This window comes from Bradyrhizobium sp. 23 (assembly GCF_023073295.1).
Classification (GTDB): Bacteria; Pseudomonadota; Alphaproteobacteria; order Rhizobiales; family Xanthobacteraceae; genus Bradyrhizobium; species Bradyrhizobium canariense_D.
In genome coordinates this window covers 63,682-107,269 of sequence record NZ_JADPJF010000034.1, presented here as the reverse complement: position 1 = coordinate 107,269, position 43,588 = coordinate 63,682, and the positions used below count along the sequence as shown (strand labels likewise).

The window sequence follows — 43,588 nt, the reverse complement described above, 5'->3', positions numbered from 1 at the left end:
CACGGCGAGACCGGCGGCTTCGGCCGCCGAGTCCGCCTGCGGTCATATCGGCTCGCAGGACCGGAACCCTCTTATCCACGTTTGGCTGTAATGGCGCACATCATTTTCAGCGACTACCGTAGTCCCGCTGCCGAACAGGCCTATGAGATCGCGTGGGACTTTCTGGCCCGCAGCGGGGCGATCCACGATGAGTTCGAGGCGTGCGTGTTTCTGGCCCAGCGCATCACCATGATGGTCGAGGAAGGCCAGGAAAACCGGATCCGGATGGCCAATCGCGCGATCTCCGAATACCAGTACCATCTCGAGAACTTCTGCAAGCGGGCCCGTGGCGCGGCTGCTACACGGGCTTGAGAGTTCGCGCGGGTTCCGCGCGTTCCTCGGCTCGTTCTGCCGTTTACTGCCCATCGGCGATCGTTAGCTGTCCGCGTGCCCCGGTACGTCCGCTCCTGCGCGGTGCAATGGCCGGAACAAGTGCCGGCGCTTCCCCGGCCATGCGCATGGCGAAATAGGCGATCGTCGCCTTGAGACCGTCTTTGAGCGCCACGCGCGGGCGCCATCCCAGCGCTCGAACGGCTGTGTCGATCACCGGTTTGCGGCGCTTTGGATCGTCCTTCGGCAACTCCTCGAATCGGAGCGGCGAGATTGACTCCGTATACGCCAGCACGTCCCGCGCAATAGCCTCGATGGTGACCTCGTGGGGATTGCCCAGATTGCACGGACCAGTAATCGAGGATGGACTCTCCATGAGCAGCTGGAGGCCGCGCACGAGATCGTCGACGAAGCAGAAGCTCCTGGTCTGCGTACCACCTCCATAGATCGTGATCGGCTCTCCGCGAAGCGCCTGCACGATGAAGTTGGAGACCACGCGTCCGTCATTCTCCAGCATACGGGGTCCGTAGGTGTTGAAGATGCGCGCGACCTTGATTTCGACGCCGTACATGCGATGGTAATCGAACATCAGCGTTTCCGCGGCCCGCTTGCCCTCGTCGTAGCAGGCCCGGGGCCCGATCGGATTGACGTTGCCGAGATAGGTTTCCGGCTGGGGATGCACTTCGGGATCGCCGTAGACCTCGCTGGTCGATGCCTGCAGCACCCGGGCGCCTTTCCGTTGCGCGAGCTCCAGCATGTTGATGGTGCCGAGCACGCAGGTCTTCATCGTGCCGACTGGATCCTTCTGGTAATGCCTGGGTGAGGCTGGGCAGGCAAGGCTGTAGATCCGGTCGATGTCGCCCTCGATCTCGATGGGATCGCGCACGTCGTGTTCGATGAAGCGAAAATTCGGATGATTGAGCAGCGGGCGGATGTTGTCGATCCTTCCCGTAAACAGGTTGTCGAGGCAGATCACGGTATGACCGCGCTGCAAAAGCGCATCGCAGAGGTGGGATCCGATGAAGCCGGCGCCGCCGGCCACCAGAACGGTGGGAGAGCGGCGGGACGCGTTGATGCGGGTCTGAACTGTCATGTGCTGCCTTTCAGATTTGAGCGACCTGCATGGGACGCGAGGCGGGAAGTTGCGGGGTTTTCCGGCGGCGGCGGACCGACGCCTCGGCGTAGTAGGTCTCGACTTGCCGGGCGCGGTGGTCGGAGGTGTGGTCAGCCAGAACGCGGCGCCGTGCGTTTTCCGCGATCGTGCGCCTTTGCTCCTCGGGCATGTCGCGCAGGATCTCCACGACGTCGCGGGGGCTCGATGCGAGCAGGATTTCCCGGGAAGGCTCGAAGACGGTCTCGATTCCAGGCCACCGGTCCGAGATGACGGGCGTGCCGCACGCGGCCGCTTCGAACAACCGAACGCTAGGCGAGAAGCCGAGCGCGCGCATGTCGGCGCGGGTGGCGTTTAGCGTAAAGCGTTGCTCTGCGTAAAATCCCGGATGATGTTTGGGCGTGAGGTGCTCGATCCGGGCGACATTGGCGGGCCAGACCACCTCATCGGGATATTGCGCGCCGGCGACGACGAATTGCTCGCGTGAGAGAGTGCGAGCAGGGGCGAGCAGCAGCTGCTCCAGAACCGGCTGCCGGTCCTCGCTGTAGGTTCCGAGATAGCCAAGTGCCCATTTCTTCTCCGCGCGTTGCGGCGCGTAGATGTCGGTGTCGGCACTGCAATACAGCACCCGAGCCAGCGGACTGCCATAGTTCTCCTCGATCATGCCGGGCACCGGGCCGCCGGCAAAGGACAGGTAAAGGTCGAAGCGCGGGATCATCGCCGCGGACAGATAGTTCAGGCCCTGCTCGAGCTTCGCAAGCGTGACAGGCGTGTCAATGTCGTAGAAGGCAGTAATCCCCCGGGCGTGGGTCGTGATCCATTCGGAGATCGCGATGCCGTCGGGCACGTAGGAGCCGATGACCACCAGATCGGCATCCCGGATCATCTTTCCGAAACGCTGCGGGATGTCCTTCAAGGATTGGTAAAGCTCGACAGTCCAACCGGAAGGCTTGGCAAGATCACGATGCTCGCGATACCAGGGGACGTCGCGTTCCAGAAACGTGACGTGGTGACCTCGTCGTGCCAGGGCTTCGATCAGGGCGCGATAGGTCGTGGCATGACCGTTGCCCCAGGACGAAGTAACCGAAAGACCGACGACGACGATGGTGAGGTTCATTCTGCTGCCTCGATTCGCGAACTGCTTGCGGCAAAGAGATCGTTGAACTGGCGGGCGCGCTGCCGGTAGGTGTGATGGCTCAGAATGCGCGCACGAGCGCGCGCTGCGATCGCCTGAGCCCGCTCGGGGCGCAGTGCGGCAAGATGCTCTGCGACCTCCGCCCCGCTCGCGGCCACCAGCACCTCGCGATCTGGCTCGAGAAAATGATCAATGCCGTCCCACTGGTCGGTGATCAGGCAGGCTCCGGCACCGATGGCCTCGAACACGCGCGTTGGCGGCGAGAAGCCGTAGCGCGCCATGCTGTCGCGATTGACGTTCAGCGTAGCCAGACCGGAGCCGAAGAACGCGTTGTGGTCGCCGGTCCCGACATGCCCGACCTTATGCAGATTGGATGGCGTGTCTTTGGAGTCCCACCCCGATCCACCGAGCACGAACGTTTTGTCGGGCAATTGGCGCGCGACGTCGAGAAAGAACCGCTCGACGCGCTGCTCGCGGTCCGGGAGGCGGTTTGCCAGCAAGCTCAGATCGCACGTGAAGTGTGGATTGGGCGGCGCCGGAAAGTGCGTGGCGGGGTCGAGCGCATTGTAGATCGGCACGCAGTCTCGCGCGCCGATGCCGCGATAAGCGGATACGACAGCATCGCCGCCGCCATAGGTCAAAACCATGTCGTAGGATCGGATCGCATGGCGCAGATGATGGTCTGGATTGTCCGCCACGGACTCCAGCGTCGCGGGGGCATCGACGTCCCAGTAGATGCGCATTGCATTCGACGGAATGTCGGCGACCGCGTTCTCCAGCTCCCGATCGAAGACGCCGACGCCGCTGGCTTTGACCAGCATGTCGGTCGAGCGGGCGGCTTCCTCAAGCGAGCTACGCCAGCCCTCGGGCGTCGCGGCGTAGACCACCACCTTCGCCCAGTCGGGATCGTCGATGTCGCGATGGGCCTGGCGCTCGAAGGCATCGGGCTCGAAGAATGTGACGTCGTGGCCGAGGGCCGCAATCTCCTTCAGCATGCCGCGGTAATAGGTGGCGGCACCGTTCCAGTAGGATGAGACGAGGCTGGATCCGAAGAAGCAGATCTTCATGCGGAGGCTCCGATGTATCGCAGGGGCTGTGTCGCGTGGCTTGAAGCCCTGAGGTCCTGCACGATGCCGACAAGCTGCTCCGCCCGGTGACGGCAGGTGTGACGCTCCTTGATCGCTCGGAGTCCAGTCTCCACCGTGGCTGACCATAATTCCCGGTCATCGAGGAGCGCACGAAGCGCCCGCTTCATTGCGGTGCCGTCGGAGGCGCTGAGATAGGCACCTTCCGGGAACAGGCCTTCCGCGTCCGACCAGGGGGCCGAGACCATTGGAATGCCGCACGCCATCGCCTCGAAGATGCGAATGGTCGGAATGCCCGGTAGCAAGCGGACATAGGGACCGCGGGGGACGTGGACAGTCGCGCGTGCGCCGGCGAAAGCGATGGGAGCCCAGTGTGCGGGCAGCCAGCCGCCATACCGAATGCCCCCCGCCTGAATGGTCGCGAGGGCTGCGTCCGAATAGCGGACGCCATAGACGCCCGCGCGCAGCTTCAGCTCGGCCACGGGTTCGACCAGAAATTCGTTGAGCTCGGCGCTGCGTTCGCCGTCGCCCCAATTGCCGATCCAGACGACATCGTCGGTGCGCTCGATATGCGGCAGCGGATGATACAGGGCGATGTCGGCCGCCTCGTGCCAGGTGAAGGCTCGGTCCGCCCAGCCGAGCTTCAGATATATTTGGCGAAGGACCTCGCCGAAGGCGAGCACACCGTCGAAGCCGTCGAGGTCGAACTGCGCGAGTTCGTCCGGTGCGCTGACGGCGCGATGATGGGTGTCGTGGAACAGCAACGTGAAGGGCGCGCCGTGAGCCCGTCTCGATCCGATGTCTGCGATCAGATCAGGCGAATTCCATTCGTGGACGATGACGAGATCGGCGCCGTGCAATGCCTCATCGAGATCAAGGGAGGCGTCGTAGCGGCGGATGCCGATGCCGGGAAACAGCGTTGGAATATCCTCCATCGTCTGACTGCCACCCTCGCGGATCGCATTCAATCGGCTCCAGCCGTCGATCGGCTCGAACACGACGACCTCATGACCGAGCGCGTGAAGTTCGCGGGCATAACCGCGCAGGAAATGGGCATTGCCGTTGTTCCAGCAGGAGGTGAACGCGTGATAGAATAGAACGCATTTCATGCGCGTACCTCCATGGGGGCAGGCGCGTGATGGACGGCAAGCAGCTCCTCGTAGAGGCTGAGATAGGCGCTCGTGGTTCGGGTCAGCGAGTAGGTCAGGGAATGCTCAAAGGCGGCACGTTGCAGCCTCACCCGCTCGCGATCGTCGGTGCACAGACCTGCGAGCGCTCGATGCAGCGCCTTGCTGTCGGTGGGATCGACGAAGAGCGCGGCCCCGCTCCACAATTCCCTGAAAGTCGGAATGTTGGACAGGACGAGAGCGCATCCCGCCGCCGCGGCTTCCAGAACGGAGAGGCCGAACGGCTCATAGAGCGCGGGGCTGGCGAAGATGCCGGCCTGCCGCAAATGCGCGCGCATGACTTCGTGAGGCAAATGCCCGAGCCAGGTGATGGAAGCCGAAGGGCACTCATCCGCCGGGCCCGCGACCTGAACGGGCCAGTCCAGCCCAGGCGCCGCGGCCGCCAGGACCTCGATGTTCTTGGCGCGGTCCCAGAGCCGGCCCGCCGCAAAGATCACGTCTTGCTTCCGTCCCGCAAAGCCCTGAGGGCCAATTCCATTCCAGATCACGATGCCGCGCGAGCGAGGCCGATAAATTTCCGCAATGTCATCGTGGAAGGACTGGCTGGGACAAACCCAGGCCTGTGCCGTGTCGAGTGCGGCCGTTACCCGTTCGGTGTAGCTGCGCCATTTCGGTTCGCGGAGCCAGCTCGTATCGTGGCAGGCGTGCCCCCAGGAGTTGACGCAGGAATGCGCGACGACCATCACAGGAGCGCGCCAGGCGAAGGCCGCCTCGCGAAAACTATTGAGGTGAACGACGTCAGGCACGATTCCGGCCTCGAGCTTCGCAAGGACGCGCCTGGCCTGGACCAGATCTTGGCCTTCCGGATCCTGCCATTCGAGTGCAAGGTCCGTTTCGATCAGGCGGACCCGCGAACCACGCAGCATCTCTAGCTGGCCGGCCTGCGCGCGCGGGCCCATCGTCACCAGGGTAACGTCGGCGCCCTTCGAAGCAAGGGACGAAGCTAGAGAAGACGAGTAGGTCCAGACGCCTCCGACAGTATCGGTCGTCATCAGGATTCTGAGCTGCGAGCTGCGGCTCATGATGCCACCTGCAGTTCGAGAGCCTCGAGCGGGACCGGGCGATCGTTCTGCACGTCGCTGAACTGGTCGAACATCGCGAGATAGTGCCGGTGTGCGCGCTCCCAGGCGAAATCGTCGGGCTCGCCCCACAGCTTTCGATAATCCGGCGACCCGGGATAGGGATACAGCGGGACCGGATCGTTGGCCCAGATGCCGGCATCCTGCATGGTGCGACGCCAGCGCTGCACGATGGGGTCATCGTCCTCGGGGACTTCGATCAAATTGGCCTGGACGAAAGGAACGTGACGGCGCGCTTCGACCAGCCGTTCGGCAAGCTGGTCGGTCGTCATCTTGCAGTTCTTGGCGAGCGCGGCGCGACCCTCGACGGTGAGGCTTTCGATGCCGGCTTCAATCGAGACGCAGCCGGCGCGGCCGAGCAGAGCCAGCATGTCCGGCTTCCAAAGGTCGATGCGGGTCTGCACCCCGAACTTCAATCCGCGTGTGGTCAGCCCTTCCAGCAGCTCCGCGTTCGGAAGGAAAATCTCGTCGATGAAATAGACATATTCGATGCCTTGACGGCGCAGACCGTCGATCTCTTCGAGAACGATAAGGGGGGGCCGCTTGCGGTAGGCGTTGCGAAAGTTCTCCTTGGCGCAGAACGTGCAGTTGTACGGACATCCCCTGGATGATTCGACCTCGGCGCCTGGCGCCTGCGGCTCGGCTTCGAAGCGGTGATGGTGATGGTGGTGTCGCCGGATCATCTCCTCCGGCCAGTCGAGCGGCGGCTGATCCTTGAACGCGACGGCCTGCGGGCCGCCATTGACGCGGAGCGATGCGCCATCGGCAAAGCACAAGCCCGGAAAGTCCCGTTCGCCATTGGCTAGACGCAGCAAGGACGCCTCGCACTCGCCCATCACGACGATGTCGGTGCCGAGCTTTCGAAGCGCCGCCCTTGGCACGGTCGAGCCATGGGGACCCACCGCGATGAGGATCGGAGCCAAGTCGCGCACCGCCATCGCAAGCTCCTGCGGAACGCGGAGCTCGGGAGGGGCGCAGCGCCAGAACAGATAGGTCGGCGCTGTCGTGATGACGATCTGGTCGGGGCCGAACGCGCGCAGCTCGGCTTCGATCTCGGTGAGAGAAAGGTCAAACATGTGGGCGTCGAGCAGCAGCGTCTTGTGCCCGGCCGCCTTCAGGTAGTGCTCGGAGATCCCGAGTTCGAGCGGAAGGTGAGGCGATCGGCAGCCGAAATAGATGCTGCCGCCAAAGTCCCAGTTTGGGTTGATGAGGGCAACACGCGTCATGCGAGCGCCTCGCGGTTGTCTTGTGACGATCCGAACCGGCCGGCCAGCCAGGTGTGAAGGGATCGGAGTCCGTCTGCGAATGAAATCTGAGGTGCCCAGCCGAGCGCGCTGGAGAGCGCGCGCGTGTCGGTCACGTACCAGGGCTGATCGCCGGGCCTCCAATCGGCAAAGCGATAGGCCACCTTGCGGCCGGTCAGATCGGTGATGCGGTCGATCAATTCCAGCAGACTGATCGCGTTGGCCGGACCACCGCCGAGATTGAATACGCGCCCACGGGCGAGCGCGATGCCATCGAGCACGGCGAGCCAGGCCGCGGCCGCGTCGGAGACGTGAAGCGCATCGCGGACCTGATGGCCGTCGCCATAGATCGTCAGCTCTTTGCTGCGGATAGCGCTGAGCAGGAAATGCGCGATCCAACCCTGATCCTCGGTGCCGAATTGACGGGGCCCGTAGATGCAGCTCATGCGCATTACCACGGTCTGGAGGCCGTAGACCCGCGCATAGTCGTGGACGTATTGATCCGCCGTTCCCTTGGAGCATCCATAGGGGCTGTAAAAGTCGAGCGGCGCATTTTCCGAGATGCCGGCCGCCAGCAGGCCGCTTTTCGGCGTGTAGCGGCGGCCGGTGAGCGCGATGTCGCCATCATCGATCAGGCGTCCGTAGACCTTGTTGGTCGAGGCGAACACGATCGGTGCGGCGTTGTTGTGGAGGCGCACGGCTTCGAGCACGTTCAATGTGCCACGCGCATTGATCTCGAAATCGGCGGCCGGATCGCTCACGCTGTCGGTGACGGCGACCTGGGCGGCCAAGTGCAGCACGGCGCGGGCTTCGCGTACGGCGTCGATCACCGGGATCGGCTCGCGAATGTCGGCCACGGTGATTGTGACCCGGTCGCCATGCCGGGACTTCAGCCACTGCGCATTCTCCCGCACGCCGGTGCGGGCGAGGTTATCCAGGATCAGCACCGGCTCGCCGCGCTCCGCGAGGCGGTCGGCGAGGTTGCAGCCGATAAACCCGCAGCCGCCGGTGATCAGGACGGGTCTGTTGTCTCGTTCACTCATCACGCGACCAATCCTCGTTGCTGCAGCTCCTTGGTGGCTCGCTCCGCCTGATCGTCGGCGATCTGGTCGGCGAGATATTCCGCCAGCTCTTCGAGCCCGTCCCTGAATGCGACGCGAGGCTCGAAGCCGAGCACGTCGCGGGATTTTCCCATATCGGCGAAGCAGTGCCGGATGTCCCCGGCGCGATATTTCCGCGTCAGCTCGGGCGCAATGTCGCGGCGCCCCATGACTTCGGCCAGATCCTCCGCGACCGACAAAATGGTGCGACTCTGACCAGAGCCGACGTTGAAGACGTCCTGCGCATGCTCCGCCTCCAGCGCCATCCGGCAGGCGCGGGCGACGTCATGGACATGGACGAAGTCGCGGCGCTGCCGGCCATCCTCGAACACGAGGGGAGGACGGCCGTTGAGCAGCCGGGCGGCGAAGATGGCCAGTACGCCGGTATACGGATTGGACAGGGCCTGACGTGGCCCGAACGCATTGAAGAAGCGTAGCGCCACCGTCGGAATGCCATACGCCTTGCCTGTGATCAGGCACATGCGCTCCTGCGCATATTTGTTGAGCGCATAGATCGAGCTCAGCGAAGGCTGCTTTGTCTCCGGCGTAGGGACGGGATCGAGCGGGTTGCCAGCGGCATCGCGCAGCTCCCAATCGCCGCGGCGAAGCTGCTCGACCGCCCGCTCCTCGCAGGCGACCACGCTCTGATCGGCGCTCCGGTAAAGGCCCTCGCCGTAAATACTCATGGACGAGGCCACCACGAGCCGCGCGACCGGGCGCTTGGATAGTGCTTGCAACAGCACGGCGGTACCGAGCTCGTTGGTTCTGACGTAGGGTTCGATGTCATACATGCTCTGGCCGACGCCGACCGCTGATGCGAGATGCAGGACCATGTCGGTGCCGCGCAACGCATGATCGACCGCGAGAGCGTCGGTGACGTCACCGACGACGAGCTCCGCGTCTTTGGCAAGATAGGCGGGACGCTGGCGGTTGCCTCCGTGGACCTGCGGCGAGAGATTGTCGAGCAGGCGGACTTCGTAGCCGGCCGCGAGCAGCGCGTCCGCTGCATGCGATCCGATGAATCCCGCACCTCCAGTGATCAATACTCGCGTCATTCACCGCTCCGTGCCGCCGTAAGATCGATCCTGCGGGATCAATCCGTGATGAGAATGAAAGCGCGCTGCTGTTCTGGTCGAGCGACCGGCGCGCCAGTCACATTTGGAAGTAGAAGCGGTGCAAGGAATGTTCGTTCCTGCGAAACCTACAAACGAAAATTTCTCTAACCTGGATCAATAACCCAGGTGAATCTGCGCGGTGCAGCAGGCTAAAAATACACGCCGTGACCCGGTGCCTGCAGCTCGAGATGGCTCGCGACCGTCGCGCCGATGTCCGCAAATCCGGCGCGCTTGCCGATCGGAGAAGTTAACCGCGCGCTCCACGCCAAAACCGGCACTTGTTCCCGCGTGTGATCGGTACCGCTCCAGGTCGGATCGCAACCATGATCAGCCGTGATGATCAGGAGATCATCCTCGCGCAGGCGGTTCAAAAGATCCGGAACTCGCGCATCGAAGGCTTCGAGCGCCGCTGCATAGCCTGCCACATCTCGGCGATGGCCGTACAGCGTGTCGAAATCGATGAAATTGGCGAACAACATCCCGCCCTCCGCGAGAGAGGCCAGCCCATCATACGTGGCATCGAACAGCGCTTGGTTGCCATCGCCGCGCAGGTTCCTCCCGGTGCCGCGATGGGCGAAGATGTCGTCGATCTTGCCGATCGTTACGATGTCACGGCCTGCGCTCTCGGCAAGATCGAGGATCGTTCGCTCCGGCGGGGGGACGGAGAAGTCCTTCCTGTGCGCTGTTCGCTTGAAGTCACCTACCGACGTGCCGATGAAGGGGCGTGCGATGACGCGCCCGATGTTGAGGGGGTCGACCAGTCGGCGTGCAACACGGCAGACCTCATAGAGGCGTTCGAGACCGAACGTCTCCTCGTGCGCTGCGATCTGAAACACGCTGTCGGCCGATGTATAGCAGATCGGTTCGCCCGTTCTGATGTGACGCTCGCCGAATTCGGCGATGATCTCCGTGCCGGAGGCGTGACAGTTCCCGAGGATGCCGGGCACTCGAGCCTGTTCGCACAGGCTCTCCGTCAGGTCGCGCGCGAAGCATGGCTTGGTTCTTGGAAAATAGCCCCAGTCGAATGGCACCGGCACGCCGGCGATCTCCCAATGGCCCGAGGGCGTGTCCTTGCCTTTGGAGATCTCGCTCGCGCAGCCAAATCGCGCATGCTCAGTTGGGCCATCGAGCCCCGGCGGCACGCGCCCGGTGGCGAGACGGCAAGCCTGGCCAAGGCCGAGCGCAACCAGATTGGGAAGCTGAAGCGGCCCCTCCCGGTGCGGTCCGTCGGCATTGCCGGCCATGCACATCTCGGCAATGTGGCCGACGGTATCGGCACCCTCGTCGCCGTAATTGATGGCATCGGGCGCGGCGCCGATCCCGACGGAGTCCATCACCAGGATCACGGCACGCATGTCGGCTCCGAGATGGCCGGGCGCGAAGACGCTGCGGACGGCGCGAGCCCGGTTTTCGCGCAATAGCGTTCGACCATCTGCGCGCAGAACTCGGCGAACTCGTTCACGTCGAGCGGCGGGCTGGTGTGATGAGGCTCGATACCCCGATGTTCCGGGGTGAAGCAGAAGGTCACCGTGACCTGAAACTCGGCCAGCGCGTCCATCTGCCGATCGAACCAGTCGAGCGCATTGGGACGGAAGCTGTCGGCCCAGGACAGGCCAGTCCTGAGATGCTGCACGCCCAGCCGGCGCATCCAGCGCACGGCGTCGTCGAGGCGGTGGTCCTCGAAGTGAAACCACTGGCACAGGCCCATCGCAGGTGCATATTGGGCGAACAGGTCCGCCGAGGCTTTCGGCGTTCCGTCCTCGCGTAGCAGGCCCATGTGAAAATGCCTGTAGTAGGATGAACCTTCAGCTTCCTTGTGCCGGGTCGTGGCCTCCCAACTCGAAGGCAGATCGTAGAGGCTGTACCAGTGAATGCGCGGAGCGCGGCCGATCAACAACTCCGCCGTTCGGGTCAGGCCCCAAGCCTGCACCTCCTCGGCGCCGAAAGACGAGACTCCCACCTCCGTGACCCAAACAGGCAGCGGGGTGACGGCCTTGATCTCGTCGATCTTGGCCGGCCATTCCGCGATCTGCCACAGGTTCCAGTCCAGCGGAAAGCCGTGCACGGCCACGACATCGACATGATCGAGTACGCCGCGCGCCTGCATGTTGCGCAGGAAGGACGGATCGATCGGCGATATGCCGCCAAGCACACGTGGGAGTGTGGGATGCGCGCTGCGGATCGCCTTTCCGGCAGCGAGCGACAGGCTCGCGAACATGGTCCAATCCGGATCGATCAGGATGTCCCAGTGCGACTTGTTGTTGGGCTCGTTCCAGATCTTGGCGGCTTCGATCATCGGCCAGTCTCCCGCGACGGATAAACCGGACCTTCCGCCTGCGGCCTTGTCACCCGTTTGCAGAGATAGACTTCCTCTTCCGGATGCGCCGCGATCGCAAAGCCGGCGCTGCGCAGCATGGCTTCGGCGCAGGCGCGGTTCGGCACCCACCAATTGGTGGGGTCGTCGGCATATTTGTTCTCGATGAAGTGCAGCTTTGGATAGCCCGGGGAATCGAACTGATCGGTGGTCCAGAAGTCATAGTTCTTGTCGAGGGAATCCACGCGGTTGTCGCCGCGCTGCATCGACTGGAACAGCAGGAGATCGTCAGCCACGTGCTCGTGGATCAGGTCGAGTGCCAGCAGAGGGTGCCGCAGGTGGTAGAGCACGCCCATGAAGATCACGAGATCGAATTTTTCGCGCAGCTGGCCGACATCATAGGCTGACATCTTGCGGAATTCGATCCTGAGCCCGTTCACCTCGGCCGCGAAGCGGGCTTGCGCGAGATATTCGTCGTCGGTGTCCAGGCCGAGGACGCGCTCGGCGCCGCGCCGCTTCATCTCCATGGCGTAGAAACCGGCATTGCAGCCGATATCGAGCACGGTCTTGCCTTCGAGGCGGTCCGGAATGATCCCGGAAAAGCGGCGCCATTTCACGTTGGGATAGTCGCCGAGAAAGTGTGAAGGCGCTGTCGGCACGCCGTTCAGGTCCAGATTGTGAAACCATGGCCCGAGCGCATCGACGCGCTGGCGGATTTCCTCGCGGGAGAGGGCGCCTCTGCTCATGCGGTCACTCCATTGTTCATTGCGGAGGCAGGGCGGATTGCCTCCGGCGAACCGCCGGCCAGCAGTCGAGAGCGTCCGTTCCCGGCGGAGCTTTCCGCGAGCAACGCCATTGCCGTCCGGTAGCCATCGATGGTGCCGACGTCGACATAGGATTCGCCGGCCTTGACGCCGAGACCCTGGCCGCCGCCCGCGATGTAGGCATTGACGAGCGTCCCGAAATATTCATCGCGGCGGTCGCGCTTCGTCCACAACGACTGAAGCTCGCGAAATCCGTGGCCGGACATCTTGAAGGCGCCCCATATCCATTTCGACACCGCATCCGGCTGCTTGACCTGGATCTCCGTGACGCGATCGCCGTCGAGCACGACGGCATCGAAGAACTCGGGATGTTCGACCGGAAACAGCAGAAACGACAGGTCGGCGGCCGGCAACGTCTGCAAGGCCGCCTTTGGGAACCATACGGTATCCGGAAGTCCGACCAGGACGTCTTCGTCGTGGCCAACGACCGTGCCCGCCCTGAACACGGCATCGCACAGCCCCGACGCATCGGGCTGCACGACATAGGCGAGCTGGGCGCTGCCATAATGATCGCCGAAATATTCGAGGATGTCCGATTTGCCGGGGGAGATCACGAAGCAGATCTTGTCGGCGCCCCCAAGGATCAGCCGCTCCAGCAGATATTCGGAGACGGCGCACGGACGGTCGATGCCGTCGTCCCGTTGGCTTCCGACCGGAAGCAACTCCTTGGAGAAGGCGAGCGGCTGGATGCGGCTGCCGCGGCCCGCGGCCGGAACGATGCCCCACATGATCAGGCCTCCTCGGGTTGCTGTCGGCGCGCGCCGAGCGATGCCGTCTGCTCGAGCAGCCAAATCAGTTCGGCTGCGCGCTTGTCGGATGTGTGCTGATCCATGGTCCGTTCATAGGCGCGCCCGGCAATGTGCTGAAGCTCGGCGTCGGCCATCGTCAACGCAGCAAGCGTGTCCTTCGCATCGCATGCGATCAGGATCTCCTGCCCAGGTACAAAGAATTCATCGAGTCCCGGCCAGTCGTCGCTGAGCAGCGGGGCCTTGCAGGCAGCGGCTTCGAACAGGCGGCCGGAGGGGCACCAGCCCATCTCGGCCATGGCGCGGCGCGTGACGTTGAGTGTCAGCCGGGATGACGCAAAGAACGCCGCGTGCTCCGACGGCGGCAAGTGCTGCACGAAGTAGATGTTTGGCGACCAGGGAAAATCTTCCGGATATTGTGCACCTCCAATCAGGAAGCGCAGATCCTGCCTGTTACGTGCGGGTTCGACGAACAGAGCCTCGAGTGCGCGCTGGCGATCCTGCGAATATGTGCCGAGATAGGACAGATCCGCACGGTAATGCGGCTGCGACGGCACCGGCCGATGGATGTCCGTATCGACGTGTCCGTAGAGCGGGCGGACGTTGCAGGCGCCGAGCCTGTCGCGAAATTCGTTGCAGATGCGGGAGCCGCCGGTGAAGCTCAGGACCAGGGCGAAATCCCGCAGGCCGCGCGGCCCGATATAGGGAACGGCCTCGCCGGCCATCAGCTTCGTCAGCGTGACCGGCGTGTCGAGGTCATAGAACACGGGCACCGCACGACCCTCGGACAGGACAAGCTCTGTCGCGGCGATCGCGTCGGGACAATAGGACGTTATGATCGCGACATCTGCATCACGGATTTCGCTCCGCGCCAAAGGCAGCACATCGTCCCAGTTCGAGAACAGTCGCAATTGCCCGCCGGGCAGTTCGTGCAAATCCCGCGCGCCCGCGTAGTAGGGCACGTCGCGCTCGAAAAAGACGACGCTGTGGCCGGCTCGCGCGAGATGCTTGCAAAGCCCTCGCCACAGGGTGGCGTGACCGTTGCCCCAGGACGAGGAAATTGTCAGGCCGAAAATGACGATCTTCACGCTGGCACCCGCTGATTGATCCCGGTGATCTTGAGTCCGCGATTGTCCACGCTGAGGGTGCTGACGCTGCCGGGGTCGATCTCGATCGAGAGGAAGTCGTCGAGCTCTTTCCGGGAATAGTGCAGCAGCGCCGCGCGGATCGGTTCGGCATGGCTGACGGCGACGACGACGGTGCCGCTACCATGATCGTTGCGCAGCTGCTCCAGATGGGCGACGACGCGCTTCTGAAGCGACCGCATGCTTTCGCCCCCCGGCGGGCGGTTCGTTCCGCGTTGTTCGTTCCAGCGCGACCAGCGGGGATCCCGGGCGAGCGCCTCGAACGACAGTCCGGTCCATTCGCCGTAGTCGAGCTCGTCGAGTGCCGGCACGATCTCGACCGGCAAGCCGAAGCGCGCCGCCAGGATGCAGGCCGACTGCATGCAGCGCCGCTGCGGGCTCGACTGAACCATGCTCGGCGGGGGCGTGAAAGTATCGGCGCATCGCGCGATTTCCTCGCAGCCGAGATCATCGAGCTCTACGCCCTTCATCCGGCCACAGAGCGTGCGGCCGAGCAGGGCATGATGCCCGTGGCGGATCAGATGAATGATCTTCGCCATCAGGTATACGCCTTGTCGTCGATGAAGGCGCGCGTTCGCCGTCCGGCCTCTTCGTCCGTGAACTGCTGAGGCGGCGACTTCATGAAATAGCTCGAGGGGCCCGTCAGCGCGCCGGCCTGCCCGCGGTCCATGGCGAGCTTGGCGCAGCGGACCGCGTCGATCACGACACCCGCCGAGTTCGGGGAGTCCCAGACTTCGAGCTTGACTTCCGCGCTCAAGGGAACACCGCCGAACGTGGTGCCCTCCAGGCGGATAAAGGCCAGCTTGCGGTCGGTCAGCCACGGCACATGGTCGCTCGGGCCGACATGGATATTATCGGCATCCATGGGCACGTCGAACTGGCTGGTTACGGCTTGGGTTTTGGAGATCTTCTTTGATGTCAGCCGCTCGCGCTCGAGCATGTTCTTGAAATCGGTGTTGCCGCCGATGTTGAGCTGGTAGGTTCTGTCCAGCCGTACGCCGCGTTCACGGAACAGATTGGCGAGCACACGGTGCAGAATGGTGGCGCCGACCTGGCTCTTGATGTCGTCGCCGACGATCGGCAGGCCTGCATCCTCGAAACGCCGCCGCCAGTCGGGATTCGAGGCAATGAAGACGGGGATGCAATTGACGTAGCCGCAGCCGGCCTCGATCGCGCGCGCGGCGTAAAATTCGCTCGCACGCTGCGAGCCGACGGGAAGATAGGACACAAGCACGTCCGTGCGCGAGGTCGCGAGCACTTCGGAGACGTCGGCTTCCGGGACATCCGCAATCGGGACGTCGTCCTTTAGATAATGGCCGACACCGTCCATGACGGGGCCGCGTTGGACCATGACGCCGGTGGGGGCGACGTCGGAGAAGCGGTGCGTGTTGTTCGGCGCTGCGAAGATCGCCTCGGCCACGTCGCGTCCGACCTTGCCGGCATGGACGTCGAAGGCCGACGCGACCTGAATGTCGCTGATGTGGTAGCCGCCGAGATCGGCGTTCATCAGCCCAGGCACCGGTTCATTCGATTTGGCGTCCCGGTAATAGGAGAGCCCTTGAACGAAGGAGCTCGCACAATTGCCGACACCGACGATGCCGACGCGCACGCGCCGCCTGTCCTGAAGACGAGAATGCATGGCTAGAGGCCCTCCGGAAGACGTGCAGCGTTAAGGCATGCAGTGTTGAAGAGATGCAGTGTTGACGTAAGTACGTCGGCGAACGTGGGGAACGTATGTTCGTTCCTGAACTCACTGCACTATGTCCGCCTCACGTCGGATTCCGGCCGAAAAAATCTCGCGCGCTTAACCTGGGATAGAATCCCGGGCGGGTTGGTGGGAACGAAAAGCTTCCATGATGAAGATGAAGAAGATGATGTTTTGAGAGAGTCCGGCCTACGAAAGAACAAATGCTCGCGCCCGGCGTTCACGGCGAAACAGTCCGACGCGAGGGCCGATCCGTCGCTCGCTCCTTGTCAGCAATCGAGGTGTCACATGTCATCCAAATCACAAACCAGCGAAGCCCAGCAGACCACCAGCCATGATGTGATCCGGAAATGGGCGGAGGAGCGCGGCGGAAAGCCTGCAACGGTCAAGGCCACGGAGGAGGACGGACACGCCGGTATCCTGCGCATCGATTTCGATCCGCCCGACGAAGGTCTCGATCGGATCAGCTGGGACGAATTCTTCGCCAAGTTCGACGAGGCCGGCATTGCCTTCCTCCATCAGGACCAGACCAAGGATGGGAAGCCGAGCCGCTTTCACAAATTCGTACGGCGCTAGTTGGATCGCCACGTGTCGGGCAGCTGGACCGAGGCGATGCGGGCAGGCGACTTCGAACGCGCCTGGGCAATCAATGACCGCGATCTGGCAATGCTTGCGTATCCACCCAAGCACACCGGGCCGCGTCACCTGCAGCGGATCTGGCGTGGTGAGGAACTGAGGGGCAAGGATGTGCTGGTCCGCTGCTACCACGGGCTCGGCGACACTATCCAGTTCCTGCGCTTCATGCGGCCGCTTCGTGACGTCGCGCGCCGCGTCACGGTCTGGTGCCAGGGCGAGCTTCTGCCGCTGGTCGAGCGAGCGGCTGGCGTCGATCGGGCCTTCGCGCTCCATGATGGTGCACCTGAGGTCGACTTCGAGGTCGATATCGAGATTATGGAGGTGCCGCATGCCATAAGGGCGAGGCGAGAGCAGGTCGAGATGCGCGCACCTTACCTGTCGTTGCCGACCAAGGTCGAACCAGCGCTCCCGCAAGACCGAGGTCTCGAACTCAGGGGCCTTGCCGTGGGCCTGGTTTGGGAAGTCGGCAATTGGGACAAGCGGAGGACCGTTCCGCCGTCCCTGTTGGGACATCTTGCCGTTCCCGGCGTGACGCTCTGCTCACTGCAACGCGGGGCCCGAACGTGCGAACTGGCCGAGATCGGCGCGAGGGACGTCAGCACGCCTGACGTTACGGTTCTCGGTCATCTCCTCCAGCGGCTCGATCTCGTCATTTGCGTCGACACTATGGTGGCCCATCTCGCGGGAGCACTCGGCTGTGAGGCGTGGGTCTTATTGCATGCGGATTGCGACTGGCGCTGGCCGGCATCCGAGGCCCATTCCCTTTGGTATCCGAGCCTGCGGCTGTTTCATCAGAGGACACCAGGCAACTGGGATAGCGTCCTTGAAGAGGTGCGGGAGGCCCTGATTGCACGCTCCGCAAGTTTCCAAGGTGTCGTCCGAAAGGAGCTCAAGCGAGCGCAAGGTCCGCCGTAAGTGGCCTGAGACGCGAGGACGACGCATCGTCGCGGCTGGACGAAATGCTCAGGTAAGTCGGATCGAATCTTGCGAGCCGCACGAGTCCCTGCCAGTCCGTGATCGTTACCGTCTTGCCCTGCCATTGCAGGAGATTGCATCGTCGCAGTTCCTGAATCGTGCGGTTGGCGTGGACCGGGGAGATGCTGCATGCTGCCGCAAGGTCCGATTGGGTGAAGGGTGACGGCAGTCTGAAATCTCTCGCCAAGCCGACGCTTTGCAGCCGGGTGGTGATCTCGCACAGCAGATGCGCCACGCGCGTCAATGCATCACGGCTACCCAGGTTCACTGTCCAGTTGCGCTGAATGGCGTGGGTGGTGAGCAGCATCAGCAGCAATGCGCGAGACATCGCGGGCGAACGCGCGGACAAATCGTGAAAGAAGCGGTGTGGCACGAGAGCGACGATGGCAGGGCCGAGCGCGATCAGGTTGCCGTCAACGCGAGGACGATAAAGCGTGTGTAGATCGGCGATGTCACCGGGAACATGGATTGACGTGATCTGCCCGTCCGCACTCTCTGCATCCTGCCACGACAGATATCCCTGAAGGAGCAGGCAGCACTGGGTGGCATCATCGCCATGCCGCAAAACGGCCTGACGCGAACCGAGATGCGCGATTGTGCTTGCCATGTCCGCGAGCAGGTGGAGATCGTCGGCCGTTACGGGAGTGAGGCTCGCCAACCGGTCGGCGAGCTTGGAGAACGCAAATCCTGCCTGCATTGGTCGCCTAATAACTCAGAACCCGTCCCCAATTTGATCGATGAGAACGACAGAGCGCATTAAACTTTGATAGTTTTACTCCATGCAGGTCATTGTTTGTCTGCCCAGCATGCGCCCAGAAGTGCGAGGGCGATCGGTCAAACGGTTCCGGAATAGTAGACGGCGCATGCGATCGTCCTCAAGGATCGGACGATTCGGGAACCGGAAGCGCGAGTCGCGCTCAGGCGAAGCATCTGTGTTTCTCGCGGCGGGATCCGCGGAGATCGCGCTAGTCATGCTCATACTGTTCCGAGAGAAACTGATTGATCGCGTCGAAGGCCTGCAACCGGTTCTTCTCCAGCAGGACCATGTGCGTGCCTTCGCCGATCTCGACCCGTCGCCGATATCGCGCGGGTTTGTGCGCACTGAAATTGGCGTGCGTGACGCGTGCCCGTGCTCCAGGTCCACGCCGAGGGCACTAGGACGTGCGTATCAGCTGGTCACATGCTCCGCTGTGCGAGATAGACAAGAGGTGCGATTCCGACCGTCCAGGGCCGGTTTGACCCGCTACGGCTCTCGCCGCGACGGCGACGCATCATTTCCTGATCGTCCCCCTATGGAGGCTCGTTCTGAAACTTGACGCTTGCGCAATCAATTGCGTTGTCAGCGTTGCCGCCATCGCGCAGGCGCCAGGCCGAATTCCCGGCTGAATGCTTCTCCGGATCCGTAACCCACTTCCTCTGCGATTTGGTCGATCGGCTTGCGTGTTTCTCGTAGGCTCACCTTGGCTGCCTGAAGCCGCCAGATGGTCAGATACCGGATTGGTGGCACCCCGATCAGGGTTGTGAAGCGGTCGACGAAGGCGCTCCGCGACATCGAGACTTCTCTCGCAAGGGACTTCCGCGGACCACGGCAGCCCGACGTTATGATGAATGGAGGCGAGCGCGCGTCCGATTTTCGGATCGGCAATCCCCTTCAGCCATCCTCCATCTTGATCGGTGTATGTCACGGAATATTGCCGCATCGCCTCTACGAACAGCAGTTCGGAAAGCCGAGACATCAGGTTTGACGAGGCGAACCTGCCGGCCGTCAGTTCGCCGGCTGCATATCGCACTGAAGCCTCGATCCAGTCGCGTGCGACCCCCTCGCGAATGTCGAGCTTCAGCACTCTTGGCAGGGCCGCGATCAACGGATTATAGGTTTCCTCGCTGCCGAGAAAACCGCACACGATTTGCGCCGGCTCACCGCCTCCGCCGTGCATAATTTTTGCCAGCCCCCCATCCGGTGACGGCTGAATGAGATGACGCGCGTTTGTCGGTACCAGACCCGCGTCGCTGGCGAGTGTATGAACATCGTTTCTGGGCAGCAGTACGATCTCGCCGGCCCGCACCTCGACTGTAGGTTCGCTGTCGACGCTGAGCAGAAATTTTCCGGCGATGACGAAGTGGTAAGCGATCAGCAGCGAGGGCTTGACCGCGAAGGTCACGCAGTCCTCAGCGACGATCTGCGTATGGACGCTCCACGGCGCGGTGAACCGCGCATCCAGAAAAATGCCGCCGGTCAGGCGAACCGATCGAAGCACTTCCGATAGCGGATCGATCATTAGGCTAATCTCAGATTTGGACGATCGGTCAACTGATCCGGCTGGGCGATCATTCACCGTGGCGGTCCCCGCGCTTATACGGGGCTCATGAATGAACTGCCAAGCAACCGATTCCTCCACGTTTCCTTGAGACGCTGTCCAGACGGTCAGGCGGACGCGGAACCGGTTGCGGAAGAATGGAAAAGCGGGACGCCACGACGGGGTTCTGGATGGCAACCAAGCAGACGGATATCCCGATCATGAGCATCGCGCAGGCTACCGCAACCGTCACGCCGTATATCGATTTCTGGAACGCTGTACTGGCTCCGAAATTCAATGCGTGGCGGCACATCCTCGCCGGCGGCCTTCACCTGCATAGCGCTAAAGTCTTCCCGTCGCTGCCGATCAGAGCCGGCGACAGGGCCCTGGATGTGGGATGTGGCTGGGGCGACACCGCAATTGAACTTGCGCGGCGCGTCGGACCGACCGGATCCGTCCTCGGCCTCGATTGCTGCAATGCCTTCCTCGACGTCGGCCGCGCAGATGCGAAGGAGGCAGGGGTGACCAATCTCAGCTTTCTCGAAGCGGATGTTCAGACCCATCCGTTCGAGCCGGTACATGATTTTTGCTTCTCTCGCTTTGGAACCCAGTTCTTCGAAAACCCAACGGCTGGCTTGAGCAACTTGCGATTTGCGCTCAAGCCGGGTGGACTGATGACGATGGTCGTCTGGCGCGAACGGGCGGACAATCCGTGGCTTACACTGTCGAAGGAGGTTCTGCTTCGCTAGCTGCCCCCCGTCAGGGAAGACGCTGCAACCTGCGGGCCCGGACCGTTTTCTATGACCGATCCCGAGGCCGTGACTCGGCAATTGATGATTGCCGGCTACGGCGGCATCAGGTTCGAACGGATCGATGCCGAAGTCTTGGTCGGGCGAGATCTTGACGAAGCGGTCGCGTTTCAGCTCGCGATCGGTCCCGCAGGGGAGGTTTATCGCGAAGCCGGTCCGAAGGCTGCTCGTTTGTTTGATACGCTGGTGGCGGCCTTGAAGGACGAGTTGAAACAATTCGTCCGCCCTGAAGGCGTGATGATGAATTCAAGCTCTTGGATGGTCACCGTGCAGAATCCGGGATCACCGCCGCGGCCCCGGGGTGACGTACCCGCGCCAGTCGCTGCTCGAAATCTCTTCATTGTAAGCACCGCCGCAGCCGCCGCCGCTATCGGACGAATCGATGCAAAAAAAATGAACTCTCTGGGAGAAGATTGATGGCAGGTCTAGTTGCGGTCCTCTACGGCACTGCCGCTTACGGTGTCACGCTCGTCGCCTTGCTCTATCTCACTGGCTTCACCGGGAACCTGCTCCTCCAAAGTCTATCGATTCCGGGGCCATTGGTCCGGTTCTGGCAAGCATTGTTATCGATGTGCTGCTAATCGGAGTGTTCGCGATCCAGCACAGCGTGATGGCGCGTCAGGGCTTCAAGCGCTGGTGGACGCGAATCGTGCCGGCTTCGGTCGAGCGCAGCACCTACGTGCTGTTCGCCAGCTTTGCACTGCTGTTGCTGTACTGGCAGTGGCAGCCGATCCCCACGCCGGTCTGGACCGTGAACCACCCGGTCGCGGCGGGGGCGATCGACGCCGTCTTCTGGCTGGGTTGGGTCGTGCTGGTGGTCAGCACGTTTCTTCTCAATCATTTCGAGTTGTTCGGCCTCAGCCAGGTGTTCATGCACCTGTTCGGTAAACAACCGCCCGAAGCCAAATTCCGCACGCCGTTGCTCTACCGGTATGTCCGCCATCCGATCTATCTCGGCATCCTGCTCGCAGTCTGGGCCACGCCTGCGATGACGGTCGGTCATCTGGTCTATTCGCTTGGCATCACAGCCTACATCCTGATCGGCATTCAGTTGGAAGAGCACGATCTGATCCAGCAGTTCGGCAACCGGTATCGCCGCTACCGCCGTCACGCGGCCATGCTCGTCCCGCTTTCATGCCGAAGCTTCGCCGCGTCCCAGGACGCCGACATCTGACCCGAGACGCTCGTCAAGACAGGCCAATCAGTCCGCAAGCAGGGGTGGATTCAAGCGGCGCGGCGTCCGGTCGCAGCCGTATCGACACGGCCAGGGCGGCGTGCGCATCGCGTTCTGATCAACTCATTTCAACCTGCGGCGTCCGGCCAAGAGGATCACCGACCGCATGACCATCCTCCATTTGAAGGATGGCCGATATTCCCTGCGGCTCCGGTGGGACACGATCAAAATGATTTGAGCGCGATACCGGCTCGCTATCAGCGGAAAAGCTTAAAGTTGTCTCACAGCTATCCTCACACCGGGGGCGCCTCTTCGAATGAACAGGGTTTCACATCCGCGGTCGGTTTCGGAATCGTCGAAAGACAATTCAGATGATCAGCAGCAACTGAGCGACCTGATCAGCGTCATCTACGATGCCGCCATCGATCCCTCTCGTTGGGAAGACGCCATCGTCAGCATCGTGCAATTCGTTGGCGGCGCAGCAGGCGGGCTGTTCTGCAAGGACGTCGGTGTCCAGCACGCCACGGTGCCCCATCGCTTTGGATTTGACGTGCCGTTGCGGGTCGAACTCTTTCGGCAGATTTATTCCTCCGCGGAGGGGCACTTTCTCGGTGACCTCGAGCAGCCGATCGCGACGACCGATTTGATGTCTTTCGCAGCACTCACCCAGAGTGAACTATACCGGCAGTGGGCCGAGCCCCAGGGGCTTGTCGATTTTGTCAGCGCGGTTGTCGACAGGACCACGGTCAGCACAGCTATTTTCGGGGTCTTCCGCCACCGGCGAAATGGGCTCGTCGACGAGCACGCGCGCCGGCAAATGAGGCTGATCGCGCCGCATATCAGGCGTGCCGTCGTGATCGGCAAGATGTTCGAGTTCAAGGCCGCTGAACTCGCGACGTTCGTTGACACGCTGGACGGGCTCGGTGCTGGCATGTATCTCGTCGATCCCGGTGGACGTCTCATTCACGCCAATACGGCCGGCAATGCCATTCTCGACGCTCGTGATATTCTGAGTTCCGTGGGCGGGCGGCTGGTCGCCAGCGATCCTCAGGTCGACCGCACCCTGCGAGATGTCTTCGCCACCGCGGGGCAGGGCGATGCCGCACTTGGTATAAGGGGCATCGCGTTGCCGCTGACCGGCAGGGAGGGCGACCGCTATGTGGCCCATGCATTGCCCCTCACGTCAGGCGCGCGTCGGCGTGCTGGTATTGTTTACACCGCCACGGCGGCCTTGTTCGTTCGCAAGGCGTCGCTGGCGGTTGCTTCTATTCCCGGAGCCATCGGCAGCGCGTTCAAGCTGACGCCGACCGAACTCCGCGTGTTGCTGGCCATCGTCGAGGTCGGTGGCGTTCCTGAGGTCGCTATGGCGTTCGGGGTCGCCGATAGCACGGTTAGGACGCATGTCAGCCGGTTGTTTGAAAAAACAGGCACCGCGCGCCAGGCGGATCTCGTCAAGCTGGTTGCAGGCTATACGACGCCCCTGGCGGGATAGGAGAGAGGGCGCTCATTGCAGCACCCAGAAGCAGCAAATATTTGCGCGCTCCTCCCACATTCGCAGGACGACACCCAAGCAGTGGTTGTTCAGGATGGCATGCGTCCGGCCAGCATGCAGTGGGTAGGTGATCAGGCGTCCCTGCCTCGCCGCATCTGGACAGGACTTGGGAGCGCAGCATGTCCATTGAAGTCGAGGGCACGGTTTCTGCGGCGGGGCACGGACGTCAAGCAGGGGCGGCGGCGCGCAGAATAGTGATTTGTGCCCTGGCGGCGACAGGAATCCTTGCGACCAACATCTTCTTGCCTTCGCTGCCGGTCATCGCGGACGATTTGCATGTATCCAGCGCGGCGGTCACGTCGGCCTTCACGATCTTTCTGGCGATTTTCGCCATAGGGCAATTGATTGCCGGCCCGCTGTCGGACCGGTTCGGGCGACGCATGCCGATTCTGATAGGGCTCGGAATTTTCATCGCCGGTACGATCTGGTGCGCTTTCGCGCGCGATCTATCGAGCCTGCTGATCGGCCGATCAATGCAGGCTTGCGGCGCATGTGCGGCTTCGGTGCTTTCACGTGCGATCGCCCGGGATCTGTTCGATGGCCAGGCACTTGCAAAGGTCATGGCCTCGATCACCATGGCAACCGCGGCCGCCCCAGGCTTTTCACCGCTGCTGGGGAGTGCGCTCGATCTATTCTTTGGCTGGCGCTCGGAATTTGCCTTTGTCGCGGCCTTCGCGCTCTGCACGGCTTTGGCCTATGCGACCTTCGTCGGCGAAACCAATGACGGCGCGCGTCGTTCTCTGAATCCGCTCAAAATTGCCGGCTTCTATCTGGAGCTTGTTCGGGATCGCCGGTTCGTTGCGCCTGCTAGAACCGCTGGACTGGTGATGGCCGGTCTTTTCGCGATTTTCTCCAGCGCGCCGCGGGTGCTGCTCGAATCGTTTGGATTCTTGCCAATCAAACTTGGTGAGCTATTTGCGGGCGTGGTCTTCCTGGTGTTTGCGGCCGGCATGCTGGCGCCTAGGCTATCGGCGCGGGTTGGTTCCTGCCGTGCGACGTCGGTCGGCTTGGGACTAACCGTCCTCGGAGGCGCCGGGCTGCTTTGCGCGGTGCTGCTCGCGAACGGCGCGCTGCTGCCATTTCTGTTAGCGGCTTCCGTCTTTCTGTTCGGCGTGGGAATAGTGAGCCCGCTGTCGAGCGCGGCAGCGCTGTCGCCGTTTGGCAGCAAGGCCGGTATCGCCGCAGCCCTGTTCGGATTCTCGCAAATGGCGGGCGCTGCATGCGGTGCCTCTCTCGCGGCGATTGTCGCCAGCGATCCGGCCGTCGGGCTAGGAATCGTGCTGACAGTAACGTCGCTCGTGGCGGTTATCCTTCACGAGCGGCGCTAATCTGAGGTGGATCTTGCCGAGAACACAATGGGTTTGGTGTGAGGTTCTTTGCGGCGCCCTGGCATGCCACTATTGTCGAGCGGCGATGGCCGTGATCTCGAGTTTGACGCCGGGACCGAGATCCGCCACGCCGATTGCGGCGCGCGCCGGCAGATGAGCCTCTGCAAAATGCGCCTTCCAGGCCGCGTTGAAGTCTGCCTTCTCCTTGAGGCTCGTCATGTAGATGGTCACCTGCAAGACGTTGCTCAGATCGGATCCGAGGGTCTTGAGCAGCTGCGCCAACTGCCCGAGGACGTCATTTGCCTGGCCCGACATGTCGAGGCTCGTGTCCTCTGGGACGATTCCACCGATGTAGAGCACGCCATGATGCTCGACCACTTCGTGGAGCAGACCCTCGTAGGGCAAGACGCGCTTGATCATGATGGGACCGATGTTGTGTGTGACGGGCGGCATATCGCACATTTCAATGTCAGTGTCGTCGCAAAGAGATCTCGCGCCAAGTCTCACCGAAAGACGGACCGCGCGGCTCTGAATGCAACCGACTAAAGCGTTGAAAATAAAAGCAAAATTGGACGAAAAATCGCCGCCGGGTCGTTCCTGCGAACGTTCGCCAATCTGTCCTTGCACGAGCGCCCGGCATTTTCGCCGGCCCTGACCCGACGACATCGAAGCGCGGATCGCTATACTGCGACGCGGATGACATCGGTGCGGCCGGGACAGTGCCGCGACCGGAACAAGGAATGCGACGATGGACGATACGATTGGCTTCCCCGACCCCGGCCTCGACCTGTCCGACGGCTTCAAGCCGCACACCTCGCATTGGGGCGTGTTCTCGGCACGTCAAGGCGAGGCCGGGCTCGAGGTCAGGGCCTATGCGGGCGATCCCGATCCGAACCGCATCATCGACAATTTTCCCGGCGCGCTACGCCATCAGGCGCGCATCACCCAGCCGGCGATCCGCCGCGGCTGGCTCGAACGCGGTCCGGGTCCGGACGATCGCCGCGGCCGCGATGAATTCGTATCCGTCAGCTGGGAAAAGGCGCTCGATCTGCTCGGCGACGAGCTGGCACGCATCCGTGATACGCGCGGCCCCGGCGCGGTGTTCGGCGGCTCCTATGGCTGGTCGAGCGCGGGCCGCTTCCACCACGCCCAGAGCCAGGTGCATCGCTTCCTCAACATCGCCTTGGGCGGCTATGTGCGCTCGGTGAACTCCTATTCCTCCGGCGCGTCCTCGGTGCTGCTGCCGCAGATCCTCTGCGGCTACGAGGATATCACCAAGCGCAATGTCACCTGGGAGCAGATCGCGGCTGATACCGACATCGTGCTGGCGTTCGGCGGCATGGCGCTGAAGAACTCGATGGTCGCAGGCGGCTCGATCAGCAAGCATGTCGAGCGCGGCGCGATGGAAGCTGCGCGCCGCCGCGGCTGCGCGTTCATCCTGGTCAGCCCGTTGCGCGAAGACCTGCCCGTCGAGGCCGGCGCCGAGTGGATGACCTGCGTGCCCGGGACCGACACCGCGCTGATGCTCGGCATCGTTCATACGCTGATCGCGGAGAACCTGCACGACCAGGCCTTCCTCGATCGCTACACCGAGGGCTGGCCGGTCTTCCTGCGCTATCTCACCGGCGAGAGCGACGGCCAACCCAAGCACGCCGAATGGGCCGCCGCGGTCTGCGGCGTCGACACCGACACAATCCGCAAGCTGGCGCGCCGGCTCGCCGGCAAGCGCGCGCTCATCACCGTCTCTCATTCGCTCCAGCGCGCCGAGCATGGCGAGCAGCCGGTGTGGATGGGCATGGTGCTGGCGGCAGCGCTCGGCCAGATCGGCCTCTCCGGCGGCGGCTACGCCTATTCGTTGGGGGCAATCGGCTATTACGGTCGCCGCGTCAACGACGTGCCGGGGCCGACATTAGGGCAGGGCCGCAACGCTGTCCGCGATTTCATTCCGGTGGCGCGCATCGCCGACATGCTGCTCAATCCCGGCAGCGCCTATCGCTACAACGGCGAGACGCGCACCTATCCGGATATCCGCCTTGTCTACTGGGCCGGCGGCAATCCCTTCCATCACCACCAGGACATCAACCGCCTGCGCAAGGCGTTTGCGAAAGTCGACACGCTGGTCGTGCACGAGCTCGCATGGACTGCCACGGCCCGGCATGCCGACATCGTGCTGCCCTCGACGATGACGCTCGAACGCGAAGACATCGGCTATTCCAGCAACGATCCCCTGATGGTCGCGATGCACCGGATCGCCGAGCCGTTCGGCCTTGCGCGCGACGACTACGAGATCTTCGCCGATCTTGCCGACCGTCTCGGTGCGCGCGAGCCCTTCACCGAGGGGCGGACGTCACGTCAGTGGCTGGAACATCTTTATGAGCCGACCCGCGCCTCGCTCGAAGCGCGCGGCCTGGAAGCGCCGAGCTTCGAAGAGTTCTGGCGGCGCGGCAGCCTGGTGGTGCCGCAGCAGCCCGACGACGGTGGCCGGCTGCGCCGCTTCCGCGACGATCCCGTCAATCATGCTTTGCCCACGCCGAGCGGTCGCATCGAAATATTCTCTGCCAAGATCGCAGGTCATGGTGATGCGGATTGCCCGGGCCATCCGGTCTGGCTGGAGAAGTCCGACACGCCCAAGCCGGGGGCGCCGTGCTTCCTGGTCGCCAACCAGCCCGTGACGCGTCTGCATAGCCAGCTCGATTTCGGCGGACATTCGCTTCAAAGCAAACATCGCGGCCGCGAGGTCGCGCGCATGAACCCGCAGGACGCAGACGCACGCGGGATCAAGCACGGCGACATCATCCGGCTGTTCAACGCGCGCGGCGCCTGTCTCGCCGCGGTCCACGTCACCGACGGCATCGCGCTCGGCGTGGTCCAGCTCCCGACCGGCGCCTGGTACGACCCGATGGACCCCGAAGACGACGCGCCGCTCTGCGTGCACGGCAATCCGAACGTGCTCACCCGCGACGTCGGCACGTCGTCCTTTGCGCAAGGCTGCACCGGTCAGCTCACGACAGTCGAGGTCGAGAAGTTCACCGGCAATCTGCCGCCGATCCGGGCTTTCGATCCGGTGTAGAAAAAAAGGGGCCGTCCTGTGTGGGTGCAGGGACGGCCCCGAGTGGCTCGCAGGCCCGGGAGGATGAGGGCGCGAGCGAATGCTTACGCGGCTGCGCTGATCCAGTCCCTCTCCGTAGCAGGACGACGCGGCGGGAGTGCTTGCACCTCTCGCCGTTCGCCCTTGCTGGCGAGGCGCCAGCGTGCCGGGGATTGATCGGTGATGCGCTTGAAGACAGTCGAAAAATGCGCCTGCGTGCTGAAGCCGACGGCGAGTGCGATCTCGGCCAGCGGCCGCTCGGTGGTCGCCAGCAACGTCTTGGCCTGCTCGATCCGGTGATTGAGCAGATATTCGCGGGGGCGATAACCGGTCGCGACGCGGAATTGCGCCGCAAAGTGCATTCTGGACAGGCCGGCGACATTGGCGAGCTCGGACAGGCTGATGCAGCGGTGGAAATGATCGGCGATATATTGCTCGACGCGCCGCAGCCGCCATTTCGGCAGGGCATTGACCTTGGCGCGTGGCAATTCCAGCCGCGCCAGATGCATCGCGAGGGTTTGGCCAATGCAGCGCGTGAACTCGTGGTCCGCGGCGTCGCCAAGTTCGATCAGCGCCTTGGCAAGCTCGGCCGCGAGCGGATCGCGCAACAGGACGAGATCATTCAAACCTTCAGTTCCGGAAAATTGTGCCGGAAATTGATCCGCGGAGATGTAAAAGTGCAAGAAGGCGCATGGCGACTGGAATTGTACGGCGAGGGGCTTTGACGGCGCGGTGAGATACAGTGTGCCCGCGGGCATGGTCCCGTCGAAAATGACCTGGCGATCCCGGGTCAGTTTCGCGCGCGTGGTCTTGAGGGCGATGCCGACGAAATAGCGATCCTCGGGCGTCGTCGCTTGGTGCGACGAGGTGCTCCGCGGGTCTTCCCATCGCGAGATCGCGATGTCCTCGGCCGCCGCTCCCGTGCGCGGATCGATCTGACGCCATTGACGCTCCCGAATGATCGCGTGTGTTGCCCGGGGGAACTCGCAATCCCCCGAGGTGCCCGGAAATTCAATCCAGGCATCACCTGCCTGCAAATTGGTCAACATCGTTCGTCCTCTCCGGGCGTTCTCCGCTGTTTGCAACCAGCAAACGCGCAAAGCCCACGTTTTCCATGGTGAGAGGATAGGCGTGAGCTGACCTGCAAGCTCGTTAGTGGTGATTAGGATGTGTTAGTTTTTGTGGGAGCGCATCAGGTGCGGCATCCCGTCTCAGGAAGCGTCGTTTTTGTACAGTTTATCAGACATTTGCGTATCCCCGACACGACTCAGGAGAGCACCGGTCATGGCGTGGAGATCGATGTGGAGGTGTGAGTTCTGTGGGTTGCCCTCGCTGGACCTCGCACTGGCGCCGGGTATAGTCGCGCCGCATTTCGCTGGAGCGGCCGTCAAGATGAGCCAAAAGTGATCGAGCTCTCGGCAGGACAGGGCCCCCGCGGCCGCGACGCCGCGGCGATCCCAGATTTCGATGCCGTCGCGTTCGGGCCATTTTCGCTGCGGTCGCGGCTGCTGGAGAAGGATGGCTTGCCGGTCAGGCTCGGCAGCCGTGCGATGGATATTTTGCGCCTGCTGGTCAGTCGCGCCGGCGAAGTGGTCCCGAAGAACGAAATTCTCGGCTATGCGTGGTCCGGACTTTCCGTCGAGGAGGTCAGCCTGCGCGTCCATGTCGCGGAGCTGCGCAAGGTGCTCGGCGACGGAAAGGATGGTGCCCGCTACATCACCAACATCCCGGGCCGGGGCTATTGCTTTGTCGCGCCCGTGCGGCGTGGCGGGCGCGCGGAGGTGGCTACACCGGCGTCGCGTGTGCCTGAAAGGGCCGCGCCGCCACCGTCGCTACCGCGCCGATTGGACCGGATGGTCGGGCGAGAGGACGCCGTGGCCGAGTTGGCAGCGCGCTTGCTCCGCGATCGCTTCGTCACGCTGCGAGGGCCGGGCGGCATCGGAAAGACCACCGTTGCGACTGCGCTCGCGCACGAGATGTGCGATAGCTTCGACGGCAACGTCCATTTCCTCGAATTCGGTCCGCTCAAGGACGGAGCGCTGGTCGCGAGCACGGTTGCAGCCGCGTTGGGCCTCGTCGTGCACCACGAGGACCCCTCGGCCAGCATCGTCAATTTCCTGCGCGGCCGCCGGCTGCTTCTCGTGCTCGACAGCTGCGAGCACGTCATCGAGGAGGTCGCGCGCCTTGCAGAAAACATCTACCGGGAGGCGCCTGGCATCGTCATCCTCGCAACCAGCCGCGAGTCGCTGCTGGTGGAAGGCGAGCAGATTTTCGAGCTCGTTTCGCTCCCCGGTCCGCCGCAGGGCACCCGCCTCAGTGCCGGCGAGGTGCTTGCTTATCCCGCCGTGCGCCTGTTCGTCGATCGCGCCGTCGCGGCGGGGCATCGCGACGACATCACCGACGAGGATGCCGAAGTCCTGGCCCGGATTTGCGGCAAGCTCGACGGCATCGCGCTGGCGATCGAGCTGGCTGCCGCACGTGTCGGTCTCTATGGACTGCGCGAGATGGCGGCGCTGCTCGACAACCGGCTGCAGCTCGAATGGCGCGGGCGGCGGACGGCGCCGCCGCGGCAGCAGACGCTCGGCGCTACGCTCGACTGGAGTTTCGGTCTGATCGGCGAGAGCGAGCGGATCGTATTTCAGCGCCTCGCCGTCTTCGCAGGTCACTTCACGTTGAGGGGCGCGATAGCAGTCGCGGCCGGGGCGGAGATGGCGGAGGATCGCGTCGTCGAGGCCCTGGAGCAACTCGTGGTGAAGTCGCTGGTTTCCACCCAGCCGGACGGCGCATCGCGGCGCTATCGCCTGCTCGACGCAACGCGTGCCTATGCCCTGCAGAAACTGGCCGACGGCGGACAGCTGGCGCAGATCGCGCATCGTCATGCTCTCTATGTTCAATGCACGCTCGAAGCGGGCATGAGGGACAAGGAGGGCGGCGATCATGCGTCACGTTTGCAGGAAAGCGCGAGCCTGCTCGCCGATGCCCGCGCTGCGCTGCAATGGGCTTATGCCAACGACGACGGCGCCGGCTTGCGCGTGCCGCTCGCCGGCAGCTGCACAAGGCTGTTCGTCGAACTCAATTTGCTGAACGAGGCCCGCATCTGGTCCGATCGCGCACTCGCAATGCTGGACGAGGCCGACCGGGGCGGCGCATGGGAGCTCGAACTTCAGTCGACGCTCGGTCACGCCTTGATGTTCACCGAACGTAACAGCGAGCAGGCGGAAGCGGCGCTCAGGCGCGGGCTGGAAATAGCGGAAGCGCTTTCCGATCACGCCAACACATTCAGGCTGTTGTCCCGGCTCAACATGTTCTACCGCCGGACCGGTCGCTATCGGCATCTGGTGCCGACTGCGCTTCACGCCGAGCGGATTGCCCGCGTCATCGGCGATACCGCGGGCATCGCCGGGAGCAAAGCGCTGCTCGGCGTGTCATATCACCTCGCCGGAGACCAGGCCGCGGCGCAGGCTCATCTCGACCAGGGCCTGCGAGACGACGCTGCGCTCCGCGGCACCCAACCCGGGCATTTCGCCTACTCACGCACACCGCAAATTCCGCTCGCGCGCGTGCTATGGCTGCGCGGCTTTCCCGATCGTGCGCTCGAATGCATCCGGCCGCTGGTCGGCGCTTCGGCGCCGCATGACGTGGTCATGCATTGTATCGCATTATGCTGGTCCGCTTCGGTATTCGGCTGGCTCGGCGACTGGTCGTCGGTCGAGGCGATGACCGGTCGTCTGACCGCGCATGCGAGCATGCACGGGCTCGTGCCTTACGAAGCCGTCGCGGCGGGTTTTCGGGCGCAGAGCATGATCGCTCGGGGCGAGGCGGCCGGCGGCGTCGACCTGATGCGGAGTGCGCTTCCACGCCTGCATGCCGACCGCTACGAACTCTATGCCTCGGCGTTCGCCGCGGATCTGTCTCGGGGCCTGGTCAGCTTGGGACAATTGACGGAAGGCATTCAGGTTCTTCACGAAACCATTCTGCGGGTCGAGCGGGAAGGCGGCGCGTTCGACATGCCCGAGCTGCTCCGTCTGCGGGGAGAGCTGGAGGTCCAGGGCGGCAATCCCGACGCGGCCGAGGCCGATCTTGTCGCCTCGATCTCGCTCGCCGAACAGCAGGGCGCGCTATCGTGGCGGCTGCGAGCCGAGATGTCGCTGGCGCGGCTTCGAACCCGGCAGCATGTGCAAAATCCGCTCGAACAGCTCGCTCAAACCTATGCCCGGTTCTCCGAAGGGTTCGAGACCGCCGATCTCATTGCAGCACGACGCATGTTGAACGAACCGGGGGCCTGAACAGTCGATACGACCGTCTCTTCTCGCTGCTGAGCGCGTCCATCAGCGCTCAACCCTTGTGTCCAGCCAGCTGCCCCAGGAAGTCGCGGACAAGCAAAGCGATCTCGTCGGTGGCTTCATCCAGCGCGAAGTGGCCGGCTTCGAGAATGTGAACCTCGGCATCCGGCACGTCGTCGCGATAGGCCGTCGCGCCTGCGACGGCGAATGACGGATCGTATTCGCCCCAGACCACCAGCGTCGGTGGCCGCGTCTGGCGCAACCAAGCCTGCCATTTCGGATAGGAGGCGACGTTGGTCCGGTAATCCAGGAACAGCGTGGTCTGAATCTCGGCCTGGCCGGGACGCGTCAGGAACGCGTATTCGTCGATCCAGGTGTCGGGGTCATAGCGCTCGGGACGCGGACTGGAGCCGAGATGCCGCTGACTCGTCGCCTCCAGGGACGTAAAGTTGGCCTTGAGCGCCTCGACCTCGTGCGCCGGGTCGGCCCAGTACTTCCTGCGCGCATTCCAGAGCGGGCTCAGCCCCTGCTCGTGCGAAACCGCGTTCTGGACGATGACACCGCGGACGCGTTCGGGATGCGCCAGCGCCATGCGGAAGCCGACAGGGCCTCCGTAGTCCTGCATGAACAGGACGTAGTCGGTGAGGCCGAGCTTCGTTGTGAGCTCGCCGATCACGGCGGCGATGTTGTCGAACGTATAGGTGAAGTCGCATGGCGGCGGCGCGCTGCTGTTGCCGAAGCCGGGATAGTCCGGCGCGATGAGATGATATTTGTCGGCGAGCAGCGGCATCAGCGGCTCCCACATCCGCGACGACGAGGGAAATCCGTGGAGCAGCAGCACCGTCGGAGCGTCGGTGGGCCCAGCCTCGCGGTAGAAAATCTCGAGACCCCGGATATCGGTCTTGTGATAGCTGATCGAGCGCCGGCTCGATCGCAGATCCTGTGCCGAGGCCTGCACGGTCGCGCAGGCCAAAGCGGCCGAGAGGGCAAGAGTGGCTGGGATGTTCATGTCATCGCTCCGAATCCGGCATGTGAAGTGAAGATGTGTCGCAAGTAGGGGACATCCGCTTGTGACGGCGGCGTCGAGAGGCACCATCGCGGGCGCCTCTCGCGATGTGCCGCACCTGGGCTTTACGACGCGCGCGCCAGCGGCTCGCCCTTCAGGGCGGCGAGCAGGGCCTGCGCGGCCGGACCCGAGGAGTGCGGGTTCTGGCCCGTGATCAAGAGGCCGTCGGTGACGACGTGAACGCCCCAGTTTGCCGTCTTCGAGAAGACGGCGCCAAGCTTCAGCATTTCGTCTTCGACCAGGAAAGGCACCACCTTGGTGAGGCCGACGTCCTCCTCTTCACCATTGGTGAAACCGGTCACCTCCTTGCCCTGAACCAGGGGCTTGCCGTCGGGCGTCTTGACGTGGCGCAGCGCACCAGTCGAATGGCAGACCACGGCGACTGTCTTGCCGGCGGCAAGGAAGGATTCGATGAGCTTGACCGAGTCCTTGTCCTCGGCGAGGTCCCACATCGGGCCGTGACCGCCGGGATAGAAAACGGTGTCGAAATCTTCCTGCTTGACGCTGTCGAGGCGAACCGTCTTGTCGAGTTGGGCTTCGGCGGCGACGTCGGCCTCGAAGCGTAGCGTCAGGTCGGTGCGGAATTCGCGCTCGTTGCTCTTGGGGTCAAGCGGCGGACGGCCGCCTTTCGGCGAGGCGAGGGTGATCTCGGCCCCGGAATCCCTGAAGATGAAATAGGGGGCGGCGAGCTCCTCGAGCCAGAAGCCCGTCTTGCGCCCGGTGTTGCCGAGCTGGTCGTGCGAGGTGATGACCATCAATATTTTCATGACCGTTCTCCTTGAGTGCGTTTGCTGCGATGACGCGCTCCATTGCGGTGGAGATGCGCGGAGCTGGGTCTCGTTCGAGCACGTCACGTCGTTCGTTGCTCGCGAACCCAATCTGCGCTCAAGGCCGACTGTTGGCTCGTTATGTATTGTTAGACGTTGAGAGTTGGAGATATCGCGCGGGCCGCTACTCGAAGACGGCGTCAAAGATCTCGACATCCATCAGCACGGGCTTGGCGACCACGGTTCCGTCGGGCCGCAGCGTCTGCGCGCGTCGGAGCGTCGGCACCACGATGCCGCCGAAGCTGTCATGGGCCCAGGAGTAATGCGCGACTTTCATTCCGAACAGATCGTGATCGGTCCGCCGTTGCAATGCGTTCTCGTCGAAATAGAAGATCTGTTCGGGCGCGAGCGTGATCAGGCTCGGTGGGAATTGCGCCCGCAGCCGCCGCCATGACTCGTTATTCTCCTGCCACGGCGGCAGCTCCTCCACCAAGACATCGGGATGGGCGAGCAGGAATGGATTGGTCAGATAATTCCAGATCGCGACGCCGCAGAAGAAGACGAGATGCAGCTCGCCCGCGAGCGCGGGCGAACCGGCCTCGGTGAACGCAAGACTCGGATTGCGCCAGGTCCGCAGAATCTCACCTTCGAGGCTTTCGATCGTGATCGCGTCCGGCTGAAACGAGCCGGAGTGTTCGCCTCCGGTGATGCCGGTGAAGCGGACCGATTGCGTGCGGGTCGAGCCCTCCGCCGTCACGTCCTTGAATTCGCTGGCATGTCCGGTGCTGGAGAACAGCGTTCCCGCGACGGAGAGGTGAAGCGTGAACCGGCTCAAGCTATTCCAGCGGGCCATTCCGCCGCTGGCATCAATTACATCGTCAAGAAGCGCCATGTCCCGCCATATCCACCATGAAGTGCCACCACCATGGCGGGGCGGATGCGGCTTGGCGTGTTAGAATTTGTTAGGAGTTGCGAGCGGATAGCCTTGCGGTATCTCATTGAAGATACTCTCAATTCAGCGCCGCAAGGAGCTCCCTGGCGGCGACGAGATCACGGGTCTGGAGGCCCTCCTGGTACCGCGCGACGAGGGGGGCGAGCAGGGCGCGTGCGTCGGCGGCTTTTCCGGCCCCGCGCCAAACCCGGCCGAGACTAATTGCCCCCCGCAGCTCCCAGCCGAGCGCGCTTTGGCGGCGTGACAGATCGAGCGAGTCCAGGAAGCAGCTTTCGGCTTCCGCGGCATTGCCCGACCGGGCGAGGATGTCGCCCTTGACCCTGAGCATCTCCGGCATGTCGAAGGATTCGCCATGATCGGGGATCTCTGCGATGGCATCGTTGATGGTCTGCAAGGCTTCGTCGGCCTGGTTCTGCGCCACAAGTCCCTCCGCGAGCGCGGTCGCAAACACCGTGGTCATGATCCGGTGTCGCGTCGCGTACAGCGTGGCCTGGCTGCGGCGGAGGTGCTCGATGCCGGCGGCGACGTCGCCGCGGCGAAGCAGCAGCTCACCCTTCTGGCCGATGCCGACCGCGTGATAGGGCCCGAGGAAGTGGCGCGCGGAATGATCGATCAGCCGCTCGATCAGGATTTCCGCATTGGCCAAGTCGCCGACCCAGAGGAACACGTAGATGGTCCAGATCAAGGAAATACCGAGAGTGAGCGGCTGTTCGAGCAGTTCGGCTTCGCGAACGGTGTATCTCGACGCCTCGATCGCACGATCGGGCCGGCCGGTGAGCCAAAGCCCGCGTGCCAGCGCCACCAGTGCGACGATGCGGTCGTCATAGCCGAGATGGCCGATATTCAGCCGCTGCGAGCCGGGATTATGCAACATCGCGCTCTCGCAGAGCTGCACCGCCTTGTCCTGGTTGCCGATCAAATGATGGGCGACGCCCAGCATCCATTCGACGTTCAGCGTGCTGGCGGGATCGTTCAGCTTCCGCGCGACGCTCTCGCCCTGTTCCCCGGTTCCGAGTGCTCCGTGAAAATCTCCGACCCTGGTGAGATAGATGTGCAATCCGCGGAGCAGCCAGAGCTGCCAGTGCAAATCCTGGAGCTCCTGGGCAAGCTGGAGACTGCGCGTGAATGCCGAGCGGACCGCTTCGGTATTGCCCTGCGTGAACATCGCGGAGACGCCGAGCGCGGCCTGCAAGATCATTTCATTGCGGCCATCCACCGCGCTCGCGTCGAGGGACGCCAGCGCCTGCTGGGTCCAGCGGTAGCATTCCGTCAGCAATGTCAGCTCAAGGAAGAATTGCGCCGCTGACGCCGCCAGATCCACGCCGATCGTTCGGTCCCCGCCGTCCGAAAAGCTCCAGGTCAGCGCGGCCCTGACGTTGGGCAGGTGGTCGGCATAAGGAAGGAAGCCGCCGGCGCTCTGCATGCCCGTGGATTTGACGGCGATGTCGCGCAGGAAGTCGCGGAAATATTCGGCATGGGCACGTGCGACGCGGTCCGCTTCGCCGTTCTCGACGAGCTTCTCCGCGACGAAGGCACGTGTGGTGTCGAGCAGGCGATAGCGCAGCCGCCGCTCCGCAGGCGAGGTCGCGATCAGCGATTTGGAAAGCAGATTGGAGATCGCCTCGGCGGCTTCTGCTTCGCCAATGCCCTGACAGGATGCGACCGCAAGCGCGGCTTCCAGGGTGAATGGCCCGACGAATGCCGACAATCCGCGCAGCGTTGCGCTTTCGGTTGCCGGCAGCAAATCATAGCTCCAGGCGAGTGCCGCACTCAGGGTGTGGTGCCGCGGCACAGCGGTGCGCCGCCCGCGCCACAGCAGCGAGAAACGGCTGTCGAGCAGAGAGGCCGTCCCAGCGATGCCATAGGCATTCACGCGCCCGGCCGCGAGCTCGATGGCGAGCGCGATGCCGTCCAGCCGACGGCAGATATCGGCGACGAGCGGCGCATCCTCTTCGCTGAGCTCGAATTCGCTCAGACTCTCTGCGATGCGTTCCACGAAGAGCTGAGTTGCAGGATAGGCAAGGATGTCGGCGATGCCGAGCCCGTCGCGCTGTGGCGGGCAATCCAATGGAAACAGCCGATGGACACGCTCACCTTCGGCGCGGAAAGATTCGCGGCTGGTGGCGAGAATATGCAGCTCGCCCGCTTCCCGGACGATGCGCTCGGCCAGGGGGGCGAGATCGTCGAGGATGTGCTCGCAACTGTCGAACACCAGCAACATCCGCCGGCTGCGCAGGAATGCCAGCAACCCCGGCATCGGGTCGTCGGAATTGACTGTCAGGCCCAGCGCGGCCGCAATCGTTCCCGTAACGAGCCGGGTCTCCCTCAGTGCGCCGAAATCGACAAAACACACTTGGCCGTCGAAGGCCTGGAACTCGCGATGCGCGACCGCCAGTGCGACCGAGGTCTTGCCGATCCCGCCGGGGCCCACGATCGTGACGAAGCGATGCAAGGCAAGCTCGGCGGAAATCTTCTCGACCGCATCGTCTCGCCCGATCATCTTCGCGAGCGGCGAGGGCAGCGAGCGCGGCGCAGCAACGGGCAGGCTGGTCCGGTTCTCCGATGGGGCGGCCCGGAGCAGCGCGGCCGTGAAGCAATAACCCCGTCCGGGGACGTTGACGACGTAGCGGGAGCCTTCGCCCGGATCGCCCAAGGCCTTGCGCAGCGTCGTGATGTGAAAGCGCAGGCTGCCTTCGTCCACATTCACGTCGGCCCAGACCCGCCGCATCAACTCACGCTTGTCCACGACCTCGCCCGCGCGCTCGGCGAGAAAAACGAGAATGTCGAGCGCACGGCCACCGAGGTGAACCGGGGCGCCGTCCTTCTCGAGCAGCCGCGTCTTTGCGAACAGCCGGAATGGCCCGAAAGCAATGGCCGAATCCTGGTCGTTAGTGTCCGGCACGGGCCAATCATTCCAGTGAGAGCTGAACTCTGCACTTTGATCTAGCAGAAGGGAACCCTGAGTAAACTGGCCGAAAGTGGCGAAATCGCGTGGAGGGTGCCGGCAATTGGCCGGTCGCGCGCGACGATCCGTCGCAAATTGTACTCAACGCGAGCCTCTTTCGAAGCGATCGGGACAACCCGGCAGTGTGCTTGACCGACCAGCTCACGTTCGGAGTGCCCGTCGTCGTACCCCATCATAACAGAATCTTGCAACGTCTAACGAGCAATGCGCGCGAACTGCATCCAGTATCTGTTCCGAGTTTGACGCTAATTCCAACGGGGAGGCTACGATGTCCGGTATCAATGCTCGGCCGAATGACGACGTCGTTCGATCTCAATTTGTGGCCAGTTTAGACGATCAGTCGCGTGACTGGGAGCTCGTGCTGCGGGAATCCCACCATCGGATGAAGAATACGCTGACGATACTCGGTGCGTCAGTCCGCCGCGATTTCACCAGAACGGGTACCAGGGATGTGTCGCTTGCAGCGGACCGGCTCGAGCGGCGCATTGTCGCCTTCGGCAGGCTCTATCAACTCTTGTCCGACAATGACGACCATACGGCGATCCCGGTGGCGGCCTTCTTCGAAAATCTGTGCGGAGCGATTTCCGAGGCCGTGCTGGAGCCGGCGGGCATCCGCTGCGAGGCTGCAATTGAAAGCGGCACGCTGCCGGCGTCGCAATGCCATCGGCTCGCGCTGATGCTGACGGAGCTGGTAACGAATGCGGCCAAGCATGCCTTCCCGAACAGGAATGACGCACTGATCCGCATCGAGACGGCCAATCGCGACGGCGCCTGGTTCTGCACGGTAATAGACAACGGGATCGGCGCGACGGGCCGCTTCAGGGCACCGGCAGCCGGATTCTCGAAGGACTCGCACGCAGCATTCACGCCCGGCTGCAGGGCGAGGCGGGAGAGGACGGCACACGCGTAACCATCGTGATGCCGATCGCAGCTGCTTGAAGCTCGTCTTAAATCCAACCCAGGGAGTTCGACATGGCCACTACCGAAATCGACCGCGACGCCGCGGCCAAGCCTTCCAACAAGCCTTCCAACAAGTCTGCCAACGAGCCTTCGGTATCGCGTAGCGTTGATCAGAGGCTCGAGGTGATCGTGATCCCCGTGTCCGATGTTGATCGCGCCAAGGCCTTCTACGCGCGTCTCGGTTGGCGACTGGACGCCGATTTTGCCTCTGGCGATGATTGGCGCGTGATCCAGTTCACGCCGCCAGGTTCGGCCTGCTCGGTGATTTTTGGCAGGAACGTGACGGCGGCAGCGCCGGGCTCGGTGCGAGGCCTCTACCTGATCGTCTCCGATCTGGAGGCGGCGCGAAAGGATCTGCTGGACCGCGGCGTCGAGGTCAGCGCTCCATTCCACGGTGCCGGCGATGTTCACGCGGGGACCGACGAGCCTTATCTCTCCGGCAGCGTTCGGGTGAGCGGTGCTGACCCGAAGCGCGGCAGCTACGGCTCATATGCGTCGTTCAGCGATCCCGACGGCAATGGCTGGTTGTTCCAGGAGGTCACGACGCGATTGCCGGGACGGATCGCGGGCGACGGCACGACATTCGCTTCGCAGGCTGCGCTGGCCGCAGCACTGCGCCGCGCGGCGGCGGCCCATGGCGAGCACGAAAAGCGGACCGGCGGGCACGACGAGAACTGGGCCGATTGGTACGCCGATTACATCGTCCGCGAACAGGCGGGCCAGCCGCTGCCATCCTGAGCTGGGCAGCACGGATTCTTCGACTGATGCAAGCCGACACGGCGCGCGATGACTGAGCTCATCGCGCGCCGTGTTGTTTTGGCGGCGCGCGTCGCGAGTCGACGATCGCTCTCCTCGGTGTCGCGCGGCTCGCAACGGCTAACGCGCTCTAACAACCCATAACGAGCAAATTGCCAGGGCCTGCGCCAATCTCTCGGCATGGCGAACCGAGGCGTTTATGTCAAATTCGGTCAGCGTCACCGACCAAAGCCAGGGAGATCGAACATGACCACGCAAGCACGTACCGACATTCTCAATCCAGACCGCCGTCAACTGTTGAGTCAAGCCGCGATGACCGCGGTCGCGGCAAGCGTGTCGAGCCTGCTGCCGCTGCATTCTGCGAAGGCCGGCGTGAGCGGGGCGGTCCGCCCGTTCCACGTCAGCGTGCCCGAGCAGGATCTGCTCGATCTCCGTCGCCGTCTCGCCGCGACGCGCTGGCCTGATCGTGAGATCGTTGCCGATCAATCGCAGGGCGTGCAACTGACGACGGTGCAGCAGCTCGTGAGCTACTGGCAGAACGACTACGACTGGCGCAAGATGGAGGCGCGGCTGAATGCCTTGCCGCAATTCGTCACCGAGATCGACGGCGTCGACATCCATTTCATTCACGTCCGCTCCAGGCACGAGAATGCCTTGCCGATGATCGTCACGCATGGCTGGCCCGGTTCGATCATCGAGCAGATGAAGATCGTCGGCCCGCTCACCGATCCCGCCGCACACGGCGCGACGGCGGCGGACGCTTTTGATCTCGTGATCCCTTCGCTCCCAGGCCACGGTTTCTCCGGCAAGCCGGCGGAGCTGGGCTGGGATCCCCAGCGCGTCGCGCGTGCCTGGATCGTGCTGATGAAGCGGCTCGGCTACAACCGCTATGTCGCGCAAGGCGGCGATTGGGGCAATGCCGTGACGGAGCAGATGGCAGTGATCGCGCCGCCGGAACTGCTCGGCATCCACACCAACATGCCCGCGACCGTTCCTGACGACATCGCCAAGGCGCTTCAGCCCGGCGGATCGCGGCCGTCGAACCTCTCGGCCGACGAGCGCTACGCTTACGATCAGCTCGATGACTTCTACAAGCACGGTCTCGGCTACGCGATCGAGATGTCCAACCGGCCGCAGACACTCTATGGCCTGGTGGATTCGCCGGCGGGCCTCGCGTCCTGGATGCTCGACCATGATGCGCGCAGCGCCGCAATGATCGCCCGGGTGTTCGACGGCAAGACGGAAGGGCTGTCGCGCGACGACGTGGTCGACAACATCGCGCTCTACTGGCTCACCAACACCGCGGTGTCGTCGGCGCGGCTGTACTGGGAGAACAAGCTGGTGTTCTTCGAGCCCAAGCACATCAAGATCCCGGTCGCCGTCAGCGTCTTCCCGGACGAGATCTACGCTGCGCCGCGCAGCTGGACCGAGAAGGCCTATCCGAGGCTGATGCACTACAACCGTCTCGACAAGGGCGGCCATTTCGCCGCCTGGGAGCAGCCCGCGTTGTTCTGCGCGGAAATGCGCACCGCCTTCCGACCGCTGCGTCAGTCGATCTGAGACCTGCGGGGACGCGCACTTCCGCGCGTTCCCTTCTTTCCCCACAGACCAGGAATCCAATCATGAACCGCCCCGAACGCACCTTCACGACCGACCAAATCCGCCTGGAACGTCGGCTGCCGTCGTATTGGCGTGTCACCTTCGACATGCCCCCAGTCAATATCTTCGGCCCCAAGCAGCTTCCGCTTCTTGATGACGTCGTCAAGGCGATCGAGACCGATCCTGAGGTGAAGGTCGTGGTGTTCGACAGCGCCGTCGAAGGCTTCTTCATCACGCATTACGACTTCCTCGCGCCGCTGGAGGATTCGCTTCGTATCCCGCCGGGGCCGACGGGCCTGCAGGCACTGCCCGACATGCTGGTGCGTCTCAGCCGCGCGCCGGTGGTTTCGATTGCCTCGATTAGGGGCCGTGCGACCGGCGTCGGCAGCGAACTGGCGCTGGCAAGTGATATGCGCTTTGCCAGCCGCGAAAAGGCGGTCCTGTCGCAATGGGAGGTCGGTGCGGGCCTGGTGCCCGGCGGCGGCCCGATGGCGCGGTTGCCGCGCCTGATGGGCCGCGGCCGCGCGCTCGAGGTTCTGCTTGGCGCCGACGATATCCACGGCGATCTCGCCGAACGTTACGGCTATGTGAACCGCTCGTTGCCGGATGCCGAGCTCGATGGCTTCGTCGAGGCGCTGGCCATGCGCATCGCGTCCTTCGACAAGGAGGCGATTGCCGAGACCAAGCGCCTCGTCGACGTTGCGAGCCTGCCACCGGATATCGAGATCAAGCCGGAATGGGACGCGTTCCTGGCCTCGCTCAGCCGCCCGGCAAGCCAGAGCCGCATCAAGGCGCTGATGTCGCGCGGCTTCCACCGCGCCGGTGATGTCGAGAACCGGCTCGGCTTCCATGTCGGACAGATCGGTAGCTAAAGCGTTTTCAAGCGAAGTGGATACCGGTTCGCGTGAAGAAAACGCGTCAAAGCAAGAATCAAGTTCCGTTCCGATTTTATCGGAACGGGATTTGGCGGAACTGCTGCGGCGCTCGGCCGGTTGGAACGGCGACAGGCAGTCGTGCCAATGTCGCTTTCGTACCGTACCGAGTGCCGGTGCTAAAAAAATCAACCAGGAGAATTGAGATGATCCGCAAGGCAACAGCAGTCTGGAAAGGCACCGGTCGCGATGGCACTGGTCAGTTATCGAGCGAATCCGGCGTGCTCGCCGCGACGCCTTATTCGTTCAAGACCCGCTTTGAGAACGAGAAGGGCACCAATCCCGAGGAATTGATCGCTGCGGCCCATGCCGGCTGCTTCACTATGGCGCTGGCCTTCGGCCTGCAACTCGCCGGCTTCACGCCGGACGAGCTCACGACTGAAGCTGCGGTCAGCCTCGAGCCGGAAGGCAAAGGCTTCAAGATCAGCAAATCGGCGCTGACGCTACGTGCCAAGGTGCCGAACCTCGACGACGCTGGTTTCGCCAAGATCGCGGGCGAGGCCGAGAAGAACTGTCCGGTGTCGAAGGTGCTCAACGCCGCAATCACGCTCGACGCGAAGCTGACGTAAGGCGCGCTCAATTTATGTCCATCTGGTTCTGCTTGGGGAAGCTGAGGTCGTCGAAGCTTTGGCCTCCACGAGAGGAACCGGATGGGCAAATGCCTGGCTTTCGACTGGGCCGCCGAAAGCATAGGATGCGACGGGTTCAGAACGGACAGACCGATCAATTGGGAGTGGAGATATGACAACGGAACGCGCAATTTTGGCCGGAGGCTGCTTCTGGGGCATGCAGGATCTGATCCGCAAGCAACCGGGCGTGGTCTCCACCCGCGTCGGCTATACCGGCGGCGCGGTGAAGAATGCCACCTACCGCAACCATGAAGGTCATGCCGAAGCGATCGAGATCACCTTCGATCCCGCCAAGACCAGCTTTCGGACCATGCTGGAGTTCTTCTTCCAGATCCACGATCCGACCACGCTCAACCGCCAGGGCAATGATTTGGGCACGAGCTATCGCTCGGCAATCTTCTATACCAGCGACGAGCAGAAGCGGATCGCCAAGGACACGATTGCAGACGTTGAGGCGTCCGGTCTCTGGCCTGGCAAGGTCGTGACCGAGGTCGCGCCCGCGGGCGAGTTCTGGGAAGCCGAGCCGGAGCATCAGGATTATCTCGAACGCTATCCGGACGGGTACACCTGCCACTTCATCCGCCCCGACTGGAAGTTGCCGCGGCGCGGGGCTGCCGCGGCAGGCTAAAGCTGGTCGTCGCTATTGCCGGGGAGAGCCATG

Annotated in this window: 38 protein-coding genes and 1 pseudogene; 16 read left to right on the top strand and 23 right to left on the bottom strand. The window is 63.3% G+C overall.

The window, feature by feature from the left end:
* Positions 1-90: 90 nt before the first annotated feature.
* Positions 91-351, top strand: coding sequence for a hypothetical protein (locus tag IVB32_RS05550; protein ID WP_018460379.1), 261 nt, complete (start codon positions 91-93; stop codon positions 349-351).
* Between the two features lie 43 nt (positions 352-394).
* Here IVB32_RS05550 and IVB32_RS05545 read toward each other — a convergent pair whose 3' ends face one another.
* The 15 genes from IVB32_RS05545 to IVB32_RS05475 all read right to left on the bottom strand — a co-directional run bounded on the left by IVB32_RS05545 (position 395) and on the right by IVB32_RS05475 (position 16,093).
* On the bottom strand, positions 395-1,462 hold the full coding sequence (locus tag IVB32_RS05545) for a UDP-glucuronic acid decarboxylase family protein (RefSeq protein ID WP_018460378.1): 1,068 nt from the start codon (positions 1,460-1,462) through the stop codon (positions 395-397).
* Positions 1,463-1,472: 10 nt separating this feature from the next.
* Positions 1,473-2,597: a glycosyltransferase gene (locus IVB32_RS05540; protein WP_247368958.1), complete on the bottom strand. Its 1,125-nt coding sequence runs from the start codon at positions 2,595-2,597 to the stop codon at positions 1,473-1,475.
* Entirely contained in the window at positions 2,594-3,682 is a 1,089-nt protein-coding gene (locus IVB32_RS05535; RefSeq protein WP_204511967.1) for a glycosyltransferase, read from the bottom strand. Before IVB32_RS05535 ends, IVB32_RS05540 begins: the two co-directional genes overlap by 4 nt.
* Positions 3,679-4,809, bottom strand: coding sequence for a glycosyltransferase (locus tag IVB32_RS05530; RefSeq protein ID WP_018460375.1), 1,131 nt, complete (start codon positions 4,807-4,809; stop codon positions 3,679-3,681). Before IVB32_RS05530 ends, IVB32_RS05535 begins: the two co-directional genes overlap by 4 nt.
* On the bottom strand, positions 4,806-5,909 hold the full coding sequence (locus IVB32_RS05525; RefSeq protein WP_018460374.1) for a glycosyltransferase family 4 protein: 1,104 nt from the start codon (positions 5,907-5,909) through the stop codon (positions 4,806-4,808). Before IVB32_RS05525 ends, IVB32_RS05530 begins: the two co-directional genes overlap by 4 nt.
* Positions 5,906-7,192: a TIGR04295 family B12-binding domain-containing radical SAM protein gene (locus IVB32_RS05520; RefSeq protein ID WP_018460373.1), complete on the bottom strand. Its 1,287-nt coding sequence runs from the start codon at positions 7,190-7,192 to the stop codon at positions 5,906-5,908. Before IVB32_RS05520 ends, IVB32_RS05525 begins: the two co-directional genes overlap by 4 nt.
* Entirely contained in the window at positions 7,189-8,253 is a 1,065-nt protein-coding gene (locus IVB32_RS05515) for a GDP-mannose 4,6-dehydratase (protein WP_018460372.1), read from the bottom strand. The genes IVB32_RS05520 and IVB32_RS05515 overlap by 4 nt, the downstream gene beginning before the upstream one ends.
* The gene (locus IVB32_RS05510; protein WP_026234015.1) at positions 8,253-9,365 is read right to left on the bottom strand and encodes an NAD-dependent epimerase/dehydratase family protein; all 1,113 of its coding nucleotides are present in this window, start codon (positions 9,363-9,365) and stop codon (positions 8,253-8,255) included. The genes IVB32_RS05515 and IVB32_RS05510 overlap by 1 nt, the downstream gene beginning before the upstream one ends.
* A 209-nt stretch (positions 9,366-9,574) precedes the next feature.
* Entirely contained in the window at positions 9,575-10,780 is a 1,206-nt protein-coding gene (locus IVB32_RS05505) for a phosphopentomutase (protein ID WP_204511965.1), read from the bottom strand.
* A complete protein-coding gene (locus IVB32_RS05500; protein ID WP_018460369.1) occupies positions 10,768-11,721 on the bottom strand; it encodes a beta-xylosidase in 954 nt (317 codons plus the stop codon). Before IVB32_RS05500 ends, IVB32_RS05505 begins: the two co-directional genes overlap by 13 nt.
* On the bottom strand, positions 11,718-12,485 hold the full coding sequence (locus tag IVB32_RS05495; protein WP_247368961.1) for a TIGR04290 family methyltransferase: 768 nt from the start codon (positions 12,483-12,485) through the stop codon (positions 11,718-11,720). Before IVB32_RS05495 ends, IVB32_RS05500 begins: the two co-directional genes overlap by 4 nt.
* On the bottom strand, positions 12,482-13,291 hold the full coding sequence (locus IVB32_RS05490) for a nucleotidyltransferase family protein (protein WP_018460367.1): 810 nt from the start codon (positions 13,289-13,291) through the stop codon (positions 12,482-12,484). The genes IVB32_RS05495 and IVB32_RS05490 overlap by 4 nt, the downstream gene beginning before the upstream one ends.
* A gap of 2 nt (positions 13,292-13,293) precedes the next feature.
* Complete coding sequence (locus IVB32_RS05485) at positions 13,294-14,397, bottom strand: glycosyltransferase (RefSeq protein WP_018460366.1); 1,104 nt, start codon at positions 14,395-14,397, stop codon at positions 13,294-13,296.
* Complete coding sequence (locus IVB32_RS05480; RefSeq protein WP_018460365.1) at positions 14,394-14,993, bottom strand: histidine phosphatase family protein; 600 nt, start codon at positions 14,991-14,993, stop codon at positions 14,394-14,396. The genes IVB32_RS05485 and IVB32_RS05480 overlap by 4 nt, the downstream gene beginning before the upstream one ends.
* Positions 14,993-16,093 carry an inositol-3-phosphate synthase gene (locus IVB32_RS05475; protein ID WP_026234013.1) on the bottom strand — a complete coding sequence of 367 codons (1,101 nt, stop codon included), beginning with the start codon at positions 16,091-16,093 and terminating at the stop codon, positions 14,993-14,995. The genes IVB32_RS05480 and IVB32_RS05475 overlap by 1 nt, the downstream gene beginning before the upstream one ends.
* A gap of 354 nt (positions 16,094-16,447) precedes the next feature.
* Here IVB32_RS05475 and IVB32_RS05470 point away from each other — a divergent pair, with 354 nt between their 5' ends.
* A complete protein-coding gene (locus tag IVB32_RS05470; RefSeq protein ID WP_018460363.1) occupies positions 16,448-16,735 on the top strand; it encodes a hypothetical protein in 288 nt (95 codons plus the stop codon).
* A 12-nt stretch (positions 16,736-16,747) separates the two neighbouring features.
* Positions 16,748-17,710 (top strand): hypothetical protein, encoded by a 963-nt coding sequence (locus IVB32_RS05465; RefSeq protein ID WP_245288576.1) that lies wholly within the window; start codon positions 16,748-16,750, stop codon positions 17,708-17,710.
* Here IVB32_RS05465 and IVB32_RS05460 read toward each other — a convergent pair.
* Positions 17,685-18,428, bottom strand: coding sequence for a Crp/Fnr family transcriptional regulator (locus tag IVB32_RS05460; protein ID WP_247295130.1), 744 nt, complete (start codon positions 18,426-18,428; stop codon positions 17,685-17,687). The two genes, IVB32_RS05465 and IVB32_RS05460, sit on opposite strands and share 26 nt — an antisense overlap.
* A gap of 613 nt (positions 18,429-19,041) precedes the next feature.
* Positions 19,042-20,049 (bottom strand): cupin domain-containing protein, encoded by a 1,008-nt coding sequence (locus IVB32_RS05455; protein ID WP_198293418.1) that lies wholly within the window; start codon positions 20,047-20,049, stop codon positions 19,042-19,044.
* A gap of 209 nt (positions 20,050-20,258) precedes the next feature.
* On the opposite strand from IVB32_RS05455, the gene IVB32_RS05450 reads away from it, so the two are divergent.
* The 5 genes from IVB32_RS05450 (at position 20,259) to IVB32_RS05430 (ending at position 24,930) form a co-directional block, all read left to right on the top strand.
* Positions 20,259-20,816 (top strand): methyltransferase domain-containing protein, encoded by a 558-nt coding sequence (locus IVB32_RS05450; protein ID WP_247295128.1) that lies wholly within the window; start codon positions 20,259-20,261, stop codon positions 20,814-20,816.
* Positions 20,817-20,867: 51 nt separating this feature from the next.
* Entirely contained in the window at positions 20,868-21,293 is a 426-nt protein-coding gene (locus IVB32_RS05445; RefSeq protein ID WP_018460358.1) for a hypothetical protein, read from the top strand.
* Between the two features lie 154 nt (positions 21,294-21,447).
* A complete protein-coding gene (gene mddA / locus IVB32_RS05440; RefSeq protein WP_345946484.1) occupies positions 21,448-22,050 on the top strand; it encodes a methanethiol S-methyltransferase in 603 nt (200 codons plus the stop codon).
* A 316-nt stretch (positions 22,051-22,366) separates the two neighbouring features.
* Positions 22,367-23,542: a helix-turn-helix transcriptional regulator gene (locus tag IVB32_RS05435; protein ID WP_018460355.1), complete on the top strand. Its 1,176-nt coding sequence runs from the start codon at positions 22,367-22,369 to the stop codon at positions 23,540-23,542.
* A 179-nt stretch (positions 23,543-23,721) separates the two neighbouring features.
* Positions 23,722-24,930 (top strand): multidrug effflux MFS transporter, encoded by a 1,209-nt coding sequence (locus tag IVB32_RS05430; protein ID WP_026234011.1) that lies wholly within the window; start codon positions 23,722-23,724, stop codon positions 24,928-24,930.
* A 69-nt stretch (positions 24,931-24,999) separates the two neighbouring features.
* On the opposite strand, the gene IVB32_RS05425 is transcribed toward IVB32_RS05430, so the two are convergent.
* Positions 25,000-25,350, bottom strand: a complete 351-nt coding sequence (locus tag IVB32_RS05425) for a RidA family protein (protein ID WP_026234010.1) — start codon at positions 25,348-25,350, stop codon at positions 25,000-25,002.
* Between the two features lie 328 nt (positions 25,351-25,678).
* On the opposite strand from IVB32_RS05425, the gene IVB32_RS05420 reads away from it, so the two are divergent.
* Positions 25,679-28,000 (top strand): molybdopterin guanine dinucleotide-containing S/N-oxide reductase, encoded by a 2,322-nt coding sequence (locus IVB32_RS05420; RefSeq protein ID WP_018460352.1) that lies wholly within the window; start codon positions 25,679-25,681, stop codon positions 27,998-28,000.
* 83 nt (positions 28,001-28,083) lie between these two features.
* Here IVB32_RS05420 and IVB32_RS05415 read toward each other — a convergent pair whose 3' ends face one another.
* Positions 28,084-29,067, bottom strand: a complete 984-nt coding sequence (locus IVB32_RS05415) for an AraC family transcriptional regulator (protein WP_018460351.1) — start codon at positions 29,065-29,067, stop codon at positions 28,084-28,086.
* 354 nt (positions 29,068-29,421) lie between these two features.
* Between IVB32_RS05415 and IVB32_RS05410 the strand changes: the two genes are divergently transcribed.
* On the top strand, positions 29,422-32,304 hold the full coding sequence (locus tag IVB32_RS05410; protein WP_018460349.1) for a winged helix-turn-helix domain-containing protein: 2,883 nt from the start codon (positions 29,422-29,424) through the stop codon (positions 32,302-32,304).
* Positions 32,305-32,353: 49 nt separating this feature from the next.
* Here the strand turns inward: IVB32_RS05410 and IVB32_RS05405 are convergent, their stop codons facing one another.
* The 4 genes from IVB32_RS05405 to IVB32_RS05390 all read right to left on the bottom strand — a co-directional run bounded on the left by IVB32_RS05405 (position 32,354) and on the right by IVB32_RS05390 (position 37,988).
* On the bottom strand, positions 32,354-33,310 hold the full coding sequence (locus tag IVB32_RS05405) for an alpha/beta fold hydrolase (protein WP_026234009.1): 957 nt from the start codon (positions 33,308-33,310) through the stop codon (positions 32,354-32,356).
* Between the two features lie 122 nt (positions 33,311-33,432).
* Complete coding sequence (locus tag IVB32_RS05400) at positions 33,433-34,134, bottom strand: type 1 glutamine amidotransferase domain-containing protein (RefSeq protein ID WP_085384006.1); 702 nt, start codon at positions 34,132-34,134, stop codon at positions 33,433-33,435.
* A gap of 184 nt (positions 34,135-34,318) precedes the next feature.
* Positions 34,319-35,026, bottom strand: coding sequence for a hypothetical protein (locus IVB32_RS05395; protein WP_085348991.1), 708 nt, complete (start codon positions 35,024-35,026; stop codon positions 34,319-34,321).
* A 118-nt stretch (positions 35,027-35,144) separates the two neighbouring features.
* Entirely contained in the window at positions 35,145-37,988 is a 2,844-nt protein-coding gene (locus IVB32_RS05390; protein ID WP_018460345.1) for a winged helix-turn-helix domain-containing protein, read from the bottom strand.
* A 331-nt stretch (positions 37,989-38,319) separates the two neighbouring features.
* Between IVB32_RS05390 and IVB32_RS05385 the strand changes: the two are divergent.
* From IVB32_RS05385 to msrA, 6 genes and pseudogenes are all read left to right on the top strand, one after another.
* A pseudogene (locus tag IVB32_RS05385) lies at positions 38,320-38,990 on the top strand (sensor histidine kinase).
* Between the two features lie 33 nt (positions 38,991-39,023).
* Complete coding sequence (locus IVB32_RS05380; protein ID WP_018460343.1) at positions 39,024-39,749, top strand: VOC family protein; 726 nt, start codon at positions 39,024-39,026, stop codon at positions 39,747-39,749.
* A gap of 264 nt (positions 39,750-40,013) precedes the next feature.
* The gene (locus IVB32_RS05375; RefSeq protein ID WP_018460342.1) at positions 40,014-41,327 is read left to right on the top strand and encodes an epoxide hydrolase family protein; all 1,314 of its coding nucleotides are present in this window, start codon (positions 40,014-40,016) and stop codon (positions 41,325-41,327) included.
* 62 nt (positions 41,328-41,389) lie between these two features.
* Positions 41,390-42,238, top strand: a complete 849-nt coding sequence (locus IVB32_RS05370) for an enoyl-CoA hydratase/isomerase family protein (RefSeq protein ID WP_018460341.1) — start codon at positions 41,390-41,392, stop codon at positions 42,236-42,238.
* A 206-nt stretch (positions 42,239-42,444) separates the two neighbouring features.
* A complete protein-coding gene (locus tag IVB32_RS05365) occupies positions 42,445-42,867 on the top strand; it encodes an OsmC family protein (protein ID WP_018460340.1) in 423 nt (140 codons plus the stop codon).
* Between the two features lie 172 nt (positions 42,868-43,039).
* On the top strand, positions 43,040-43,555 hold the full coding sequence (gene msrA, locus IVB32_RS05360) for a peptide-methionine (S)-S-oxide reductase MsrA (protein ID WP_026234007.1): 516 nt from the start codon (positions 43,040-43,042) through the stop codon (positions 43,553-43,555).
* Positions 43,556-43,588 lie beyond the last annotated feature (33 nt).

Bases quoted from the DNA above. Each gene is read 5' to 3' on its own strand.
- IVB32_RS05430 (WP_026234011.1), top strand. From the start codon at position 23,722: ATGTCCATTGAAGTCGAGGGCACGGTTTCTGCGGCGGGGCACGGACGT.
- IVB32_RS05510 (WP_026234015.1), bottom strand. From the start codon at position 9,365: ATGACGCGAGTATTGATCACTGGAGGTGCGGGATTCATCGGATCGCAT.
- IVB32_RS05455 (WP_198293418.1), bottom strand. From the start codon at position 20,049: ATGATCGATCCGCTATCGGAAGTGCTTCGATCGGTTCGCCTGACCGGC.
- IVB32_RS05365 (WP_018460340.1), top strand. From the start codon at position 42,445: ATGATCCGCAAGGCAACAGCAGTCTGGAAAGGCACCGGTCGCGATGGC.
- IVB32_RS05515 (WP_018460372.1), bottom strand. From the start codon at position 8,253: ATGAGTGAACGAGACAACAGACCCGTCCTGATCACCGGCGGCTGCGGG.
- IVB32_RS05450 (WP_247295128.1), top strand. From the start codon at position 20,259: ATGGCAACCAAGCAGACGGATATCCCGATCATGAGCATCGCGCAGGCT.
- IVB32_RS05490 (WP_018460367.1), bottom strand. From the start codon at position 13,291: ATGTGGGGCATCGTTCCGGCCGCGGGCCGCGGCAGCCGCATCCAGCCG.
- IVB32_RS05525 (WP_018460374.1), bottom strand. From the start codon at position 5,909: ATGAGCCGCAGCTCGCAGCTCAGAATCCTGATGACGACCGATACTGTC.
- msrA (WP_026234007.1), top strand. From the start codon at position 43,040: ATGACAACGGAACGCGCAATTTTGGCCGGAGGCTGCTTCTGGGGCATG.
- IVB32_RS05400 (WP_085384006.1), bottom strand. From the start codon at position 34,134: ATGAAAATATTGATGGTCATCACCTCGCACGACCAGCTCGGCAACACC.
- IVB32_RS05425 (WP_026234010.1), bottom strand. From the start codon at position 25,350: ATGATCAAGCGCGTCTTGCCCTACGAGGGTCTGCTCCACGAAGTGGTC.
- IVB32_RS05535 (WP_204511967.1), bottom strand. From the start codon at position 3,682: ATGAAGATCTGCTTCTTCGGATCCAGCCTCGTCTCATCCTACTGGAAC.
- IVB32_RS05405 (WP_026234009.1), bottom strand. From the start codon at position 33,310: ATGAACATCCCAGCCACTCTTGCCCTCTCGGCCGCTTTGGCCTGCGCG.
- IVB32_RS05375 (WP_018460342.1), top strand. From the start codon at position 40,014: ATGACCACGCAAGCACGTACCGACATTCTCAATCCAGACCGCCGTCAA.
- IVB32_RS05395 (WP_085348991.1), bottom strand. From the start codon at position 35,026: ATGGCGCTTCTTGACGATGTAATTGATGCCAGCGGCGGAATGGCCCGC.
- IVB32_RS05530 (WP_018460375.1), bottom strand. From the start codon at position 4,809: ATGAAATGCGTTCTATTCTATCACGCGTTCACCTCCTGCTGGAACAAC.
- IVB32_RS05370 (WP_018460341.1), top strand. From the start codon at position 41,390: ATGAACCGCCCCGAACGCACCTTCACGACCGACCAAATCCGCCTGGAA.
- IVB32_RS05480 (WP_018460365.1), bottom strand. From the start codon at position 14,993: ATGGCGAAGATCATTCATCTGATCCGCCACGGGCATCATGCCCTGCTC.
- IVB32_RS05520 (WP_018460373.1), bottom strand. From the start codon at position 7,192: ATGACGCGTGTTGCCCTCATCAACCCAAACTGGGACTTTGGCGGCAGC.
- IVB32_RS05420 (WP_018460352.1), top strand. From the start codon at position 25,679: ATGGACGATACGATTGGCTTCCCCGACCCCGGCCTCGACCTGTCCGAC.
- IVB32_RS05380 (WP_018460343.1), top strand. From the start codon at position 39,024: ATGGCCACTACCGAAATCGACCGCGACGCCGCGGCCAAGCCTTCCAAC.
- IVB32_RS05445 (WP_018460358.1), top strand. From the start codon at position 20,868: ATGACCGATCCCGAGGCCGTGACTCGGCAATTGATGATTGCCGGCTAC.
- IVB32_RS05505 (WP_204511965.1), bottom strand. From the start codon at position 10,780: ATGCGTGCCGTGATCCTGGTGATGGACTCCGTCGGGATCGGCGCCGCG.
- IVB32_RS05545 (WP_018460378.1), bottom strand. From the start codon at position 1,462: ATGACAGTTCAGACCCGCATCAACGCGTCCCGCCGCTCTCCCACCGTT.
- IVB32_RS05540 (WP_247368958.1), bottom strand. From the start codon at position 2,597: ATGAACCTCACCATCGTCGTCGTCGGTCTTTCGGTTACTTCGTCCTGG.
- IVB32_RS05435 (WP_018460355.1), top strand. From the start codon at position 22,367: ATGAACAGGGTTTCACATCCGCGGTCGGTTTCGGAATCGTCGAAAGAC.
- IVB32_RS05415 (WP_018460351.1), bottom strand. From the start codon at position 29,067: ATGTTGACCAATTTGCAGGCAGGTGATGCCTGGATTGAATTTCCGGGC.
- IVB32_RS05475 (WP_026234013.1), bottom strand. From the start codon at position 16,093: ATGCATTCTCGTCTTCAGGACAGGCGGCGCGTGCGCGTCGGCATCGTC.
- IVB32_RS05500 (WP_018460369.1), bottom strand. From the start codon at position 11,721: ATGATCGAAGCCGCCAAGATCTGGAACGAGCCCAACAACAAGTCGCAC.
- IVB32_RS05550 (WP_018460379.1), top strand. From the start codon at position 91: ATGGCGCACATCATTTTCAGCGACTACCGTAGTCCCGCTGCCGAACAG.
- IVB32_RS05470 (WP_018460363.1), top strand. From the start codon at position 16,448: ATGTCATCCAAATCACAAACCAGCGAAGCCCAGCAGACCACCAGCCAT.
- IVB32_RS05495 (WP_247368961.1), bottom strand. From the start codon at position 12,485: ATGAGCAGAGGCGCCCTCTCCCGCGAGGAAATCCGCCAGCGCGTCGAT.